The sequence below is a fragment of the Cellvibrio sp. UBA7671 genome (assembly GCA_002483145.1).
In the GTDB taxonomy this organism is placed as follows: domain Bacteria; phylum Pseudomonadota; class Gammaproteobacteria; order Pseudomonadales; family Cellvibrionaceae; genus Cellvibrio; species Cellvibrio fibrivorans.
The window spans coordinates 461371-505215 of record DLHJ01000002.1; the positions used below are offsets into that span (position 1 = coordinate 461371).

Consider the following 43845-nt stretch of genomic DNA (forward strand, 5'->3'; position numbering starts at 1 on the left):
GGAACATTAGAACCCCACACAATAATGTAATTGGAGTTATACCAATCGGCAGATTCGGGTACGTCTGTTTGCTCGCCCCACACTTGTGGTGATGACGGGGGCAAATCGCAATACCAATCGTAAAAACTTAAACAGTTGCCTCCAATCAAGGATAAATAACGTGAACCTGCAGCGTAGGACACCATCGACATGGCGGGAATAGGTGAGAACCCGTTGATGCGATCAGGGCCATAGGTTTTGGCGGTGTAAACATTAGAGGCCGCAATAATTTCATTCACTTCGCCCCAGTGCGCGCGTACAAATCCGCCCAATCCGCGCCGTGATTTATATTTTTTTGCTCTTGCTTCATCTTCAACAATGGAAGCCCAGGCTTGTACGGGGTCGCAATATTCCTGACGCGCTTCACGCCACAGTTCGATTAATGCCTGGCGCACTTTTGGGTATTTCAAACGATTGGCGCTGTAAATATACCAAGAGTAACTTGCACCCCGTGGGCAACCGCGTGGTTCATGATTAGGTAAGTCGGGGCGGGTGCGTGGGTAATCCGTCTGCTGGGTTTCCCAGGTGATCAAGCCGTCTTTCACGTAAATTTTCCAGCTACAAGAACCGGTGCAATTTACACCGTGTGTTGAGCGCACAATTTTATCGTGCTGCCAACGCTGACGATAACCTTGTTCCCAAGAGCGATCTTCATCGGTGGTAACACCATGCCCATCAGCGAAGGGTTCTTGACGTTTTTTAAAAAAACGTAATTTGTCGAGTAGATGACTCATTCTTTGACAGCTCCTAAAAGTGTGCGCGTTAATCCATTACTAACACAACGGCGTTATGCTAATGGCGCGCTTTCGGTTCACGGTTGACCCATGAATATTGCGCCATTCATGCACTACCTGCCAGTGAGTGAAAAGTGCAGGAAAACCGTTCATCTACCACTAAAGGAGTATTTGTATTTGTTAGCTAAACTAATGAATTTATTGAGTTTTTAATTGTTGTGGGCAATTCATATGAGGCTAAAAAATAAGCCTCAGTACAGAAGGGGTACTCCAATAAAAAGGCCGCCCCATAATGCTGGTAGCGGCCCGGATAAATCGGCACAGAAAATACAAAAAAAATTAACTCTGATTGAGCGCGGCGAGCACATCCATAGCGGTAATAACACCGACCACTTTATTGTTGTCAGTTACAAAAACGCGGTGTATGTGCTGGTCAAGAAGTATCTTCGCCACTGACTTTATTGATTCGCCCTGGTCAATAGCAATCACCTCATGATTCATAATTTGATGAACGGTACAATTTTTATCGGCATCCTTTACCCATGATCGCAGCACTTCCTCATTTATTTCCTGACCGCAACTATCCCGATAGTGGTTGCGCAAGGCATTACCTTTGTCGCGCTCGTTGAGACTATTGAATTTAAAAACATCGCTTACGCTGACCACGCCAACTAATTCGTGATCTGAGGCTATGACGGGAGCGGCAGAAATTTTACGGTTAATAAAAAAGTCTGCTAATCGGCTGATAGTCCAGCCCTCATAAGCGGTTAATAAGGTGTTGCTCATAATATCTTTGGCGCAAGAGCCGCTAGTGTTGGTAGTATTCATAATGAAGCCTCTTGTTGTTAGATTAGCGCTAGGTAATAGAGCTTATCGGCTAAAAAAACCTTTTTAGCAATTTCTCTGAATGGCTAGAGAGGTGTAAAAAAATACCTCCAAATGGGTATTTATCTTTTTTATATGAAGCTGTCTTATGAACTCACTTGTACCTAAATCTTCCATTATTGTTCGCGTCAGTGTGGCACTTGCCGGAATTGTTATCTTAGGCATGAGTACGATGTTGATTTCCTATTGGTTGTCAGAGCGTGCTGAAAACGATTCCCTGGCCATTAATGTCGCTGGCTCCTTGCGTATGCAAAGTTATCGTTTGGGCTTGCTGGCATTGGATGAAACGCCTGATGCGGCGCAATGGATATCTGCACAACAGAAAATTGATGAAACCTGGAGTAACCCGGTATTCATTCCTTTTTTACATGAGAAACCAACAATCAGTGAGTTATACACCCGCGCAGCTGACAACTGGCGCATACATTTATTGCCGGCATTTAACCAGGTTAAAAACAAACAAAGTTCTTTAACCGATCAACAATTGCAAACTCTATTGGACGAACACATTCAGTTGTTGGATGCACTAGTGCAAACCATTCAACAGGATGCAGAACAGAAGGTGCGTAGTTTTCGTTTGGTACAGATCATCGCGCTATTCGCTACGTTGTTGGTATCAGCATTAGTGATGTATTCGCTGAGAGTCAAAGTAGAACAGCCACTCAATCAATTGACGGCGATGGCCAAACGAATTTCCCAAGGTGATTTCAACCATCAAATACCTGTAGTTAGCCAAGATGAATTGGGTGTTCTTGCCAGTACGTTTAATCTCATGAGCCGCTCAATCGCCAATAGTTATGATCATCTGGAACAGCAAGTGGATGAAAAAACCCGGGAGTTGCAACAGTCCAATAACGCGCTGCAGTTTTTATATGAAACCGCCAAGTTCATTATTGAACACAACCCACAGGGCATTAATTACGATGAAATAATTTCCCGTTTAGGGAAAACTATCAACGTGTCGAACCTCGAATTATGTTTAATGACCACTGAGGGCAATAGCCCTTATCTGCAAATAAAACCGGCGAGTGAAATTAATGCCGAGCTGTGCAAAAAGCAGAACTGTTCTAAATGTTTATCTAGTCGAGGAGTCGTAGAAAAAACAGATGGAACTGCTATTTATCGTTTTCAATTAACCCGTAATGACCGGCATTATGGGTTGATCGTTTGCCGTGTGGATGAACAAAAGTTATTGTCGCCTTGGCAAGAGCAGCTAATCCAATCCGCTACTGACCAATTGGCGATTGGTATGAGCTTAAAAACCGATGAAGACCAATCGCGCCGTTTGGCTGTGTTACAAGAGCGCAATGCTATTGCACGCGAATTGCATGATTCTCTCGCACAGGCGCTATCCTACTTAAAAATTCAGGTAACACGCCTCAATAAAGCCATTGATCGCGAAGATAAAATCACTATGGAGGATGTGGCGGGTGAGCTGCGCGAAGGGTTAAATAGCGCGTACCGTCAATTACGTGAGTTATTAACAACGTTCCGTTTAAAAATTGATGGCAGCGGTTTAAAGGTTGCGCTTGAATCCAGTATAGAGCAGTTACGTGCGCAGAATTCGATGAATATTCATCTTGATTTTGCCTTAAGTAATATTCCCCTCACGCCCAATGAGGAAATTCATTTACTGCAAATTATTCGAGAAGCTAGTCAAAACTCTATCAATCACAGTGGAGGAAAAAATTTGGATATCCGCTTGTGGCAAAGTGCAGATCAAGCGATCAGTTTAACCATCGCGGATGATGGTAGCGGCCTTCCGGGGTCGCCGGAAAAAATTAATCACTATGGGTTGGCCATCATGAAAGAGCGCGCTAAACATTTGGGGGGCGAGCTGATGTTGTCCAATCAATCCTCTGGTGGTGTTTTGGTGAGCTTTGAATTCATTCCTGATTTTATAAAAATTCGCCAAAAAAGCGGGATCATCACTTCCGATATATTTAACGACTTGGCGTAAGCATGAATTAACTGATACCCAATAACTTAATTAATGCAGGTTGTTTTTGTTTTGGTAGTAGATCGGCCAGAGTGTATTGATCGAGCACGTTAAAAAAAGCTTCCAATGCCGCCGCAAATACACTTTTAAGGTGGCATGCGGGTGTGATGGTACAGCCCTGAGCGCCCGTGAAGCACTCTACTATTGCTAGATCCTGCTCAGTGTCACGCACTAGCTTACCGATATTAATATCGCCAGCGCGGCCATTTAAGCGCAGCCCGCCATTCTTCCCCCGCACCGCAATTAAATAGCCTTTGGCGTTGAGTTCTTGAACCACTTTCATTAAATGGTTTTTTGAAATGTCATAGCTCTCTGCAATTTCGCCAATAGTAGAAATTTCTTCACCCTTGAGCGCTACGTACATGAGTACACGCAGTGAATAATCGGTATAACGGGTTATGTGCATAGATTTCTCTTCTTATCCGGGGCGGCCATCTGCGCGTGGGCGAGTGAGTATTGGCCAATAAATCAAGGTAAATGTGGCAAAGGCGAGCGACCAGCCTGTGGCGGCCACTAGCAATCCTACGCGGTAATCCAGTAGTTGTAATGCGGCTAATACACGAGCCAATGCCGCTAGTGTAATAGCCACGTAAATCGCTATTGCAAACCGGGGTAGGGTGAGTGTGCGGCCGGTGTGCCCAAGGGCTACACGGGTCATTACTCCTAGAATCAGAGTTCCCATGGCGCCTACTCCCAGTGCATGTTGCCAAGCGGTAGGGGCGGCGAGATTAAAGGCTGCGGCGCTCTTGAGCAAGAGCGCGACAACAATCCAGCCATAGCCGAGGTGGAGAATCCACAACAGCGGTTCCCGTGCAGTGCGCCAACCTGACCAGCCGATCAAACGTAAGGCATTGAGTGCACCTGCAATTAAGGCGACTGCGCCGGTTAGCCAAGAAGTGCCAGTGAAAAAGTCGGCGGGAATTAACAACAGTGTGGCGAGGAGTGCAGCGCGATCCAGAGCAGCGAATGATTTTACGCACTCAATTTGAATGCCTTGATTACGCAGCCAGTTGATCGTAAAGAGCGGAAAAATTCGGCCACCAATCACTATCATCATCAGGGTAATTAAACCCAGTGCCACTAATTCACCACGCCGTAACCATTGTGGGTCACTCGTGATAAATCCGATATGCATCATTACATTAGCGAGGCTCAGCAACAGCAAAATTGCCGCAATGGGTAAATTGCGTTTATTGCCATGCCGCAATAATACGCGGGTCATATAGATAGCCATCACTGGCATAAATAATAAATCAACCGCTGCTGCTATACCCACTGGCCACCAGCTTGCTGTCCACATGGCAACGCGGCCTGCGAACCAGATTATTATCAGCGCGAGTAATGCTTTGCCGTGTAACGGCGCTGCACCGGTCCAGTTGCATACTGCCGTCAACAAAAAACCGGCGATAGCCAGTGGAATCAAACCAAATAACATTTCATGGCTGTGCCAGTGTACCGGCGACCATCCCAATGGCAGTGAAAGTCCGCCAAACAAAAAGCTCATCCAGGCAATAACAGTAATAACTCCATAAACACCCGTGAGCAAAAAGAATGGGCGGAAAGGATGCGCAAGAATCGATTGTGATTGAAAAAAATTACTCATGAAAAACCTCTGGATCGGCATAGGCGCGAATATCACTGTAAATCTTGCATCCTTTGTACATGATGATGTTGTCGGGAGCTATGCAATCTTCATCTTGTGGTGAGGGGCGAGTGAAAATAAAGGCACCAATCAGGGCAAATAAACAGAAGACGACACTGAGAGTTGCCCAGTGAAACCCAAGAAGTATTAATAGCAGCCAGCTGGAAGCAAGCATCAATATTGCCAACCGTTTAGCAGAGGAGGGAATTGCCCGCTCTTGTTGCCATGCGCGCAACGGCTTACTTAACCCTGGGTGAGTTGTTAACCATTGGTGTAAGCGCGGTGAACTCTTTGCAGCAGACCATGCTGACAATAATAGAAACGGAGTAGTTGGCAGTAGTGGAGTCACTATGCCAACCACACCGATCAGCAATGATAAGCATGCAAGCGTGAGGTAACCGGCTTTTACAGGCTGCGACAGTGTGGAGTGGGCAGGCATTCTCAGTTCCTCTTTCATCTATAGCGCGAAGTGGACGGTAATAAAATCTTTACCTTTAAACATGTATTCATTTTACATCTTTATAAGATGCATTTACAATGCATCTTAACGAGGTTATTTGGCAGAGTTGCCGGGTTCCCTTTAATTACCGTCGTTTTATTGCAGCCGGAGAGTGACATTATGACTATTACCGACCAAAGTCTTGGCCAACTTGCACGGAGTATTCCGGGGGCCACCGCGATTTTTCATAAACACCAATTGGACTTTTGTTGCGGCGGAAAGAAAAGCTTGCGCGATGCAGCAAGTGAACGCGATCTGAACTTGGATGCACTTGCTGGTGAGTTACAGGTGCTGCAATCGCAGCAACCAAGGGAACAAGAATGGGTAAATGTGCCGAACATTGAATTGATCGAACATATACTCACGCGGTATCACGATGTGCATCGTCAACAACTTCCGGAACTGATTCGCCTTGCCCAGCGAGTGGAGTTGGTTCATGGCGGGCATACCGAGTGCCCTGCAGGTTTGGCGCAACTTTTGGAAACCATGTTGCAAGAGCTGGAAAACCACATGCAGAAGGAGGAGCAAATTCTGTTTCCGATGATTAGCCGTGGCATTACTGGTATGGCTGTCCAACCCATTGCGATGATGCGCCGCGAACACGACGATCACGGGGCTGCACTCGCGGATATTGCTCACATCACGCACGGTATTGTTATACCCAAGGGGGCATGTAATACCTGGCGCGCACTCTACCTGGGGTTAGAAACTTTAAAGGCGGATCTGATGGATCATATTCATCTTGAAAACAATATTTTATTTGATCGTATTGATGGTGCTCTGGAGGTGAGTCATGGGTGAGTATCGCAAGCTGTGGTTTATTTTGATTGGCGTACTCGCCGTTACCTTTTCACTGCTCGGTTATTTTGGCACCGAGGTTTATCGCAATGCACCACCAATCCCAGCACAGGTTGTCAGTGACGGTGGTGAGGTATTGATGACTCACGATTCCATTCTGGATGGGCAAACCGCGTGGCAATCGGTTGGCGGCATGCAACTGGGGTCGATCTGGGGGCACGGTGCTTATCAGGCGCCGGACTGGACGGCTGATTGGTTGCATCGCGAACTGATAAATTGGCTCGAACTGGCTGCGCAAGACGTTTTTGGTAAAGCCTATGCTGACTTGGATGGCGCGCAACAGAACGCGCTGCAGTACGATTTAAAAGTGGCCTACCGCACAAACACATATAACGCTGATAATGATCAGGTGGTGCTTTCACCGCGCCGTGTTCAGGCGATTGCACAAACTGCTGATTATTATCAGCGGTTATTCAGTGATGCCCCAGAGCTACAAAAAACGCGTGAAAATTATGCGATGAAAGAAAACACGCTGCCTGACCCTGAGCGACGCGAACGCATGGCAGAGTTTTTCTTTTGGACCGCATGGGCGGCATCTACCGAGCGCACATCGGGCGAAGCGACTTACACTAATAATTGGCCCCATGAACCGCTGATCGACAATAGACCCACAGCGGAAAATATTGTGTGGTCAATTGCCAGCGTTGTGTTGTTAGTTTTTGGTGTAGGCGCTCTGGTATGGGCATGGGCGTTTCTGCGCAAAGAAAATGAGGAGGAGACAGTTGCACCAGATGTCGATCCGATTACAACCTTTGCTGTCACGCCTTCGCAACGCGCATTGGGAAAATATTTATTTGTTGTTGTCGCACTCTTTACCTTTCAGGTTTTCCTGGGCGGGTTCACCGCGCATTACACCGTGGAGGGGCAAACGTTTTACGGTATTAATGTGTCTGAGTGGTTTCCTTATTCGTTGGTGCGTACCTGGCACATTCAGGCAGCCATGTTTTGGATTGCCACGGGTTTTCTCGCAGCTGGATTATTCCTCGCGCCCATTATTAACGGCGGTAAAGATCCTAAGTATCAAAAGCTAGGGGTGGATATTCTCTTTTGGGCGTTGATTGCGGTGGTGGTGGGTTCGTTTATCGGTAATTTCCTTGCCATCGCGCACATCATACCGACCAATCTAAGTTTTTGGTTTGGTCACCAAGGTTATGAGTACGTTGATTTGGGCAGGGTGTGGCAAATAGGAAAGTTTATTGGAATTTTACTCTGGTTGTTTTTGATGATGCGAGGCATTACATCGGCGTTAAGACAGCCTGGAGATAAAAATTTATTAGCCTTGCTAACTGCTTCTGTTGTCGCCATCGGATTATTTTACGGTGCCGGTTTGTTCTACGGTGAACGCACACATCTCTCTGTAATGGAGTATTGGCGCTGGTGGGTTGTGCATCTTTGGGTTGAAGGTTTTTTTGAAGTTTTTGCAACCGCTGCACTCGCGTTTATCTTCTGCAGCATGGGGTTGGTATCGCGGCCAATGGCAACGGCGGCCACACTTGCGTCGGCATCGTTATTTATGTTGGGCGGCGTGCCTGGCACTTTCCATCACCTGTATTTTTCTGGCACCACCACACCGGTGATGGCCGTGGGTGCAACCTTCAGTGCGCTCGAGGTCGTGCCGCTTGTAGTGTTGGGTTACGAAGCGTGGGAAAACTGGCGTTTGAAAAATCGCGCGCTCTGGATGCAACAAATAAAATGGCCCTTGACCTTCTTTGTAGCGGTTGCATTTTGGAACATGCTCGGTGCGGGTGTGCTTGGATTCATGATTAACCCGCCAATCGCGCTTTACTACGTGCAAGGTTTAAATACTACACCGACACATGCCCATGCGGCTTTGTTCGGCGTGTATGGATTCCTGGCGCTGGGCTTCTCGTTGTTAATCCTTCGCTATATTCGCCCGCAATTAGTGTTTAGCGATAAATTAATGAAGGTGGCATTTTGGTGGATGAACATAGGTTTGGCGCTAATGCTTTTCACCAGTTTGTTACCGGTTGGGATTATTCAGTTTGTCGCGAGCGCCTCCGAGGGGCTGTGGTACGCGCGTAGTGAATCGTTTATGCAATCAGATTTGCTCGTGACCTTGCGCTGGGTTCGTACATTTGGTGACGTCGTATTTATCGTGGGTGCTTTAGCGGTAACTTGGCAGGTTGTGAAGGGCTTGTATGAACGCAATACGCCGACTGGTGTCAATGTAATTAATCCATTAACCGATGCTACCCCTGAAGAAAAGGTTTGTTGTGGCAGTTGTGGGGGCAGTAGTCACCCGTAAAACAAGCTGCGGATGAATTTCGCTCTGGTTAGTCGTAAAAGTGTTTTCGAAACCAACGTAGTAATAAACGTTTTTTGAGAACCCATTAGCAGGGTTCTCAAAGACATTTTTCAATCCATGTGGAAATTTAATTATGAACATAAAATACCTGATACCCGTTATGTTTTCTGCCTTTGCAATGCAAGCGCTGGCAGATGATTGTAATGTTACCGTCGATAGTAACGATGCAATGAAGTTCGACAAAAGTGAAATTGTGATAGATAAATCGTGCAAAGAGTTTACGGTTAACCTTACGCATTCCGGAAAAATTGCCAAAAACGTAATGGGTCATAATATTGTAATCACCACCACTGAGGATGCGCGTGCTGTTGCGAATGATGGAATAGCGGCTGGTTTAAATAATCAATACGTCAAACCTGAAGATGAACGTGTAGTTGCCTTCACCGACATTATTGGCGGCGGGGAAAAAACGTCGGTTACCTTTAAAGTGGATAAATTAAAAACTGACAAAGCTTACACTTTCTTTTGCTCGTTCCCGGGGCATATTGCTCTGATGAAAGGCACCGTCACGTTGAAGTAGTCGTTATGGAAAATATACTGCTCCATCTTTTGTCACTGAAGTAAATATAAACCGGTTTTAAAGAGCAGTTTGACGTTAAACATTATCCGTCGTACATAACCTGGTGGAGTCGTTCATGAAAAAAATAGAGCAAAGTCTGGAAAAAATAATTGACCATGTGGTGAGGCATAATCAAGGAGAGAACGAATTTCATCAGGCAGTAAAGGAGGTTATTGAAACTCTCGGCCCGGTGCTGCGCAAACATCCTGAATATGCTGACCAGAAAATTATCGAACGGATCTGTGAGCCGGAGCGCCAGATAATTTTTAGGGTTCCTTGGATGGATGATCGTGAGGAAGTGCAAATCAATCGCGGATTTCGTGTGGGATTTAACAGTGCGTTAGGGCCTTACAAAGGCGGTCTGCGTTTTCATCCGTCAGTCTATTTAGGGATCATAAAATTTCTTGGATTTGAGCAAACGTTTAAAAATGCTTTGTCAGGTATGCCAATTGGCGGCGCAAAAGGTGGTGCGGATTTTGACCCAAAAGGAAAATCAGACAATGAAGTGATGCGCTTTTGCCAAAGTTATATGACAGAGTTATATCGTCATATTGGAGAAATGACCGACGTGCCCGCCGGTGATATCGGTGTAGGCGCACGCGAAATAGGTTACTTGTTTGGTCAATACAAACGCATTACCAATCGATATGAGTCTGGAGTGCTCACCGGTAAAAGCCCACAGTTGGGCGGGGCGCTCGTCCGTCGGGAAGCCACGGGTTATGGCGCAGTGTTCTTTGCGCAAGAGATGTTAAAGGTGCGCGGAAAATCGCTCGAAGGAAAGACGTGTATTGTATCCGGTTCTGGTAACGTTGCTATTTATGCAATAGAAAAACTTAACCAACTCGGCGCGCGAGTAGTCGCGTGTTCTGACTCCGGCGGTGTTGTTTATGATAAACGTGGTTTAAATTTGGATTCCGTTAAACAGATAAAAGAGGTGCAACGTAAACGCATTTCCGAATATCAACAGTTACATCCAGAAGCCGAATATCACCCGGATGGTGTAATTTGGAATATCCCTTGTGATTTTGCATTTCCTTGCGCGACGCAGAATGAAATGGATAAAACTTCCGCAAGAACATTACTTGAAAATGGGTGCATTGGCGTTTCTGAAGGCGCGAACATGCCGGTTACGCCGGAAGGTATTAAGCTATTTCTGGACGCCGGTATTGCTTACGGGCCAGGTAAAGCGGCCAACGCTGGCGGTGTAGCAACTTCAGCGCTGGAGATGCAACAAAATGCTATTCGCGATGCCTGGTCGTTTGACTATACAGAGGAACGGCTACAAAAAATTATGACGAATATCCATACCAATTGTTTCGAAACAGCTGAGGAATATGGGGTGCCAGGGAACTATGTGGTAGGAGCAAATATCGTCGGCTTTAAACGAATTGCGGAGGCAATGTTGGCGTTTGGGCTGATCTAGCAAAAATAGTTTATCGCCAAGATTGATTTAGCTTCTTCAATACTTTAATGGAAAATAAACACTCGACGGTGAATGTTAAATTCCCAATTCTTGATGCAAAAAAACTAATGTTGAGCTTGAATCGCCGTGAGTGCGATGGTGTAGACGATGTCTTCTACCAGCGCGCCACGGCTCAAGTCATTCACCGGTTTATTCAAACCTTGCAGCATGGGGCCGATACTGACGACGTTCGCAGAGCGTTGCACCGCTTTGTAGGTGGTATTGCCGGTATTTAAATCCGGAAAAATATACACCGTGGCTTTACCTGCGACCATACTGTCGGGCGCCTTTTGGCTGGCAACAGCGGCGACACTCGCGGCGTCGTATTGCAATGGGCCATCAATCAGTAAATCCGGCCGTCGGGCTTTGGCCAGGCGTGTTGCTTCGCGAACTTTATCCACATCTATTCCCGCACCACTGGTGCCCGTACTGTAGCTGATCATAGCGATGCGCGGCTCTATGCCAAACGCCCGCGCTGAATCGCCGGACTGGATGGCAATGTCGGCAAGTTCCTCGGCATTCGGGTCCGGATTCACCGCGCAGTCGCCGTACACCAACACTTGTTCGGGCAGGCACATAAAAAATATCGAGGATACCAAGCGGCAATCGGGTCGTGGCTTGATCAATTGCAGGGCGGGGCGGATGGTATTGGCGGTGGTATGAATAGCGCCGGACACCAGTCCATCCACTTCATCGAGCGCCAACATCATGGTGCCGAGTACGACCGTATCTTCCAGCATTTCCAGCGCGGCTTCGCGGGTAAGACCTTTGTGGCCGCGTCGGTTCAGAAGCGGGGCGACATATTTTTCGATCTCCTCCTCTGGCTGCAATATCGTGAGGCTGGCAGGCAATACCAGCGACAAACTCTCTGCAATGCGCTGGATATTATCCCGATTGCCCAGTAAAACCGGCTTGGCGATGCCCTTTTGGGCGCAAATGATAGCGGCCTGGATGGTGCGGATCTCCTCTCCCTCGGGCAGCACAATGCGTTTCAAGTCCCGCCCGGCGCGCTGCACCAGTTGGTGCCGGAATGCCGCTGGCGACAAGCGCGTCGCTTTCACCCGTTGGGTGCGCGCCAGTATCGGCGGCATCAGGATGTTCTCCGACACGCCACGGATAACCTGCTCAATTCGCTGCGCATCGTCGGCGGGCACATCCAGGTTCAGGCGTTCCAGTTTTTGTGCAGTGCGATAGGTATCGCTATCGCACAGAATGATCGGTAAACCAGTATCCAGCGCGACCTGGCATAACTGCATGAGCTTTTTGTCCGGCGTGTAACCGCCGGTTAACAGGATCCCGGCCAGTTGCACGCCGTTTAATACAGCGAGGCATGCCACCAGCAAAATGTCTTCACGGTCTCCCGGTGTGACCACCAAGGTGCCAGCTTTCAGGGTGTCCAGCATGTTATTCACGCGGCGCGCGCACACTGTTACTTCATTTACGCGCCGATTGAAATCTGCCTTGTCGTTGAGCGATCTGCAATTAAGCCGGCGGGATACATCCCCTACGCGCGGCGCTAGGAACGAAGGTTCGAAATATACCTGTCCGAGAAAAGCGACCTTGCCGTTCGCGAAGATTTGCAACCCAGACAAATCCTCCTTTATCTGGGCGAGAGTCTGTGTTCCGTCATCGCCGGTCATCAATGCTGAGAGAGGATCTTGCGGAGCGCCCACTTTGTTCAATATGCAACCCACCACGCGCTCATCATCGCCAGTGCGATAAAAGTTGGCAGTGACACCGATTTGCTGGCTTAACTCCGCATCGCTCAGTTGATTTTTAGCGGCGACCAGCACAATGTCGCTGTCTAACGCGTTGGCGATCTGGATATTCAGGCGTTGGATAAACGGGCTATTGGCTTGCGGTACCAACCCCTCAACCACGAGGATATCGACGCCCTCGCCGCAGCGTTGGCAGAGACTAACCACATCTTCCAACAGCTGTTCCACTTCGCCCGTCGCTAACCGGCTTTGGGCGTAATCGAGATTTAATGGTTGCTCGGGGATGCGGCCTAGAATGTGACCCGCAAATAATAGCGAGGGGTCTTGCTCGGTAGTTGTACCGCTGTGTTGGGCGATGGGCTTACAGAATCCGACGTTAAGACCTTGCTGATCCATGGCCCTTACCAGTCCCAGACAGACCGAAGTCAACCCAGTCCCAAAACCGGTGGGTGCTACAAAAAACACCTGCTTCATATTCCTGACCCTCTGGTCGGATTAAATGCTGGAAAAGGTAGCGCGAGCGATCATAAGCTCTTCTTGGGTAGGGATCACCAGCAGCGGAATTCGGCTCTGCGGGTTGCTGATGACACCGCGCGGGTCGCCATTTTCTTGATTGAGCTCATCAGAAAGTGAAACCCCAAGATTTTTCAGCAGCGCCGCTACCCGAGCGCGGACGGGGCGGGCGTTTTCCCCGATGCCGCCGGTAAAAACGATTGCATCCAGTCGTTCAAGTGCCACGCTGTAGGCAGCAATATACTTTGCTAGCCGGTAACAAAATACCTCAATCGCGGTGGTGGCCGCCGCATCGCCCGTGCTCGCCAGTTCGCAAAGGCTACGCATATCGTTGCTTTGGTTGGATAACCCCAACAACCCGCTGCGTTTGTTGAGCATGTCCATAATGTCTTCCAGTGACATGCCGCAGGTGTTGTGCAGATATTGCAAAACGCCTGCGTCTATATCGCCACTGCGCGTACCCATGACCAACCCCTCCAGCGGCGTTAGCCCCATAGAAGTATCCATACTTTTGCCATTCGCCACAGCGCAGACACTAGCTCCGTTACCCAAGTGCGCTACGATCACGCCGCTGTCTTCGGGGTCGAGCTGAAGGCGTTTGATTGTCTCGCCCGACACATACTCATGGCTGGTGCCGTGGAAACCGTAGCGACGAACCCCATGCTGCTCATAGAGGGCGATGGGTACGGCGTAAAGGAAGGCTTTTGGGGGCATGGTTTGGTGGAACGCTGTGTCGAACACCGCCACCTGCGGTAAATGTGGGCAGGCCTCCCGTGCGCCGAGAATGCCGATAAGGTGAGCGGGGTTATGAAGCGGCGCGAGTGGCTCGCACGCGCGGATTTTTGCAATCACCTCCTCGGTGATGAGTGTTGGCTGGTTAAAAAACTCCCCGCCGTGAACCACTCTATGACCGATTGCGATAATGTCTTGCATCAGTTTACGTTCGGACAATTTGTCGAATACAGCGGCCAGCGCCTGATGGTGATCAATTCCAGGCATCGTCTGTGGTTCGCGTTGCCCCGTAGCGGTTTTAAACGTGATCTTCGCTGCCTCACCACCTAATTGTTCTGCCAGGCCTTCAAAGACAGCGCGGTCTGCGCTGTGATCGACCACAGAAAATTTCAAAGACGAACTGCCTGAATTCAACACCAATATCAAACCGCTCATTTATTTCCTCATTTGAATTCGTAATCTTTATCGCGTTGTTGATCGATAAACAATTTAATTAACCAGCAGGCGTTTCATCCATTCCAACAAGGCTCTTGGTAGTTGTTCCGGATGGGGCAGAAGCGCATAGTGATGCGCGCCAAAAATGTGCGGAAGATAGTTTCCTGCTTGTCGGTCAATGGTTAAACAAAAAGGTTGTATTCCCTGGTTTTTCGCTTCGATGACTGCTTGGCGCGTATCTTCAATGCCGTAACGCCCCTCATAATCATCGTTATCGTTAGGTTTTCCATCCGACAATACAATTAGCAAACGGTGCGAAGCGGGCATGCGCATTAGTTCAGCCGTGGCGTGACGGAATGCTGCGCCCACACGGGTAAATCGTTCTGGTTGTAATCCGCTGATGCGTAATGCTACATCGTTGCTAAAGTTTTCGTTTGCGTATTTTACTTCGCGCACCGCAACCGATTGTGGGCCTTCTCCTGAAAACGCCAGAATGTTGTATGGCTCACCCAAGCTTTGCAATGCAATAGCAACTAGCAACAATGCTTCGCGCTCAACATCAATGACACGGCGATTATTGGCGATCCACGAATCCGTAGAGCCGCTAACGTCCACTAACAGACATAGAGTGATATTTTTTTCCGCAACGCGGCGGGTTTGGTACAGCGCCTGGTTTAGCGAATCGCCCGCGCGAAAATCGGTATAGCTCGTAACGTATGCATCCAAATCAATTTCTTCACCATCCATTTGTTGCCGATAAAGTACCTTGCGCGCGCGCAACAGTTCAAACTGTTTTTGTATTGAGTAGATTAGTGGTTGATATTGTTTCATAGTCTCATCAACCCACTGCTGGGAGCCGGAAGTCACTGCACCCACACATACGCGTGCGCCCGGATGTCGGTAAGTTTCCTGCTTATAATCCCACTCGGGATAACTGAGTTCGCTTTGTAGTTCCTGTATCGATTGCTTCAGTTGTGAGCGTTTTTCGGTCGGGTTATCTGATAACAATATTTCTTTAGATTGGCCGGGTGTTGAAACCAAACGTGCTTCGGCCAATTCGGAGACTAAATCCGCGTACTCTTCTGCTGCCGCATCTTCGTCGCGATCAACTGGACGCTGTAAACCCATTGGATCTTCTGCCTTTGGGTGCGATTCGTCGCCTTGTACCATCCAGGCATCATCCTGTTTCTTTTTCTTATCCTCATCGTCTTGCGCGGCGCGAACCTCTGGGCTGCGTGGTAGGCGCGCGACCAGCGGATTTTTTTCCGTTTCGGTATTTTCCCTTTCCAATAGTTCGAGCGCGGCAATGTTATTCGGTGCACGTAACTCACCCGTCCACACATCTTTTACCAGCGGCGCGATGCCATAAACGCGCACGGAATAATCCGGCGCGAGGTGCATGAGCTGTGGTAGCAATTCATTCACGCGCTCTTGGGAAGCGGTGGGCGATTCACATGCGAAACCATTTTCTGCAACGCCGCAGGTTTGGGTTAACAAATTGCGGTAGAAAATTTCCAACGGGCGCCGCGGCGGTGAAAAAGTAGAAAGCGCGGGGCGATCCTGCAATGCCTTTTGACGAACGCGATTAAGCTCAGGAATGCTTCCGGGGAAATGCCGCGCGAGTTCTTCATCTGCCGAAAAACTTTCGAGCAAAAGAAAAGCATCACGACCGAGAGGATTAGAAAAATGTGCGATGCTTGCAGCACTATTGCGCATTGCGCGTATCGCTTGTTGAAGAGCCAGCGTACGCATCCATTGCTGTGCGCGCACATTGTCGGCGAAGGGCGACTGCATCGGCAACCAAATGTTTTGGCCATCGTTAGCGGGTATTGCTTGTGTACGCCAAGGCGCTGGCGTCTGACGAAATACGCGGGCGAGTAATGTTGGTGGTGTGGGTGGTTGTGCGATGCGAATTAAAAAATGTTTTCCAGTTGCGGAGAGAATAAATAATTCAAGTCGATGAACGATATCGGTCAATACCAATGGTACGGCTTGTTCCGGTGGTCGATTATTTTGCCATAACTTGCGCGCGTAGACGGTTGCATGTCGCGCGGCATCAATTATTAAATCTTCTGGTTCGGCCACAGCCTCACGCCTTAAATAAAAATAGCATCAACAAGATCGTTCATCGCGCCGACTAAGGTTTCATCGTCCGATAAAGGTGCGATAATCGCTGCTTTACAAGCAGTGCGAATCTCAACTCCGCCAGTAAATAATAAGGCGGCTGCAATTAATAAACGTGTGCTGGGCACTTCTGCCAAACCGCGATCGTGCAATGTACGAATACGTTGCGCGAGGCCAACCAAAGCATGTGCAATTGCACGCTCCACCTTGCTTTCGCTCTCAACAATAGCTACTTCTTTATCAAATGCGGGATAACCCAGCTCCATAGCCACAAAGCGTTGACGCGTACTCGGTTTTAAATCCTTAAGCATGCGTTGGTAACCGGGATTGTAGGAGATCACCAATTGAAAACCAGGCGCTGCCGTCAACAACTCGCCAGTTTTATCAATGGGTAACATTCGGCGGTGATCAGTGAGTGAATGCAAAACTACAATTGTGTCCTGCCGTGCTTCGACAACTTCATCCAAGTAACAAATGGCACCTTCGCGTACCGCGCGCGCGAGTGGACCGTCTTGCCACACAGTTCCATCGTGGCGAATTAAATAACGGCCGATTAAATCATTTGCGGAGAGATCATCGTGGCAAGCTACCGTAATTAATGGGCGATCCAGCCTCCATGCCATGTATTCCACTAACCGGGTCTTGCCGCACCCGGTTGGGCCTTTCAACATCACTGCCAGTGATTGTTTATGGCATTGGGTGAAAATATTTACCTCTTCACCGCATGACAAATAAAACGGTTCTTTATTGTGATGTAAAAGCGGTACTAGCGGTTCGCTCACGGTCATGCATTGCTCCGCGCATCGACGACATTCAATTGCGGTTCGTCATCGGATATAAAACGCGGCGCATAACGGAAGAAATCGTAAATGAATAATGCAACACCTATGGTAAATATCGATGCTGTCGCGATTAGCATAAGAAAGTGAACTTGAATTTTTAATTGCGCATCCAAGTAACCCATACCCATGATCCGCTCTAAATAGACTTGGCCAATGCCTGCCGTCGCGAAAGACAATGTCATTCCAAACATACCGGTGATTTGCATCCAGAAGGCCCAGTAGCCGAGACTGCTGCCACTCTCAGGGCGGTTGCGTGTCAGCGACGGAGCCGCGTAAGTAATCATCGCCAACACAATCATTACGTAGGCCCCGTAAAACGCGGCATGGCCATGCATGGCAGTGATGAGCGTGCCGTGAGTCCATTTGTTTACGCTTGGCCAAGTGTGGGCAAGCCCTAATAAGCCCGCGCCAAACAACGTGAAGAGCGCGCTACCTATTGTCCAGTGCAATGCTAATTTATTGGGATGCCCAAGCCCTGCGCGGCGAATCGCCCCATACGCGTAAATGCTCATTGCAACGAGCGCCGCAGGTTCGAGGGCGCTGAAGAACCCGCCGATAGGCAACCAATAACTAGGTACACCAACCCAGTAATAATGATGCGCAGTGCCAAGTATGCCGGCGATAAATACCAATCCTACGATGACATAGAGCCATTTTTCCATGACCTCCCGATCTGCACCGGACAGGCGGATGAGTAGATAGGCCATAAAGGCAGCCATGATCATCATCCACACACCTTCCACCCAAAGATGAATGGTCCACCAGCGATAAAAAATCGATACCGTGTAATTTTCGTAATGCAAAAGGGCAGGTAGAAATAAGACAGCTGAACTGAATAGGCCGAGGAGCAGTACGCCTTCAGTGGTGGTGAACCGGCCGGATTTTTTAATGGTCATGCTAATGTTGTAAAGAAATATGAGCATGCAAATCACAATAACAATTTTGTGCGGTAATGGTTGCTCCAACAATTTATTGCCGGTGCCGTAGCGAAATAGATAGCCGATGACTGCGGTCACTCCCATGAGTGTCCATAAAACCAGTTGAACGTAAGCAAGTTTGGTGCTGTGTAATTCAGTACGGGATTCGTCGGGCACCATCCAATAGGTTGCGCCCATAAATCCGGTCAAAACCCATACGATGAGTAAGTTGGTATGAATTACTTTTGTTACATCAAACGGCAAAATATATAACAGTGGATCAGGGCCCAAATATTTTGCCGCAGAAAGTAGACCAAACACGAGTTGTAAACCGAACAGGGTCATTGCCACGGCAAAATACCAGTAAGCAACTGATTGGGATTTATATTGCATCGTTATTCTCCATTGCAGGCTTATTTAAACGTGGCCAAATAAGCAACCAAATTATCGAGCTGCTCGGCAGTGAGAGTCTCTTCATAGCCAATGGGCATGAAGGATGCTCCGTTAGCGGAATACATATCGCCAGCAACTAAATGGTTACTCGGCGCGATGATGGACTCGCGAATATAGCCTTCGACATCTGTCGCGTTGCCTTTATAAAGCGCCGAGCCAACCAGCTCCGCCGCGCGCGTTGCAATCCCTGCGAGTGTTGGACCCGCCATATTTGCGCCGGGCGCCGTGGAGTGGCAAGCATTGCACGCCGGCGTGGCGGTACGAAATACATGTTCACCTTGAGCGCGTGGGTCATCTGCAGCGGTCACTGGGCGGATCGCTGCTGCAGCCGTGCCCTCACCTGATGCAACGGCCCCCACTGAATCACTGCCGGGAATAAAACCACCGGTCACCAAAATCGGCCGTGGCGGCCAGCCTTGGTTATCAACCTTGCTAACCCAATCCAGAAAGGCAATTAGGTCGGTAATTTCTTCTTCACTTAAATTTTGTTTCGGCATTAATCGACGATGTTTATTTTCGTCATAAAACTTTGAAGGGTCACGCATGTAAGCTTGCAAATAAGCCGCACCGCGATGTTGTGTGATTTTGGTGAGATCAGGAGCGTAATAGGCACCTTCACCGAACAGCGTATGGCAATTTATGCAGTTATATTTATGCCAAACGTCTTTTCCGTGTGTGACTTGCGGCGTGATATTTTCCGCATTGGTCAGTTCATCAAATTTACTGTGGCTGTGCAAGGTAAGGCCGAGGAAAATTAATACCGAAAGTCCAGTCCCGGCGATGGCGAACATTCTCGCTTGGCGATTATTCATAATTACTGCCCCCTAGACACCAATCCCGCCCCAATACAAAACCGAAATGGAAAAGGCATAAAATATTGCCGCAGCCATTCCCAATAACACGACAAAACTCAGTATTTTTATCGGCCCATAAAATGTTTTATGTTGCATATAACTTCACTCCTTAGTAAAGCGATTTTATATAACCTAGCATAGAGCGTATATATTGCAATCTTTAAAAGCCTTCATGCGCCAGTTTTGAAAAGTTATTAAAAATTATAATTTTGATAGTTGATATGGAAATAAGAACAAGGCTGTCTATTGCTAATCGATTGCATCTAATTGATGAAGTGCATTCTTAAATATTTTCGAATGCCCCTTTAGAGAAACCATTAACCACCAATAATTCCCAAGGCTTAGTTGCTCCTGTTTGTTGCTGATTTAAATTGTGATCCCTACCGCCCACTTTGGACAGTTAACTAACTAACATACATTTCTTGCCTCGAAGCGCTCCCGGCTAATATTCGCGGTGGGGGATCATATGTGCGCAGGTGTTTTTCCAAATTAGCCAAAGCAAATAATTTTACATCAGTAAAGTAGATTGATTATTGCAAATGCTTTGCAACACGAGGCGCCAGTTACTCTAAAAACAATTGAATAATGGGTTCGTTGGGTAGAATACGCTAACAATCTGCATACAACTCCTTGTATCATGATAAGATTCATATAGAATGTATCTTTTCAAGAGAGGCGGCATCTGAGACTAGAAGTAAAGGGTGGCTACCCAACCTTTAGCGAGACAAATTCATTACTATTTACAGAGAGAAATGCCATGAAAATGAAAGGTTTAATGTCGCTGTTTTTCGTTATTGCTATCCCGGCTTTCGCTAACGACTGTAGCGTAAGTATCGAAAGCACTGACGCCATGAAATATGACAAGAATGAAATTGTAGTAAAAAAATCGTGTAAAGAATTTACGGTTAATCTTTCCCATTCTGGAAAATTGCCAAAAAATGTGATGGGGCATAACGTCGTTATCACGAAGGAATCGGATGCTCGCGCAGTCGCTAGTGATGCAGCGGTCGCTGGGCCAGATAACCATTATGTTAAGCCGGAGGACACTCGGGTTATCGCTTTTACAACGCTCATTGGTGGTGGTGAGAAAACATCAGTAACATTTAATGTTGATAAATTGAAAGCGGGTGAAGCTTACTCATTTTTTTGCTCTTTTCCAGGTCACATAAGTCTGATGAAAGGTACCCTCTCAGTCGGCTCCTAGCGGAGCCGTGACTTAAAGTGTGCTATTAGGCTTTTAACGCAAGTAACAAAGTTCAAATTATTGTAGTGGCATCTTTAACGTGAGAATTCTGCAAATATATGTTTAGTTAGGTGGTGGGGATGAGTCCTTCTGTGATGCTTAAAACAGCCCATGCGAGTATGGTGATAACTTTCATGCTTTGCGTATGTGCTTTGTATGCAATATTCGGATTGGAATCGATGTTAAGTATTCCGCTATTAATTTTTCTGCACATATTTTTTGTGCTTAACGCAACGATTTTCAAAGTTAGTTATGTCGTACGGCTTAACGCACTCAAGCATTTGGGGCGGCCTGTGCATTAGATTCGGATACTATTCCTAAAATGCACAAGTTCGAGAAAATTTATAGCGCATGAGGTATTACGTTATTGAAATCAGAGTGACTAAATTAATCTGGTTGTGAAGCAATTTCCGTTGCTATGTACGCTACCCAAGGTTCATATCTCTGTTCTATTTTCCAATGCCACTTTTCGCTAATCATGGGAACACCTTGCATATCGGGTAAATGGTGCGCGATACCTTTGTGGCAATCGATACAGGTTTTTTCACCGCTGGCAAGCAGAGTGGAGTGCATCGCTTGGGCTCGGGGTGATTGTAGAGTGAAGTCCATGGATTCTAATTGATGGCAGTTCCGGCACTCTAATGAATCGTTCGCTTTCAGGCGCGCCCACTCGCGCTCAGCTAGTTCACGACGCATCGCTAAAAACTTATCGCGAGTATTAATAGTGCCAAAGACTTTCCCCCAAACTTCCTTGGACGCCTGCATTTTACGCGCTATTTTATAGGTCCAATCATGGGGGACGTGACAATCTGAGCAAACGGCGCGTACACCTGACCGGTTAGTGTAATGAATCGTTGAAGTCAGCTCCTCGTAGACATTGGTTTTCATTTCATGACAACCGATACAAAATGTTTCGGTGTTTGTATACTCTAAAGCCGTGTTAAAACCGCCCCAAAAAATAATGCCGGCAACAAACCCGCCCAAACTTAAGGTTCCTATTCCAATGTAAGCGGAAGGCCTTTTGAACCTTTTCCAATAATCCTTAATAAGTTTTATCATGAATTATTCTCCGCGAGTTTGGAGTAAGGTATCGATGCTTTTGAAATCATTTGGACGCGCTGGCTTTACATCAGCCTGCGGCACATGACATTGCAAACAAAAATATCGACGTGGCGATACCGCCGCCAGTACTTGACCATCGCGGTCATAAAAGTGCGTCACACTGACCATTGGAGCGCCGGTTTGAGGGCTGGCGCTACGACTATGGCAAGTCAAGCACATATTAAAATTGTTATCGATTTGATAATTACGAGTACTATGAGGAATAGTTGGTGGCTGTTCCGGATAATTGCGATGGCTTGGTTCGGCGCTGATTTTGTCAAGAGCAATTTTGGGTGCGGGTAATTCTTGATTCAGTGTTCCTCCTGGCCGGATTCCATCTGGTGCGGAAGCATCCAATTGCGAAACAGTAGGGTCTGCATTTTGCGCATAAGAATGGATCACAGTTATACACATCGTACTGATTAGGCAAATAAGCAGAGTAGTTTTCATCGATTAAATTCCTCTACGTCAAGCCAATTTTATTAATTCAATTTTCACTGCACATTTTTTAAAATCGGTTTGCAGTGATATAGGATCTGTTGCGTCCAAGGTGACATTGTTGACTAGTCGAGTGGCATCGAAGAATGGTATGTACACCAAACCGCGCGGAGGTTTTACACGCCCGCGAGTTTCTACGCGAACCCTCACTCCTCCACGTCTGCTAACAACACGCACTTCGCTGCCACGCCTCAGCCCGAGGGCTTCGGCATCTTCATGGTTCATGTACGCAAGCGCATTGGGTACTGCTGCATGTAATTCCTCGACTCGATTGGTGAGGGTGCCCGTATGCCAATGTTCCAATACCCGACCGGTACTGAGCCAGAAAGGGTATTCTTCATCCGGCGATTCGGCTGGTGGCTCATAAGGCAACGCAAAAATTAATGCGCGTTTGTCAGGGTGACCGTAGAATTGCACGCCGCTACCTTTTTCTACATAAGGGTCGTAGCCCTCTCTATACCGCCAAAGCGTTTCCTTACCATTTACGACCGGCCAGCGAATACCCCGAGCATGATGATAATCATCAAAGTTTGCTAGATCATGCCCATGACCGCGCCCGAATTGTGCGTATTCTTCAAACAATCCCTTCTGTACGTAAAATCCAAATTCATCCGCTTCGCTATTCCCATATGCAGGGTCACGCTCACCGTTAGGAAATTTGTTGACCTGCCCATTTGCAAACAAAATGTCATAGAGCGTTTTGTTTTTGTAGGTAGGCGCTTTCCCAATTAACTCTAAAGGCCAGACATCTTCAGTTTTTATGCGCTTGGAAAACTCGATAAGTTGCCACAAATCCGATTTGGCATTCGCAGGTGCTTGAACGAGTTGATGCCAGAATTGTGTGCGTCGCTCTGCGTTGCCATAAGCGCCTTCTTTTTCTACCCACATTGCGCTTGGCAAAATTAGATCGGCGGCTTGGACTGATACCGTGGGGTAAACATCTGAAACTACGACAAACGCTTTCGGGTTACGCCACCCCGGCAATGTCTCCTGGGCAATATTCGGACCCGCTTGCATGTTATTGCATACTTGCGTCCAATAAAACTGGATATTGCCGTCTTTCAATTCTCTGCTTTGGCGCACTGCAGCGAAACCTACCTTGTCCGGGATCGTCCCGTCCGGCAACTTCCATATTTTCTCTGTGATTGCGCGATGCTTGGGATTTGTCACCACTAAGTCGGCGGGAAGACGATGTGCGAACGTGCCCACTTCACGTGCTGAGCCACATGCCGATGGTTGTCCCGTTAATGAGAAGGGGCTATTACCTGGCTCGGCAATTTTGCCGGTCAATAAATGCAGATTGTAAATCATGTTGTTTGCCCAGGTTCCACGAGTATGCTGGTTAAAGCCCATAGTCCAGAGCGACATAACTTTAATTTTAGGGTCAGCATAAATTTCCGCGAGTCGTTTTAATCGTTCAGCAGGAACTCCGGTTTCTTTCGCGGCATGCTCAAGCGTATAAGGTTTTACAAACTCGGCAAATTGTTCGAAATTGATATCTGTCCACGTATTGGCTTTGTCTTTACCGGTTGCTTTTTGCTGGCGCGGATCTTCGGGGCGTAAACCATAACCGATATCGTCTTGACCCTTAACAAAACGCGTATGTTTCTTAACAAATTCCTGATTTACCTTCCCACTTTGAATAATGTGATTGGCGATGTAATTGAGAATGATCAAATCAGTATTGGTTTTAAAAATTAGCGCATGATCCGCTAAGTCAAACGTGCGGGTTTCGTAGGGGGACAATACCGCAACCTGAACATGGGGAAACGACATCCGTCGATCAGTTATGCGGCTCCACAAAATAGGGTGCATTTCTGCCATATTTGAACCCCAAAGCACAAATGCATCGGCGGCTTCAAAATCGTCATAACAACCCATGGGTTCATCCATGCCAAATGTGCGCATGAAACCCGTTACTGCAGAAGCCATGCAATGACGCGCGTTCGGATCAAGGTTATTGGTGCGTAGCCCACCTTTGAATAATTTACTAGCTGCGTAGGCTTCCCATACTGTCCACTGGCCGGAGCCGAGCATAGCAACGCTTTCTGGCCCGCCTTCACGAATAGCTTCCTTAAGTTTATCTGCCATGATAGTGAAGGCGGTGTCCCAGCTCACAGGGGTAAATTGACCATTTTTATGGTATTTTCCGTCTTTCATTCGCAGCATTGGTTCATGCAAACGGTCACTGCCATACATGATTTTTGAAAGAAAATATCCTTTTACACAATTCAATCCACGGTTTACTTCAGCTTTGATATCACCGTGCGTTGCGACCACCCGATTATCTTTAGTTGCAACCATCACGCCACACCCTGTACCACAAAAGCGGCAGGGTGCTTTGCTCCACTTCAAGCTGGTGAGCTCGCGGTTGGTAATAAGATTTGCAGCGCTGGCGGGTATAGGTAAACCGATTGCAGCGGCCGCCGCAGCAGCGGCGCTCGCTTTGGCAAAGAGACGCCGACTTATTTTCACAATAGTTCCTCCTCGGTGGTTATTTCATCGCGCAAATCCTCAGCCGACAAATATTCGTGGTATACCAGTGCCGCGTTAAGGACACCGGGTTGCTCACGTAGGTCATCTAAAAAATCTACTATGGCTTTTTCTGCACTACTCTCCGTAACAATCACTATCTTTCCTTGCTCACTTTCTGCATGAATTTCTACCTGAATATTTTCATTTAATTGCTTAGATAGCCAATCATGAAACATCACTAAATGAGCAGGACGCACATGCGCCACCATACTTGCAACATGGAGTTGCTGGGGAGGGTAGGTGATATCTTGCAAGGGAATGAGTTTAGAAGTCATACCAGCTCCTTGATAGTAAATCGAATTAATATGGCCCTGGTGGGCCGACGATGAGCTGGTAAAACCAGATCGAAAAACCCAAGGCCCCGACGATGGCCACGGTGAGAATAGGAAATAAAAAAACAATAATGAAAATAAAAAGCCGCCACTCTTTACTTTTCTCGGATCGGTGTTGTGGGGTTGCTGGTAGCGGTGCCTGATGTTCTTCATTCAGCATCGGCCGGCCTCTTTTTCGGGTGAAATTAAAAGAATATTTATAGTTTAGTAACCTTTTTTAATTTTCCAAATATTTGGCGCACCAATATTGATTTTATCCGTAGACTGCAATTTGCTTCACATACGGCTATCGTGCTTCGACGTGCCGCAAGCTCAAATGTGCATTAACACTGCCCCTTTTATAGCAAATTAGATATGATCGCGTGCCTGAATTATTATTCTGAAATAGTGCGTGCGCCGATTGAGGAAAGCGAAGCATATATGCTAATTGCCTTCAGCATCTGCAAAAAAAACCGGTTCAGTTTTCCCCGTACAAAAAATCTTTGTTGTTTATCCCTCCAGAGGTAGATATTCGAAACGTCGCGAACCTCAGGACGAATAGGGCGAATGATGCTGGCAAACCTGATGGATTTGTATTAGCAGGTATTTAATTGATAACGAATGTTTCGCTAAATTTTTGGAAGAAAGTGACCTTTATCCAACCGATTTTCAGCAGGCAATGAAGGAGTTGCTTGATAGTGAGGCAGTATTAAACGTAGATGCTGATGTTAGTAAGCGCAGAACAAAATACATATAGCCTGACTAACCGCAAAAGAGTGAACGATGGTAGCTGTCAGACGAATAAACGATTTTCCATCCAGTTGTACGTACCTGTGATAATTAAATTTATTTGCTATGGATCATATTGAGATAGGCTTAGTTAGCCTCAAAATAGAGTTCGCTCCAAAACCCAGCTGCGGAAATTACAATGAATACTTCACCTGCATTAATTGTTTTTGATCTCTACGGAACACTGGTTCGGTTTGGAATCATGCATCATCCTTTCCGAAAGGTTCTACTTTGGGCAAGGGAACAGGGGCGCAGCCCACAACCAGATGATGCACGTAGACTTATGACGGCAGACAAGGATTGTGCTGAATTGCTGGCGACACTTGGGATTTTTCCCCCCGCCAACATGCTCGCACAATTACATCAGGAAATTGAGGAAGAGTTAGTCAGTCTGACGCTCTTTGATGATGTGCTACCCACCCTGGATGTATTGGCCAACCAAGGAATTCCGCTGGCCATTTGCTCCAATTTGGCCAAACCCTACGGAGCAGTGATTGACAAGCTATTGCCGCAATTTAACTTTGCCCGGCACCTCAGCTATGAAATTGGAGCAATAAAGCCTGATAGAGAAATCTACGAATCGATTGTAACGGACACTGGCTTGGTACCAGAGCAAATCCTCTTTATTGGTGATACATCGCTGGCCGACTATGAGGGACCTACCCAATTTGGTTTTCGAGCTAAACACTTGGTCAGAAGCCAGCCGTCAGGCGGTAATAGCATTGCTTCACTAACAGAAATTTTGCGGTTGCTGACTCACCAAACGGCCCAATGATGACATGGCATTTGCGCGGTATCTCGAAACATCCAGAAAAATTGCTTTTGAGATACCGACAAAATCAATAAGCTGATTTACGTTAACCCTGAACTCATTAACCTCAGGAGCCGCAATGACAACCGCCCTCGAAAATATGACCGAAGAGTGCGAAGCCGTTCTTATCGCCAGCAGAAATTACAACATTGAAAAGAGTATTTGGCCAACCGATGTCATCACTATCAATTATTTACTCACCCAAAGCGCAGCGATGAAAAACGTTTACGACGAACTCTCGGTGCTGTCAGCCCAACAAAGAGCACAATTCCTTGATCAATTGGCGGGTACTCTCTCGTTCTGGTCACCAGAAAATACAATTGAGATGCGCGCAGCCCGAAACCGTCTGATCGCTGTGAATAAAAAAATCAGCACTCTGGCGAAAGATCTTGCCGATTCATTAGAGGAACGATCCACCCTTGAAAACCAGCATCCATTTACTTCAAATACCCATTACCACATTGTAAATGTCATCAAAGAGGCTTCTCGTAATAACTATCACTTTCGGAGTTTCTTGGCTGAGCCTCTTCAGGCATTAGCGGGTCAATTTGACCTTAAATATTGGCCTTATCTTCCGACGGTGATTAAGGAAATAGGCGATGACGCCGAAGCAGCCGAAATCTACGCAACAGATCCAAGAACGGAGGCTGCAACATCCTCGACTCGATCATCAAAAGCAGATTTCGTCAGAGCAATGTTATCGATGATAGCTGAACTAAAGAGCACGCCGAGTTTGTATTTCTCTAAAAGCTTCAGTTTGAGTGACTCAGCAATGGCAGATCTCGTCAATGTTTGTCTAAAACTGAGCGCAGAAGAGCTGATTGACAGCGCCTATGTTAAGAATTTACGGCATAGGGAAAAAGGTCTATGTAATGGTAATTGCCCAAATTGATTGTTATTGCTAGTTTCACAATTCACATCGCGGCATGACTGACCAAATGAGATTGAGCGCATCATGGATGGTAATCCCGTGATCGCGTAAGGTGGTTCGAAGCGCGAGCTGAAGTGATTCTGGATACGTAGGCCGAACGACATAGGCAACTTTTGGAATGTCTTTTTATAGACTCTGATAATCCTTTTTTGCGTCGGCCAAATGGCCAACATACAAACGCAGGAGATTCAAAATGCCCGCCTATATCACTGTTAATTTCACCCCAACCGATAAGGAGAAGCTGCAACAATATGCCGCCTCAGTGACGGCCACAGTGGCTAAGTACAGCGGCGAATTTTTGGTCAAAGGCATATTAGAAAAGCTGTCCGGGGACACCGATTATGAGATGCAAGTCATTCTGGCATTTCCTTCGAGGGAACAGGCTATAGGCTGGTATCATTCACCGGATTATCAGGCATTAATTCCTCTACGTGATGCCGGCATGCTCTCGCAATTCCAACTGATCGGCACATAGAGCTAAATATCACCGAGCGAAAATAATGTTGCATTCGTAATGTTTTCTTTTTCCATCGGAAGTACGTTTGAGGTGAGCCGAAGTGATTCCGGATGTAGTATGAAAGGTGTTCTTCAAGTGTCTCCTTGTATAGCCCGAAGATTTAAGCGGACCCGACAACATTTAGCTTTGGTGTTGCTAAACCAGCATCTCAACGAGCGGCATGAACGCAGATTGTGCGGTAATTGCTTAGGGTTAAATCAGGGTTTTGACGTTAACCGCCCGTTCGTTGATCCTTTTTGCCAATCACTTTAACGGAAAATATATGAAAAATGTAACCACTAAAATTATTAATAAAATCATAAGCCTACCTTTGGTTACACTGAGAAAAGCTTATATAACCATCGATGAATCCTTTAATCGCCCGGTGGTGATTGATTTTTGGGCGGACTGGTGCGGCCCCTGTAAAAATCTAATGCCGATTTTGGAAAAACTCGCCAACGAATATGCCGGTGCTTTTTTACTGGCAAAAGTAAATGCTGATGAGCAGCAAATGATTTCATCGCAATTTGGTGTGCGCAGTTTGCCCACGGTGATGGTTATGCAAAATGGCCAGCCAATTGATGGTTTTACGGGAGCATTACCCGAAATACAAGTGCGTGAATTACTGGCCAAATACTTACCCAAGCCCTGGGAGGCGCCGCTTAACCAAGCGCAAGCGCTGATGGCTGCAGGAAACTTTGCCGATGCACTTCCGTTGTTGCGCGAAGCACACGATGCATCGCAACAACTGGCGAGCATTGCGGTCTTGATGGCGCAATGTCATCTCGAACTTAACCGCATCGACAATGCTGAAGCGATTTTATCGGCAATCAAAATAGTCGATCAGGATGCGCGTTACGAACAATTGATAGCGCAAATTGCACTAAAAAAACAGGCCGCAAAAACGCCGGAGCTGGCCGCGCTGGAAGAAGCTTATTCGCAATCGCCACAGGATTTAACGGTACGCTATCAACTTGCGCTGCAATATCATCAGGAAGCCCAATATCGATCTGCGTTAGAACATTTATTGGAAATTATTCGCACGGAGCGTAATTTTGCTGAGGGGGAAGCGCGTAAAACCTTTACTGCAATTATCGCGGCTCTGGGCAAGGCAGACCCTCTGGCGATTGAATTCCAGCGCAAGTTATTTACTTTGCTTTACTAGGCTTTACCTCCCGGCAAATGGTCGCTGCCACCAAAAGTGGGTACACTGAACATCTGTAAAAAAACCGTAATGTGAGAGTCCCAAGAGGGCCTGACCTTAATGGCGGTCACCATGCTGCTAGAGGATTAAGATACACAATGAGTAAATGCTATTCCCTGATCGCATTCCTGGCCATATCTGTGGCTTTGTTCGGGTGTGGCAAGTCCAAAGAGGCTGAGCAACTGCCGGTATTTTGTAAGCAGGATGGCTCGCGTCTGTATATCAAGCAGGGCAATATCAGCATGGAGATAATGCCCAAAGTTGCCGCGCGCGTTTCCTCGCTTAAATATGATGGCCATGAAATATTGGTGGGCATTGCTGATCCGGATCAAATCACTGATTGGGGAACTGTGTTCTGGTCAAGTCCACAATCAGAGTGGAGTTGGCCTCCTGTTGAGACCTTGGATAGCAAACCCTACACGCTGGGCTCACAGGAAGACCGCTTGGTTTTAACCAGTGATATCGATAAAAAAACCGGCTACCAATTTACCAAAACCTATATGCCAACTGGCGATGACCGCATCTCGGTCACTTATCGAATTACCAATCACAGTGACCACAAAAAAAACGTAGCGCCTTTGGAAGTGACACGTTTGCCACCGTCGGGTGATTTGTTTTATCCGCGTGGTGATACTGATCCCATTAGCGGTATTTTTTATCCATTGGATGTGCAAAATATTGATGACCTGACTTGGTATCACTATGACGCCAAAAAAATTCGCACTGACCATCACAAAGTCATGCAAGATGGCAAAGAAGGTTGGGTTGCCTATGTTGATAAAGGTTATTTGTTGGTTAAAGAGTTTGCGGATAATCCACCTGCAGCAATTGCTCCCGGCGAGCGTGAGATAGAAATATTTACCCACGTTGAGCATATTTTTATTGAAATGAAACAGCAGGGCGCATCAGTGGGTTTGGCACCCGGCGAGCATTTGGATTGGACGGTGGTTTGGCATGTGAAAAAATTGCCTGAGGATTTAGCTAAAGATCCAGAACCTGCCGCGCTGGCAACTTATGTTCGCAGCTTGTTGTAAAGGGATGTTGCGATTGAAATTCTGATGCAAAAAATCGCCGCTTAGCGGCGATTTTTTTTGGTTTTTAAACGGCGGATGCGATCAGCTTCTTCTTTTTCGATGCGTTTTTTCTCATCGTCTGCTTTGGCTGTTGCCACTTCCAGTTGCGTCATTTCGGGAGTTTCCCAGCTGATCGGCCCGAGTAGCCCTGCGCGCAATTCGGTGATCAGTATTGACGATACTTTCTGGATTTCTACTCCGCCACCCTTGCGGGTACAGCCGCGTTTTATGCCGATAGCATCCAGTAACTCCACATCTGATTCCGGTAGCTCATCCAAACCATAACGCTTTTTTAGCGCATCCGGATAGGCTTTTAATAGATACTCGGCGGCATAGAGTGCGATGTCGGCATAATCAAACACTGTATCTTTTATCGCCCCGGTAATTGCCAAGCGATAACCACAGGAGGGCGGCGATAATTTCGGCCACAAAAATCCGGGTGTATCGGTTAATAAGATACCGTTTTCCAATTTGATTTTTTGCTGTGCTTTGGTCACGCCCGCTTCGTTACCGGTTTTGGCAATTACGCGCCCAGCCAGAGTATTGATGATGGTGGATTTACCGACGTTGGGAATCCCCATAATCATCGCACGTGCGGGGCGAACATCGCGCTGGCGTTCGCTGACTAAACTGGTGCACACATTTAATAAGTTGCGAATTTGATCGGGGCGTTGTTGGCTCACCGGTAGCGCTTTTACGCCTGCTTCCTGTTCCATTTTTTCAACCCAGAGTGCAGTAATCGCCGGGTCGGCCAAATCCGCTTTGTTGAGCAATTTAATCAGTGGCGTGTCGCCACGCAAACTAGGTACCAGAGGATTTTCACTGGAGAAGGGGATGCGCGCATCGATAACTTCAATGACCACATCCACATGTGGCATTACTTCCGCAATTTCTTTGCGGGCCTTGTGCATATGCCCGGGGAACCAATTGATTGTTGACATGTTTTACTCAAAAAGAAATTTTTTAAAACGTATCCAGTTGCTCACTGGAATCGAAATGATGCAGCAACAAGCATTCATCATCGGATTCGCCTTCGCAAATCACCACCGAAACCGGTGCAATGGTTGCGCCGTAAGTGGCATCTTTATATAAGCACTCGTTCAGGGCTTGCCAAAGTGGGGCAGGGAACTCGGTGAAAAAATTAAAGCTCAGATAGAGTTTGCCTTTTTCTTCAATCGCATCCACCTCCGGTGAGCGAATGGCGCGCACGCGCTGCAGAAACTCTTCGCGGTTAAAGTCGCGGCTGTATTTGGGTTGGATTTGAATGCTGATGCATTGCATGGTGGGGTCTGTCCTCGGGTGCAATTGTGGCGATTATACAGAAAGCGCGCTCTGATCACCCTTAATAAACTCGGGGTATATCCATCATGTCGCTGTTAAGAAGCATTAATCCTCATAACTCCCCATTTTGGCGGTAACCGGTTTCAGCTATGATGCGGTTTCGTCTTTTCCCTGCGGTAAATTCTGTGTCCTCTCCCTTATTTCGCCCCATTGCATTGGGCTTATACCTGTTATTTTTTACTGCCGGCGTGGTGGGGGCATTGGTACTGCCGACCTTTAGCTTGTTTCTGGCCAAAGAAATCGGCGTGCGTCCGCTGTTGGTGGGTTTGGCGTTTGCGGGCATCGCCCTCGCAAGTATTGCATACAACCATTGGTTGGGTCATTGGTCGGACAAGCTGGTAGATCGCCGTCCGTTAGTCGTGTTTTGTTGTTTGCTGGGAACCTTGGCTTGTGTGATTTTTGCATTGTCGCGTAACTATTGGCTGGTGGCTTTTACCGCGTTTTTTTTACTCAGTTTGTCGATGGTGTCTTTCTCGCAAATCATGGCTTACAGCCTGGATTATGCGGAGGCTGAAGTTCCTGTCGAACGCATTCCCCTGTTCAACGCTATTATGCGCGCGCAGATTGCATTCGCTTGGGTGGCGGGGCCGCCCGCCGGCTTTTTACTGGCGACCTATTTTGGTTTTGATGTCAGCTACGGCATTGCAGCAATCTTGTATGTCTTCGTTGCCGCTGCAAGTTTTAAATTATTGCCGCGGTTACCCAAAAAAAATAAACCGGTTAATGCCGCCGGTGAGCAGCTCGCGCTATCGCCTTTATCGCCAATGATTAAGCAATCGCTCTGGTTGTGTGCGATTGCATTTTCGTTGATGTGGGGTGTGAACAATGCCTATCTCATTAGTTTACCCATTCATCTCAAGGATAATTTGCACATCGAAGCGCAGTGGATGGGGTGGGTGATGGGTACTACAGCCGCGCTGGAAGTTCCGTTTATGTTATTGGCTGGGCATTATGCCAGCCGATTTCGTTTAATTAATCTAATTCGCTGTGCGGGTGTTGCGGCTCTGCTTTTGTATGTCGGCGTTTATTTTGCGAGTGAGTTGTGGCACTTATTTGTGCTGCAAATTTTCAATGCGATTTTTATCGGTGTGTTGGCTGGCTTAGGTGTGTCGGTAATTCAGGATTTGATGCCGGGTCGCTCAGGTGGCGCTTCAGCGCTTTACACCAATACCACTCACGTGGGTAATCTGTTGAGTAGCTTAATGGTGGGTTTAGTGGCAGATTACTATGGCTACCATCAAGTGTTTGTAGTCAATATCCTGTTGGTTTTTGTCGCTATTTGGGTGTTTGGCAAGGTAAAAAGTCCGCGTGAATTAGCGGCGACTAGCAGTTGAAGCAGCGATTAGTAAATCGCTGCGGTTCAATCTTCATCTTCATTTAATAACTTTTCCAAATCCTCCACGCTCATTGCAAATAGTCGGTGGCGTAATTCGCGCTCTATTTGCGGCATCATGCTTAGCATTACTTCTTCCACTAAATATTGACGCGGCTTGTTGGTTTTGTGTGCAATATTTTTGGTGGAACTAATAATTTTTTTCGCAGTTTCGTATTCAAATAGTGGTGGCGGATTATTTCCGTGCAATCGTTCGCGAATGTGTTGCGGTAAAAAAGGATTTTCGCCGCTGGCTTTGGCAAGGGGGCGATGATCTGTGTGCATGCCTGACTGTGTTGTGCCCAGGTGCGATGCAAAGCCGTGCTTTTTGTGATCCTGTAATGATGACGTTGGTTCATGCGGTTTGGTTGTTGTATCGAGCTTTTCAGCAATTTTGGTTAGCGTCGATTTTGGTTCGTCAAAGAGCGAACCTTGGCCAGGTAAAACAGAGGCATGACGATTGATAAGCACGGGTGGCTCTGCGTGGAATTCCTCATCGAGAATTTCATCTTCACCTTCCATATCTTGCAAAATAGGAATGTCATCCTCTTCCAATAATAATCCTTTTATCGATTCCAGCTCCTGCAATATTTCGGCTTTGGTTTTATTCGTATTGGCCATGATGCTTACCTGTTAATCGCCTTGTCTGTGCGCGCTTATCACAATTTGCGCGTTTCAATCGGATAGCCTCGGCTTTTGTAAAAACTGAAACGCTCGCGGCTGGATTGCAAACTCTGTTGTTCCTGGATTACCACTTCACTTAAACGCTCGAAGCGGCTGAAGTAAGGTGGCGTGGTCTTGCTCAAGTTAAGCAATAAACCTTGATGATCGCCAGCTTCCGGAGTGAAGGTGATCTCCACTGGCGCGGGTTTGCCGCCATTTATCAGTTGGTGCGGGATAAAACTTTCCGGCTTGAACGTCCAAAGCAATTCATCGAACGCACGTGCTTCTGCTTCACTGTCCATCGCCACCAATACCCGCATGCCCATACGCTGTACTTTGTCGATCAAGCGGCAGGCAAACAACCAGCGGGCTTCGCTGGTTGTTTCCGGCAGTATGTAAAAATCCACCTGGGTCACGATTAAACCTGATTAAGCAAGTACTGTAATAACATGGTGACCGGGCGGCCGGTTGCACCTTTAGCGCCGCCAGAGCGCCAAGCTGTACCGGCGATATCCAGATGTGCCCAAGCAAACTTTTTCGCAAAGCGCGAGAGGAAGCAGGCAGCGGTGACAGCGCCAGCTTCGCGACCGCCGATATTGGCGATGTCGGCAAAGTTGCTATCCAATTGTTTTTGGTAATCGTCCCACAATGGCATATGCCAGGCGCGATCGGCGGATTCTTCACCGGCTTTCAGCAGGGATTTAGCAAGCTCATCGTTATTGCTGAACAAGCCAGTCGCGTGGTTGCCCAGTGCGATAACACAGGCACCAGTGAGGGTAGCGATATCGACAACGGCTTTTGGTTTGAAGCGCTCGGTATAGGTGAGGGCATCGCACAATACTAAACGGCCTTCGGCATCGGTATTGAGGATTTCAATCGTCTGGCCAGACATGGAGGTAACTATATCGCCGGGTTTGGTAGCACTGCCGTTGGGCATATTTTCTGATGCGGCAATGACACCGACCACATTAATTGGCAATTGCAATTCCAGCAGGGTCTGGATAGTGCCGAGTACACTTGCAGCACCGCACATATCGTATTTCATTTCATCCATAGCGGCGCCGGGTTTCAGGCTGATGCCGCCAGTATCAAAGGTGATGCCTTTACCCACTAGCGCGATTGGCGCCTGCTTTTTACTGCCGCCTTTGTACTCCAGCACGATGAGTTTGGCAGGTTGGTCACTGCCAGCGGCAACTGACAGGAGTGAGCCCATGCCCAATTCTTTCATCTGTTTTTCTTCGAGGATATTTACACTCAGTTTTGACTGCTTGTTGGCGAGGCGCTTCGCTTCGCTGGCGAGATAAGTCGGTGTACAAATATTACCCGGTAAATCGCCCAGTTCGCGCGCCAGATTGACGCCTTTGGCGATAGCTTGGCCGAGCAGCAGGCCTTTGGTTGCGCCAGCGGTTTGGGCTTTGGTTGCACCAAAAAATACTTTCTTTAGCTGCAAGCTAAGTTCGGCCGGTTTGCTTTTGAGTTTATCGGCGCGGTAATCCAGCAAGCTCAGACTTTCTGCGACTTGGCGTGCCTGCCATTCGGCATCATGCTGGGCAACACTGACGTCAGCCAGTGCGATAGTGATTTCGTTGCAAGTTGTCGCGCGCAGTGCATCGCTGATTTTTTGTACGGCACGGCGATAGTTATCGGCACTTACATCACCATCTTTTGTTGCGCCAAAACCCAACACTAGCAGGCGCTCTGCGGCTATGCCTTGTGGATTTAATAACAACAAGCTTTGCCCCGCCTTACCTTGAAATCCCTCGCGCTTGAGCAGTGCCTCCAATTGCTGTGCATCGGCAGCATTGATCGCGCTGGCAGATGGCGAGAGTTTTACCCCTTCATAACTGGCAACTACCAAACATTGGGTCACTTGTTTGATGGGATCGATCGCTTTGGTTGAGAACTGGATCAGGCTGGTTTTGGTAATGGCGGATTTGGCAGTCGCAGGTTTGGCAGATTTTGCAGAGGCTTTGGCGGCGGTCATAGAAAGTCCTTGGTAAAAAAAGCAGTGAAAAATTCGCTCAAGACAAATCGGGCGCGGTACGTGATAATGCCACAATTTGCGCGGTGCATGGCGGCAAAATTCGGTGAAAAGCTGAACCTTATCGCCTACCACAAGTCACTAGTCACAACTGTACAATCTATCGGTAAAAGCGGCAGACCCTATTGGGCACATTTTGTACATGCAGTAGCCAATGTCGAATGACAGGATTATCACTTTGATTATTTTTCGTTATCTCTCGCGGGATTTGTTGATCACCAGTTTGGCAGTGAGCGCGATTTTGCTCACCATCTTTCTCTCGGGAAAATTCAGCGATTACCTCGATGATGCCGCGCAAGGCAAGCTTGCTGTAGACGTGCTTTTCACCATTATCGCCTACCGTATGCCCAATTTATTGGAATTGATTTTACCCCTGGGGTTTTATCTAGCGATTCTGCTCGCCTATGGGCGTATGTATATCGAAAGTGAAATGGTCGTATTATCGGCGACCGGCATGAGCCAGTGGCAATTGGTGCGCATTACCTTGGTACCTGCCGCATTGGTGGCCTTGGTTGTCGCGGCATTTAGTTTTTGGTTAAGCCCTCTAGGTGCCCAACTCACTGAGCAAGTTCTCGCGGAGCAGCGCAATCGCAGCGAGTTTGAAAGCTTGCAAGAAGGGCGCTTTCAGGCCATCGGCCAGGGGCGCATCATGACTTATGTTGAGCAAGTGAGCGATGACAATAAGCGTTTGGAACAAGTATTTGTTGCCCAGCAAGATGGCCAAACCAATTCCACCATTGTGATCGCCGAAACCGGTGAGCAGGCTTATGTTGCGGATTATGGCCAGCGTTATTTGGTGTTACACAGCGGTCATCTCTATGAAGGGCACCCTGGCACCAGCGAATTTAAAATTACAAAATTTGATGAGTGGGGCAGATATTTGCCGCCAACGACCAGTGAAGCAGAGTTTGAGAGCGAAGCTGATGCAAAAACTACAACCCAGCTATTTGCTGCGAGTGATTTGGACAGCAAAGCCGCGTTGCAATGGCGAATCTCCATGCCCTTAATGGTGTTGATTGCAACCTTGCTTGCTGTGCCGTTGAGTAAGACAAATCCGCGTCAGGGGCGCTACCTGAAAATGCTGCCCGCTATTTTGATTTATATTTTTTATCTCGCCTTTTTGATTAATGCCCGCGGAGCAATCGCCGAGGGTGATCTGCCTGTGTGGTTGGGCGTGTGGGTGGTACATATTCCTTTTTTGGTCATTGCTCTGTTGATGTTGAATTGGCAGGCGCTATTGCAGTCGCGTAATAAATCGGTGAGGGCTGCCCATGCATAAAATTACGGCTTACATATCGCGCACGGTTTTTTATGCAATTGCCATGACGTTGCTGGTATTTATTTCATTGGATTTTATTTTCGGGTTGATTAGTCAGCTGGAAAAAGTCACAGAGACTTACACGGCATTGGAGGCTTTTTATTATATGTCGCTGACAGTGCCGCGCCGCCTTTACGATTTGATTCCATATGCGTGTTTGATCGGTTGCCTTGCTGGCTTGGGGTTGCTCGCAAGTACCAGTGAGCTGGTCATTGTGCGTGCAGCGGGGGTATCGGTAAAACGCATTGCCTGGATTGCCCTGCGCCCTGCGTTAATTTTTATAGCGATCGCTTTATTGTTGGGCGAATTTGTTTCGCCTTATACAGAACAAATGGCAGAAAATCGTCGCCACTTTTTAAAATACAATGTGACCCAGCAGGCACCACAAAAAGTATGGAATCGCGAAGGCAATGAGTTTATGTATGTGAGTGCCGTGTTGCCTAATGGGGTTATTTACGGCTTGACCCGCTATAAGTTTAACGACCAACATCAATTGGAGTCTGCCAGTTTTACTAAAGAAGCGGTTTATCGGGACGGATATTGGCAAGAAAAAGATATCTCTATTACTTATATGGAAGAGGCCAGTGTGCGCAATGAGGCGTTGGCTGATCGCCGTTGGGATACACCGTTGACGCCTAACCTGTTCAATATTCTGGTATTGGCACCCGAAGATATCTCCATGCGCAACCTGCATTACTACACCAATTACCTTGAGGCACAAAATCTTACTGCGAGTAATTACAGTTTGGCATTTTGGCAGAAAATATTGCAACCGCTTGCGTCTGCCAGCCTGGTGCTAATTGCTATTTCTTTCGTATTCGGCCCACTGCGTAGTGTGACTATGGGGCAGCGGATTTTTACAGGGGTTATTTTTGGAATTGTTTTTGCGTTGCTGCAACGCTTACTGGGGCCATCCAGCCTGGTATTTGGTTTTCCTCCTGTTATTGCCGTAATGATTCCTATTTTCCTGTGTATTGCGTTGGGAGTTTATTTGTTGAACAAAGCGCGCTAAATTATTTTTTTTCCTTGCTCAATAACAGCGTGCGTGTTTTGCTGATTTTATCGTGCAGGGTCTGGCGCTCGGTGTTGGAGTACATCAACCAATAGCCGGCGCCTACCAAGCAGAGTGATATTGGCGCGCAGAGAAAACGAATAATACATTGTGCATAGCTCGGGCAATTCAGGTTATCGTTATTTACGATTTTCATACGCCAGGTTTTCATTCCCAATGTTTGGCCGGATTTGTGCCAGAAATAACAAAAAAATAATCCTATAGTCAAAATCCAGCCAATAAAAACGACTGCACCAAATATTCCCCAGGTGATGCGTTCCCCTGTCTCGGGTGCGCCCTTAATGGCCACGTTAATTCCCGCCACAATCGCACCATACAAAATACTGAGCGCCATAATTAAGAGTGAGTCATACACCATGGCAGCAAAACGGCGCATCAGGCTGGGCGTGGAGTATTCAATTGTTGTTTCGATATTCATGGAGGGATTGGTCATGTTGGAGGGTCACACTTTAAAATGCAGCGCCCAAGGCGTGCTGGCAGTAGCGGTTTGGCCAAGGCCAATAAACCCCCGGCCTTGTAATGGCAATTCTTCGCGGCGCAAATAAATAGGTTCTTGCTCATCCACGTAGACATAGGTGCCGTTGGTGGAGTGATCGACAAGTACATATTTGCCGCGGCGAAATTCAATATGGCAGTGCTCGCGCGACGCCAACTCAGTTTCGATCAACAATTGTGCTTTGTGCGGGTCGCGTCCAATGTGAAAGGGCGTCTGTTCTGGCAGCAGCGAAATAGTGCGGCCATTCACTACCAATTCCAGCTGGAATTTATCGACAAAACGGGTGACATCATGAATCGGCATCACCATAGTCGCGCGGTTGTCTTTACCTGAATGTTCCCACTCCAGGCGGTAAATCAGTGTTTTCTCGGTTTCACCTTTGATGTTGATGCGATCAAACATCTGGCAATCGCGGCGCAGTGCATTATCCATTGCATCTACAACGGATTGGGTGATCACGATCTGGTTGGCGCGGGCGATGTGCGCCACGCAAGCCGCATCGTTAACCCTATCGCCAAAAACGTCATTGGGTGTGATGAGTACATCGCCATAGGCAATGCCGATACGAATTCCCAAATCTTTCAGTCGAGGCTCTTTAATGCTGCGCTGTTGAATCGCAATCGCCGCTTCACACGCTTGGTTAACCAAATCAAAGCGCGCCATGATTTCGTCACCAATGGTTTTCACCAACGTGCCTTCATGCACTATGGTCAGCGCCGTCATAAATTGCACGGCGTCATCAATCGTCGCTTTAGCTTGTTCATTACCCACCCGCTTATATAGCGCCGAACTACCGGAGACGTCGGCGAACATAATGGCTTGTGTTTGGCTGCGTTGATTCATGCGATCCGTGACTTATGGTTTGACGGGCGGGTGCTAATGATAAGCACTTTGAAGGCGGATGCCTATACGGGGAGTTTAAAGGGCTATTGGCTTTTCTGGTTGCGCACTGTGTATATCTGTGTATACTGTGTATATCGTATATATACAGATGGGGTTTGCGTGACCGAGGCATTATTTCTTTCGCAGAATGACAGTCGGCCCATGTATCTGCAAATCATGGAGCAGATCAAACAAAAAGTGCGCGCGGGCGACTGGCCTGCGGGGCACCCCTTGCCCTCAATCCGCGAGTTGAGTGTGTCAACCCAGGTGAGTGTGATTACGGTTAAGCGCGCCTATACCGAGTTGGAAATGGAAGGCGTTATTGTGACTCAGCCAGGGCGCGGATCGTTTGTGGCCGATGTGGTGGATGTGCAAAAAACGCTGCTTGAAGCGGAGTTGGAAAAGCATATCGCCAGTGTGATTAACACTGGACATGTGTTGGGATTAAGTGATGGCCAAATTGTAGCGCTGGTAAAAAAAGCATTAATTGGGAGTTAGGTGTTATGCAATATTTTTTAGGAGGATTAATGAAAAAGCTAATTTTTATTCAGGTAGTTGCTGGTGCTTTTACCTTGCTAGGTATGAATGCAAATCTCAGTGCGGAAAATTTACCCCGATAAGAAAGTGTCGAAAAAATTTGATTACCAATTGCCTGAATAAGAGACGCAATCATGCAAAACGCCATTGAATTTAATCAGGTTTGCAAGCGCTATCCGGAGTTTTATCTGGATCACCTTGACCTGAAATTACCAACCGGTCAGGTGATGGGGTTGGTGGGTGTGAATGGTGCAGGTAAATCCACCGCCTTGCGGTTGATTATGGGTTTGATCCAGCCAGACAGCGGCAGTGTAGATGTATTGGGTTATCGCCTGCCTGAGCAACAGGTATTGGCGAAAGAAAATATTGGTTACGCCGCTGAGGATATGCGGTTATACGGCGCAGAAAATTTGCGTTGGCATATGCAATTTATCCAATCGATTTTCCCCTCTTGGGATCCGCTCTATGCCGAGCATTTGCTAAAACGGTTCGATATGAATGCCGAGCAAAAAACCAAAGGTTATTCGCACGGCCAGCGGGTTAAAGCCAGTTTAATTTTGTTGTTGGCAAGGCGCCCGCGCTTGGTGATTTTGGATGAGCCTACCACAGGGCTTGACCCTGTTTCGCGCTACGAAGTTCTGGCTGAATTGGCGGAAATCCTGCGCGATGAAAATCGCAGTGTTTTATTTTCCTCGCACAGTACCCAGGATGTAGAGCAACTTTCCGATTCGATTACCTTTTTACACAAGGGTAAAACGCTAGCTTGTCAGGATAAGGAAACCTACATCGAAGGTTGGCGCAGGGTGTTGTGTTCGGGCACGCTCAACCAGCCGCTGGATTTGCCTGGTGTGGCGGAATTTAAGAGCAATGGCTCCCTGCATGAAATTAAAATCAGGGGCTTTGAAGATGCAATGCTGGCCAGAATTCATGCACAAGGGTTACAGATATCCCAAGTTGAGCGCATGACCCTGGAGCAAATTTTTATCGCGAGTGTAAGGGAGGTGGCTAAACAATGAATTCGATAGCGAATCGTGCGGTACTCAATATGCCGGTCATCAAACAGCTGGTGTATAAGGATTGGTACTTAAATCGAAAATTATTGGCAGTCTATGTAGGCGGCGGAATTTTTTCGTTGAGCATTATCAGTTTGGGCGAATGGCAATTTTTTATGGGCGCCATTATGTTTATTACCATGCTGGTGGCCATGGGTAATCATCAGTTATCTGTCACCATGATTAACGAGCGCAAAGAGCAAACCTTAGCGTTTGTAATGAGCTTGCCGGTGTCGCCAGCTGATTATGCCATGGCGAAATTTTTATCGAATATGGTGCTCTTTTTTGTCCCCTGGTCGCTGTTGGTGTTGGCCACAACAATTGTGATTTTGCTTACGCCCTTGCCAGACGGATTGGTCGCTTTTACCTTGCTGGTCTGTGTGCTTATTGCAGTGAATCATTGTATTTGTTGGGCGGTGACCATGGCGACTGAAACTGAAGGCAGTTTTTTGCTGGTGATGATCGGCCTCAACTGTTTGTTAAACCCTGCGTTATATCTTCTCGCCCGATCCCCCAATATCGGTGGCCATAATTTGAATGGCGACGTCGTCTGGACGACTACAGCAACTCTGGTGTTGTTGTGTGAAATCCTCGCCATTGTGTTGCTGTTGGTTGGCACATTGTATTTCCGCTCGCGCAAAAAAGTTTTCTATTAGTCCTTTGATTCGAGCCTGAATTTGCATCAGGCAATTCCCAAACAACTCGCATGAGGTGGTCATTATGTATTCCACAGAGCACTCGCACGCCAATAAAATGGTGCGCCCCTATGAAATTGAACGTTTGCATTATCTGGATAATTTGCGCGCGTTAGCGATGATCGGAGGCGTTTTTTTTCATGCCATGCTGGCTTACAGCCCCGCATTACATAATCTTTGGTTGACGGCAGACCGCGAGCAATCGGTTTTTATCGATATTGTCGCATGGTTCTCACATCTGTTTAGAATGCCATTATTTTTTGTCATCGCCGGCTTTTTTGTTGCCTATCTGGTGAGCAAGCGCGGTATGCGCGGCATGCTGTTTAACCGTACTAAGCGCGTGTTGTTGCCGTTTATTATTTTTCTTCCACTGTGTTTGTGGGCGATAGTGGCGTCGCTAATGTCTGCAGTGGCGACAGTTGAGTATAAGTCACCGTTTCTACAAATGGTCGCACAGGCTATGGCAACGCCGGGTACTCCACCGCCACCTTTTTCCACTATGCATTTATGGTTTTTGTATAACCTGATGTTTTTTTGCGTACTGACCTGGGTGTTTAGCTACATCAATTGGTCACGTTTATACAAGCTGTTTAGTGCAATCAAACCGCTACCATTTGTATTGTTGTTTCCGCTCTTGCTGATTCCGGGTTTGCTATTGGTTGAATCTCCTTTTCCTGCACCCGACAAGTTATTACCACAGCTGTGGGCATTTGGCTTTTTTGGATTGTTCTTCGCGTTAGGTTACTGGATTTTCAGCACGCAGGATTTTATCGATAGATTCCAGCCGTATTGCATCGCCCTGTTTGTGGCGAGCCTGATCCTGTACGCCGCCTACTATTTCTATATACCCAAAGAGTTTACCTTTCCATCAACACCCTTTGAGTTTCCGCAGAATATTATTGTGAAATTATGCGAAGCCTATATCTCTGTGTGGATGACACTGGTGTGCCTCGTTGCTGGAAAACGCTATGTAAATTCCCACAGTCGCACCATGCGCTTTTTCTCTGACAGTTCCTATTGGATTTATATTATTCACTTGCCGTTATTGTTCGCAGTGCAATACCAATTGATGGATAAAGACTGGGGCTTGCTTGCCAAATACAGCGCATCAGTCGGCATCACGTTATTAATAGGTGCGGTGAGCTACCTGTTGCTGGTTCGCTGGACGCCGATTGGTTGGATGTTGAATGGGAGGAAGAGGGCGGTTAACAAAACTGAAACCGTCGCGATGAAACAATAAGTCCGCCATGTCGCCGGGTCATCAAAATTGCTCGCCAGTAATTATGTTTGATCCGGCTGTTCAGTTTCCGTATCCCCTTTGTTTTCATAAGGGTTGGTGGATTTGTTTGATCCAGTATTTTTATTTTTTTGTTCTGCCACCATTTTGGATGCTAGATGCCAATGTTTGTCCGATTGCCCGCTGGGTTTCCCTTCTGATACCCAAATATAATAAGCCAGCTCGCGTATTTCATGTTCGCTAGTCATAGCGTAACTCCTGAAAAATAGTGAACTCCTCTTATAACAGTCATTAAAGTACTTATCGGTGTGTTGTACCCCATATAGGTGTTCATACACCCGGCCGGGAAAAAATAATTACTGTCGAAGGGCGCACTTTGATGGGTCGCGCCTCACCCGGTGAGGTTAAGCATTTGATATGGCATGTTGTCTTAAGCGACAAAAGTTTTAAATGCGGTTGTAATTAGAACCTTTCGTAATTAATATTGGCGCCGTTTTGATCTTCGTCACTTACGGATAAATAAGCCATGGACACAGGTTTACAGTGCTTGGTAGCA

The 43845-nt window shown here is 47.3% G+C and carries 43 protein-coding genes (1 of these 43 only partly in view); 18 read left to right on the forward strand and 25 right to left on the reverse strand.

The features are described 5' to 3' along the window. Nucleotides 1–773, reverse strand: the beginning of a protein-coding gene (locus B4E62_RS02460) for a nitrate reductase subunit alpha (RefSeq protein WP_331350925.1). Its footprint begins 2950 nt before the window's first position; only the first 773 of its 3723 coding nucleotides appear in the window; the start codon lies at nt 771–773; the stop codon falls past the left edge of the window. Between the two features lie 339 nt (nt 774–1112). Then, entirely contained in the window at nt 1113–1601 is a 489-nt protein-coding gene (locus B4E62_RS02465) for an HPP family protein (protein WP_331350926.1), read from the reverse strand. Between the two features lie 145 nt (nt 1602–1746). Between B4E62_RS02465 and B4E62_RS02470 the strand changes: the two genes are divergently transcribed. After that, nucleotides 1747–3618 (forward strand): histidine kinase, encoded by a 1872-nt coding sequence (locus tag B4E62_RS02470; protein ID WP_331350927.1) that lies wholly within the window; start codon nt 1747–1749, stop codon nt 3616–3618. A 7-nt stretch (nt 3619–3625) separates the two neighbouring features. Here the strand turns inward: B4E62_RS02470 and B4E62_RS02475 are convergent, their stop codons facing one another. The 3 genes from B4E62_RS02475 to B4E62_RS02485 are packed head-to-tail and all read right to left on the reverse strand — an operon-like array spanning nt 3626 to nt 5738. Beyond that, nucleotides 3626–4063, reverse strand: a complete 438-nt coding sequence (locus tag B4E62_RS02475) for an Rrf2 family transcriptional regulator (protein ID WP_331350928.1) — start codon at nt 4061–4063, stop codon at nt 3626–3628. Between the two features lie 12 nt (nt 4064–4075). Continuing rightward, complete coding sequence (locus B4E62_RS02480; protein ID WP_331350929.1) at nt 4076–5260, reverse strand: NnrS family protein; 1185 nt, start codon at nt 5258–5260, stop codon at nt 4076–4078. Further along, entirely contained in the window at nt 5253–5738 is a 486-nt protein-coding gene (locus B4E62_RS02485; protein ID WP_331350930.1) for a YbaN family protein, read from the reverse strand. The genes B4E62_RS02480 and B4E62_RS02485 overlap by 8 nt, the downstream gene beginning before the upstream one ends. Nucleotides 5739–5918: 180 nt before the next feature. On the opposite strand from B4E62_RS02485, the gene ytfE reads away from it, so the two are divergent. From ytfE to gdhA, 4 genes are all read left to right on the forward strand, one after another. Further along, nucleotides 5919–6599 (forward strand): iron-sulfur cluster repair protein YtfE, encoded by a 681-nt coding sequence (ytfE, locus tag B4E62_RS02490; protein ID WP_331350931.1) that lies wholly within the window; start codon nt 5919–5921, stop codon nt 6597–6599. Continuing rightward, nucleotides 6592–8922, forward strand: a complete 2331-nt coding sequence (locus B4E62_RS02495) for a nitric-oxide reductase large subunit (RefSeq protein ID WP_331350932.1) — start codon at nt 6592–6594, stop codon at nt 8920–8922. The genes ytfE and B4E62_RS02495 overlap by 8 nt, the downstream gene beginning before the upstream one ends. 133 nt (nt 8923–9055) lie before the next feature. Then, the gene (gene azu / locus B4E62_RS02500) at nt 9056–9502 is read left to right on the forward strand and encodes an azurin (protein WP_261948482.1); all 447 of its coding nucleotides are present in this window, start codon (nt 9056–9058) and stop codon (nt 9500–9502) included. 115 nt (nt 9503–9617) lie between these two features. Beyond that, entirely contained in the window at nt 9618–10964 is a 1347-nt protein-coding gene (gdhA, locus tag B4E62_RS02505; RefSeq protein WP_331350933.1) for an NADP-specific glutamate dehydrogenase, read from the forward strand. Between the two features lie 104 nt (nt 10965–11068). Here the strand turns inward: gdhA and pta are convergent, their stop codons facing one another. The 7 genes from pta to B4E62_RS02540 are packed head-to-tail and all read right to left on the reverse strand — an operon-like array spanning nt 11069 to nt 19687. Continuing rightward, complete coding sequence (gene pta / locus B4E62_RS02510) at nt 11069–13195, reverse strand: phosphate acetyltransferase (protein WP_331350934.1); 2127 nt, start codon at nt 13193–13195, stop codon at nt 11069–11071. A 21-nt stretch (nt 13196–13216) separates the two neighbouring features. Continuing rightward, nucleotides 13217–14401 carry an acetate kinase gene (locus B4E62_RS02515; RefSeq protein WP_331350935.1) on the reverse strand — a complete coding sequence of 395 codons (1185 nt, stop codon included), beginning with the start codon at nt 14399–14401 and terminating at the stop codon, nt 13217–13219. 54 nt (nt 14402–14455) lie between these two features. Further along, nucleotides 14456–16486, reverse strand: coding sequence for a nitric oxide reductase activation protein NorD (locus B4E62_RS02520; protein ID WP_331350936.1), 2031 nt, complete (start codon nt 16484–16486; stop codon nt 14456–14458). An 11-nt stretch (nt 16487–16497) separates the two neighbouring features. Next, entirely contained in the window at nt 16498–17313 is an 816-nt protein-coding gene (locus tag B4E62_RS02525) for a CbbQ/NirQ/NorQ/GpvN family protein (protein ID WP_331350937.1), read from the reverse strand. Then, nucleotides 17310–18677 carry a cbb3-type cytochrome c oxidase subunit I gene (locus tag B4E62_RS02530; RefSeq protein WP_331350938.1) on the reverse strand — a complete coding sequence of 456 codons (1368 nt, stop codon included), beginning with the start codon at nt 18675–18677 and terminating at the stop codon, nt 17310–17312. Before B4E62_RS02530 ends, B4E62_RS02525 begins: the two co-directional genes overlap by 4 nt. A gap of 20 nt (nt 18678–18697) precedes the next feature. Further along, the gene (locus B4E62_RS02535; protein WP_331350939.1) at nt 18698–19549 is read right to left on the reverse strand and encodes a c-type cytochrome; all 852 of its coding nucleotides are present in this window, start codon (nt 19547–19549) and stop codon (nt 18698–18700) included. A gap of 12 nt (nt 19550–19561) precedes the next feature. Further along, nucleotides 19562–19687, reverse strand: a complete 126-nt coding sequence (locus B4E62_RS02540) for a hypothetical protein (RefSeq protein ID WP_331350940.1) — start codon at nt 19685–19687, stop codon at nt 19562–19564. A gap of 661 nt (nt 19688–20348) precedes the next feature. Here B4E62_RS02540 and azu (B4E62_RS02545) point away from each other — a divergent pair. Further along, nucleotides 20349–20795: an azurin gene (gene azu / locus B4E62_RS02545; protein ID WP_331350941.1), complete on the forward strand. Its 447-nt coding sequence runs from the start codon at nt 20349–20351 to the stop codon at nt 20793–20795. Nucleotides 20796–21221: 426 nt separating this feature from the next. Here azu (B4E62_RS02545) and B4E62_RS02550 read toward each other — a convergent pair whose 3' ends face one another. Genes B4E62_RS02550 through B4E62_RS02570 form a run of 5 tightly spaced genes read right to left on the reverse strand, consistent with a single transcriptional unit; the run spans nt 21222 to nt 25460 of the window. Further along, nucleotides 21222–21893, reverse strand: coding sequence for a NapC/NirT family cytochrome c (locus B4E62_RS02550; protein ID WP_331350942.1), 672 nt, complete (start codon nt 21891–21893; stop codon nt 21222–21224). A gap of 3 nt (nt 21894–21896) precedes the next feature. Beyond that, on the reverse strand, nt 21897–22385 hold the full coding sequence (locus B4E62_RS02555) for a nitrate reductase cytochrome c-type subunit (protein WP_331350943.1): 489 nt from the start codon (nt 22383–22385) through the stop codon (nt 21897–21899). A gap of 18 nt (nt 22386–22403) precedes the next feature. Beyond that, entirely contained in the window at nt 22404–24908 is a 2505-nt protein-coding gene (gene napA, locus B4E62_RS02560) for a nitrate reductase catalytic subunit NapA (protein WP_331350944.1), read from the reverse strand. Further along, on the reverse strand, nt 24905–25243 hold the full coding sequence (locus B4E62_RS02565; protein ID WP_331350945.1) for a chaperone NapD: 339 nt from the start codon (nt 25241–25243) through the stop codon (nt 24905–24907). The genes napA and B4E62_RS02565 overlap by 4 nt, the downstream gene beginning before the upstream one ends. Nucleotides 25244–25268: 25 nt before the next feature. Continuing rightward, nucleotides 25269–25460: a periplasmic nitrate reductase, NapE protein gene (locus B4E62_RS02570; RefSeq protein WP_331350946.1), complete on the reverse strand. Its 192-nt coding sequence runs from the start codon at nt 25458–25460 to the stop codon at nt 25269–25271. 747 nt (nt 25461–26207) lie between these two features. Here B4E62_RS02570 and B4E62_RS02575 point away from each other — a divergent pair. From B4E62_RS02575 to B4E62_RS02595, 5 genes are all read left to right on the forward strand, one after another. Beyond that, the gene (locus B4E62_RS02575; RefSeq protein ID WP_331350947.1) at nt 26208–26843 is read left to right on the forward strand and encodes an HAD-IA family hydrolase; all 636 of its coding nucleotides are present in this window, start codon (nt 26208–26210) and stop codon (nt 26841–26843) included. Between the two features lie 115 nt (nt 26844–26958). Further along, entirely contained in the window at nt 26959–27771 is an 813-nt protein-coding gene (locus tag B4E62_RS02580) for a hypothetical protein (protein WP_331350948.1), read from the forward strand. A gap of 232 nt (nt 27772–28003) precedes the next feature. Continuing rightward, nucleotides 28004–28285 carry a DUF1330 domain-containing protein gene (locus B4E62_RS02585; RefSeq protein ID WP_331350949.1) on the forward strand — a complete coding sequence of 94 codons (282 nt, stop codon included), beginning with the start codon at nt 28004–28006 and terminating at the stop codon, nt 28283–28285. Nucleotides 28286–28589: 304 nt separating this feature from the next. After that, a complete protein-coding gene (trxA, locus tag B4E62_RS02590) occupies nt 28590–29471 on the forward strand; it encodes a thioredoxin (RefSeq protein ID WP_331350950.1) in 882 nt (293 codons plus the stop codon). Between the two features lie 137 nt (nt 29472–29608). Next, entirely contained in the window at nt 29609–30544 is a 936-nt protein-coding gene (locus B4E62_RS02595; RefSeq protein ID WP_331350951.1) for a YidC/Oxa1 family insertase periplasmic-domain containing protein, read from the forward strand. Between the two features lie 41 nt (nt 30545–30585). Here B4E62_RS02595 and ylqF read toward each other — a convergent pair whose 3' ends face one another. Both ylqF and B4E62_RS02605 read right to left on the reverse strand, forming a co-directional pair. Continuing rightward, nucleotides 30586–31524: a ribosome biogenesis GTPase YlqF gene (gene ylqF, locus B4E62_RS02600; protein WP_310072320.1), complete on the reverse strand. Its 939-nt coding sequence runs from the start codon at nt 31522–31524 to the stop codon at nt 30586–30588. 22 nt (nt 31525–31546) lie between these two features. After that, a complete protein-coding gene (locus B4E62_RS02605; protein ID WP_331350952.1) occupies nt 31547–31864 on the reverse strand; it encodes a hypothetical protein in 318 nt (105 codons plus the stop codon). A gap of 149 nt (nt 31865–32013) precedes the next feature. Between B4E62_RS02605 and B4E62_RS02610 the strand changes: the two genes are divergently transcribed. Continuing rightward, nucleotides 32014–33258, forward strand: coding sequence for a sugar efflux transporter (locus B4E62_RS02610; protein ID WP_331350953.1), 1245 nt, complete (start codon nt 32014–32016; stop codon nt 33256–33258). Nucleotides 33259–33284: 26 nt separating this feature from the next. Here the strand turns inward: B4E62_RS02610 and B4E62_RS02615 are convergent, their stop codons facing one another. Genes B4E62_RS02615 through B4E62_RS02625 form a run of 3 tightly spaced genes read right to left on the reverse strand, consistent with a single transcriptional unit; the run spans nt 33285 to nt 35943 of the window. Then, entirely contained in the window at nt 33285–33917 is a 633-nt protein-coding gene (locus B4E62_RS02615; RefSeq protein WP_331350954.1) for a hypothetical protein, read from the reverse strand. Nucleotides 33918–33955: 38 nt separating this feature from the next. Continuing rightward, nucleotides 33956–34375: a DNA polymerase III subunit chi gene (locus tag B4E62_RS02620; protein WP_310072329.1), complete on the reverse strand. Its 420-nt coding sequence runs from the start codon at nt 34373–34375 to the stop codon at nt 33956–33958. 2 nt (nt 34376–34377) lie between these two features. Continuing rightward, nucleotides 34378–35943, reverse strand: coding sequence for a leucyl aminopeptidase (locus B4E62_RS02625; RefSeq protein WP_331350955.1), 1566 nt, complete (start codon nt 35941–35943; stop codon nt 34378–34380). Nucleotides 35944–36154: 211 nt separating this feature from the next. Between B4E62_RS02625 and lptF the strand changes: the two genes are divergently transcribed. Together lptF and lptG are read left to right on the forward strand one after the other, a co-directional pair. Next, nucleotides 36155–37279, forward strand: a complete 1125-nt coding sequence (lptF, locus tag B4E62_RS02630) for an LPS export ABC transporter permease LptF (protein WP_331350956.1) — start codon at nt 36155–36157, stop codon at nt 37277–37279. Next, complete coding sequence (lptG, locus tag B4E62_RS02635) at nt 37272–38330, forward strand: LPS export ABC transporter permease LptG (RefSeq protein ID WP_331350957.1); 1059 nt, start codon at nt 37272–37274, stop codon at nt 38328–38330. The genes lptF and lptG overlap by 8 nt, the downstream gene beginning before the upstream one ends. Before the next feature lies 1 nt (nt 38331). Here the strand turns inward: lptG and B4E62_RS02640 are convergent, their stop codons facing one another. Together B4E62_RS02640 and B4E62_RS02645 are read right to left on the reverse strand one after the other, a co-directional pair. Further along, nucleotides 38332–38823 (reverse strand): RDD family protein, encoded by a 492-nt coding sequence (locus B4E62_RS02640; RefSeq protein ID WP_331350958.1) that lies wholly within the window; start codon nt 38821–38823, stop codon nt 38332–38334. Between the two features lie 9 nt (nt 38824–38832). Further along, nucleotides 38833–39729, reverse strand: a complete 897-nt coding sequence (locus tag B4E62_RS02645) for an adenylate/guanylate cyclase domain-containing protein (RefSeq protein WP_331350959.1) — start codon at nt 39727–39729, stop codon at nt 38833–38835. 201 nt (nt 39730–39930) lie between these two features. Here B4E62_RS02645 and B4E62_RS02650 point away from each other — a divergent pair, with 201 nt between their 5' ends. From B4E62_RS02650 to B4E62_RS02665, 4 genes are all read left to right on the forward strand, one after another. Further along, nucleotides 39931–40266, forward strand: a complete 336-nt coding sequence (locus B4E62_RS02650) for a GntR family transcriptional regulator (RefSeq protein WP_331350960.1) — start codon at nt 39931–39933, stop codon at nt 40264–40266. A 173-nt stretch (nt 40267–40439) separates the two neighbouring features. After that, entirely contained in the window at nt 40440–41321 is an 882-nt protein-coding gene (locus B4E62_RS02655; protein ID WP_310072342.1) for an ABC transporter ATP-binding protein, read from the forward strand. After that, entirely contained in the window at nt 41318–42013 is a 696-nt protein-coding gene (locus B4E62_RS02660; protein WP_310072344.1) for an ABC-2 transporter permease, read from the forward strand. The genes B4E62_RS02655 and B4E62_RS02660 overlap by 4 nt, the downstream gene beginning before the upstream one ends. Before the next feature lie 64 nt (nt 42014–42077). Further along, complete coding sequence (locus B4E62_RS02665) at nt 42078–43292, forward strand: acyltransferase family protein (RefSeq protein WP_331350961.1); 1215 nt, start codon at nt 42078–42080, stop codon at nt 43290–43292. Between the two features lie 41 nt (nt 43293–43333). On the opposite strand, the gene B4E62_RS02670 is transcribed toward B4E62_RS02665, so the two are convergent. Beyond that, a complete protein-coding gene (locus B4E62_RS02670; protein ID WP_331350962.1) occupies nt 43334–43537 on the reverse strand; it encodes a DUF2934 domain-containing protein in 204 nt (67 codons plus the stop codon). Nucleotides 43538–43845 lie beyond the last annotated feature (308 nt).

Bases quoted from the DNA above. Each gene is read 5' to 3' on its own strand.
- gdhA (WP_331350933.1), top strand. From the start codon at position 9,618: ATGAAAAAAATAGAGCAAAGTCTGGAAAAAATAATTGACCATGTGGTG.
- B4E62_RS02575 (WP_331350947.1), top strand. From the start codon at position 26,208: ATGAATACTTCACCTGCATTAATTGTTTTTGATCTCTACGGAACACTG.
- B4E62_RS02595 (WP_331350951.1), top strand. From the start codon at position 29,609: ATGAGTAAATGCTATTCCCTGATCGCATTCCTGGCCATATCTGTGGCT.
- B4E62_RS02475 (WP_331350928.1), bottom strand. From the start codon at position 4,063: ATGCACATAACCCGTTATACCGATTATTCACTGCGTGTACTCATGTAC.
- B4E62_RS02615 (WP_331350954.1), bottom strand. From the start codon at position 33,917: ATGGCCAATACGAATAAAACCAAAGCCGAAATATTGCAGGAGCTGGAA.
- B4E62_RS02650 (WP_331350960.1), top strand. From the start codon at position 39,931: ATGTATCTGCAAATCATGGAGCAGATCAAACAAAAAGTGCGCGCGGGC.
- B4E62_RS02495 (WP_331350932.1), top strand. From the start codon at position 6,592: ATGGGTGAGTATCGCAAGCTGTGGTTTATTTTGATTGGCGTACTCGCC.
- B4E62_RS02670 (WP_331350962.1), bottom strand. From the start codon at position 43,537: ATGACTAGCGAACATGAAATACGCGAGCTGGCTTATTATATTTGGGTA.
- B4E62_RS02625 (WP_331350955.1), bottom strand. From the start codon at position 35,943: ATGACCGCCGCCAAAGCCTCTGCAAAATCTGCCAAACCTGCGACTGCC.
- B4E62_RS02640 (WP_331350958.1), bottom strand. From the start codon at position 38,823: ATGACCAATCCCTCCATGAATATCGAAACAACAATTGAATACTCCACG.
- B4E62_RS02485 (WP_331350930.1), bottom strand. From the start codon at position 5,738: ATGCCTGCCCACTCCACACTGTCGCAGCCTGTAAAAGCCGGTTACCTC.
- B4E62_RS02535 (WP_331350939.1), bottom strand. From the start codon at position 19,549: ATGAATAATCGCCAAGCGAGAATGTTCGCCATCGCCGGGACTGGACTT.
- B4E62_RS02645 (WP_331350959.1), bottom strand. From the start codon at position 39,729: ATGAATCAACGCAGCCAAACACAAGCCATTATGTTCGCCGACGTCTCC.
- B4E62_RS02555 (WP_331350943.1), bottom strand. From the start codon at position 22,385: ATGAAAACTACTCTGCTTATTTGCCTAATCAGTACGATGTGTATAACT.
- B4E62_RS02465 (WP_331350926.1), bottom strand. From the start codon at position 1,601: ATGAATACTACCAACACTAGCGGCTCTTGCGCCAAAGATATTATGAGC.
- ytfE (WP_331350931.1), top strand. From the start codon at position 5,919: ATGACTATTACCGACCAAAGTCTTGGCCAACTTGCACGGAGTATTCCG.
- B4E62_RS02540 (WP_331350940.1), bottom strand. From the start codon at position 19,687: ATGCAACATAAAACATTTTATGGGCCGATAAAAATACTGAGTTTTGTC.
- B4E62_RS02655 (WP_310072342.1), top strand. From the start codon at position 40,440: ATGCAAAACGCCATTGAATTTAATCAGGTTTGCAAGCGCTATCCGGAG.
- B4E62_RS02550 (WP_331350942.1), bottom strand. From the start codon at position 21,893: ATGATAAAACTTATTAAGGATTATTGGAAAAGGTTCAAAAGGCCTTCC.
- B4E62_RS02525 (WP_331350937.1), bottom strand. From the start codon at position 17,313: ATGACCGTGAGCGAACCGCTAGTACCGCTTTTACATCACAATAAAGAA.
- B4E62_RS02580 (WP_331350948.1), top strand. From the start codon at position 26,959: ATGACAACCGCCCTCGAAAATATGACCGAAGAGTGCGAAGCCGTTCTT.
- B4E62_RS02570 (WP_331350946.1), bottom strand. From the start codon at position 25,460: ATGCTGAATGAAGAACATCAGGCACCGCTACCAGCAACCCCACAACAC.
- B4E62_RS02610 (WP_331350953.1), top strand. From the start codon at position 32,014: ATGATGCGGTTTCGTCTTTTCCCTGCGGTAAATTCTGTGTCCTCTCCC.
- B4E62_RS02665 (WP_331350961.1), top strand. From the start codon at position 42,078: ATGTATTCCACAGAGCACTCGCACGCCAATAAAATGGTGCGCCCCTAT.
- B4E62_RS02605 (WP_331350952.1), bottom strand. From the start codon at position 31,864: ATGCAATGCATCAGCATTCAAATCCAACCCAAATACAGCCGCGACTTT.
- azu (WP_261948482.1), top strand. From the start codon at position 9,056: ATGAACATAAAATACCTGATACCCGTTATGTTTTCTGCCTTTGCAATG.
- lptG (WP_331350957.1), top strand. From the start codon at position 37,272: ATGCATAAAATTACGGCTTACATATCGCGCACGGTTTTTTATGCAATT.
- trxA (WP_331350950.1), top strand. From the start codon at position 28,590: ATGAAAAATGTAACCACTAAAATTATTAATAAAATCATAAGCCTACCT.
- B4E62_RS02515 (WP_331350935.1), bottom strand. From the start codon at position 14,401: ATGAGCGGTTTGATATTGGTGTTGAATTCAGGCAGTTCGTCTTTGAAA.
- ylqF (WP_310072320.1), bottom strand. From the start codon at position 31,524: ATGTCAACAATCAATTGGTTCCCCGGGCATATGCACAAGGCCCGCAAA.
- B4E62_RS02585 (WP_331350949.1), top strand. From the start codon at position 28,004: ATGCCCGCCTATATCACTGTTAATTTCACCCCAACCGATAAGGAGAAG.
- B4E62_RS02660 (WP_310072344.1), top strand. From the start codon at position 41,318: ATGAATTCGATAGCGAATCGTGCGGTACTCAATATGCCGGTCATCAAA.
- azu (WP_331350941.1), top strand. From the start codon at position 20,349: ATGAAAATGAAAGGTTTAATGTCGCTGTTTTTCGTTATTGCTATCCCG.
- B4E62_RS02565 (WP_331350945.1), bottom strand. From the start codon at position 25,243: ATGACTTCTAAACTCATTCCCTTGCAAGATATCACCTACCCTCCCCAG.
- pta (WP_331350934.1), bottom strand. From the start codon at position 13,195: ATGAAGCAGGTGTTTTTTGTAGCACCCACCGGTTTTGGGACTGGGTTG.
- lptF (WP_331350956.1), top strand. From the start codon at position 36,155: ATGTCGAATGACAGGATTATCACTTTGATTATTTTTCGTTATCTCTCG.
- B4E62_RS02530 (WP_331350938.1), bottom strand. From the start codon at position 18,677: ATGCAATATAAATCCCAATCAGTTGCTTACTGGTATTTTGCCGTGGCA.
- B4E62_RS02480 (WP_331350929.1), bottom strand. From the start codon at position 5,260: ATGAGTAATTTTTTTCAATCACAATCGATTCTTGCGCATCCTTTCCGC.
- B4E62_RS02470 (WP_331350927.1), top strand. From the start codon at position 1,747: ATGAACTCACTTGTACCTAAATCTTCCATTATTGTTCGCGTCAGTGTG.